This is a genomic window from Chryseobacterium sp. 1B4 (assembly GCF_036631475.1).
In the GTDB taxonomy this organism is placed as follows: domain Bacteria; phylum Bacteroidota; class Bacteroidia; order Flavobacteriales; family Weeksellaceae; genus Chryseobacterium.
The window spans coordinates 172,265-229,935 of sequence record NZ_JAPNUF010000013.1 but is presented as its reverse complement, the minus strand read 5'-3'; the positions used below and the strand labels follow the sequence as shown (position 1 = coordinate 229,935).

Below are 57,671 nucleotides of genomic sequence, written 5' to 3'. Positions count from 1 at the left end.
AGAGGTAACGTCAAAAATATTTTTAACCCCTACACTGATTTCAAAATGATTTTTAAAGAAAGGCTGACTTACTGTGAAGTTCATCATATTATAATCACCAATTTCTCCCAGCACATATTGTCCCGGATCTTTTGGATCCTGCAGGTTTGTCTTATGGGTATATCGTTTCTGAGCTCCTGTATATTTGTAATAAAGAGCAAATAAGGTTTTCGTATAAGGTAGTGTATAGTTGGCTGCCAGATTGGCTTCAGCATAAAAATTGTAATCATCCGGTGAAGTAATATTTCCGGTATTAAGAACTTGGGAAACTCCCATTACTGAAACACCTGCATTCAAAGAAAGATCCCCTTTTCTTACATTTATCCCTCCTCCGAACAATAGAGACTTATAATTGTCAACATTTAAATAGGTAATTTGTAGAGGACTGTTGTTCACAATTACACTTTCAATTCTGTTTTTTACATCTAAAAACATTCCTGAAGCACTGAAATTAAATTTCCAGCCGTTTGAATTAGCCGTTGCATAATCCCAGAATAAAGATGTTGAATATCCCGTTTCAGGTTTCAGATTTTCATTCCCTCTGATATCATGGTTATTATCTACTACAAAAGTGTATAATTCATCGTAGGTAGGAAACCTGTTTGCAGAACCGAATACCAAACGGATGTCAGATTTTGCAGTAGTTTTAAACCTTAAGGTCGTTGAATAGTTATACTGAGAGTCGAATTTATCACTCAAAGCCAGTCTTACACCAGGACGTAGGGAAAACCAATTGTTTACATTCCATTCTGCGGATAAGAAATTAGCATAATTGAATATGGAACGCTGAATATCCTTTCCGTTATTATTGCTTTCAAATGTGCTTGCGCCAGCAAAACCTTTTGTTCTGTCCAACTCATATCCTAACTGAAAATTGATTTTATCACTGTTCAAAAAGTTACTGAACATCCCTCTGGAATAAAATACGTCAGATTTATAGAAAGTCAGACTTTCATCTCTTGACAATTCCTGTCTGCTCGGAACATCGTAAGTATAGTGTTGTGACTTCCTTTCCTGTGTCTGATAAGAGAAATCTCCGTTGTAATTGATTCTTCCTATTTTAGTCTGGATATTAAATTGATGAATCCATCTTTTAGTATCATAATCAATATCTTGTGCTGTATAAGTTCTGTTACCTCCTCCCAGGTAAAGCTCACTTACTAACGGGTTGTAATAATTGATTTTTTCGGAAAGGAAATTCATTTTATAGTAAAAACTCGTATTATTTTTACTGTAGCGTATCACACCATTGGTTGTGATCTGATCTTTAGGCTGCCAGTCATAACCACGCTGTCCGTCATTGCTTTCACTAAAGTATTTATATCCCTGAAGATTTCCTTTATAACCCTGAAAATCATTATGATTAATATCTGCAGAAACAGACCAGTTGTCATTTATTTTATATCCAACATTCAATGATTGGATATGTCGGCCATTTCCTTTTTTAAACCAGTCATAATCTTTATTAACTGTTTCTTCCTGCAAGGAAGCCAGAATCGAAACTTTTTTGCTATAGCTTTTCTTGGTAATAATATTAATCACACCAGCTAAGGCATTATTACCATATTCTACACCCATGGAACCTTTTACTACCTCAATACGTTCGATATTATTAACGTTAATCTTGGTAAGATCTACAAGATTTCCCATCCCTTCATCACTTACAACAGGAATATTGTCAATAAGAATTTTGGTGTAAGCCCCACTCAATCCCATAATATTGGCACTGGAATTTCCTGAGCCTCTGTTCGGTTCTATTAAAATATTCAGATTTTGATTTAAAACTTCGGCAACATTGGTAACAGCCATATTTTTGATTTGCTGTGCATCAATCACCTCTACCTTGTATATTGATTTATTGATTGACTGTTGCATATACTGACCAGTTATAACAACTTCATCAATGTTATTTTTATTCAGAGAATCTTTTTGTTGTGCGTTCATCCAAAAAGTAATGGACAGTGACAAAACGGTAATCACTTTCTTCTTCATAACTATTGAGAAAAATTTTCAGCAAATATAAAACTTTATTTAGACTCATTAAAAATAATTATATATTTTTGTGTAATAATTCTAAATAAAAATAAAGTTATGATACTAAGATTACTTATTGGAGGTTTAATGCTTACAGCGGTTGGTATGAATGCACAGATGAATAGCATTAATGAAAACTTTGATTCTTTTGCGAATGCTGGCGATGGATCTCTACCTCAGAATGGATGGACAACACAGATTTCAGTTACAGATGCCAGCGTAGCACCAAGACTATCAGTGGAAGCTCCCGGAGCTGCAGACAAATACATCCAGGCCTACTCTCTGTTCTCACCGAATACACCCTTTTATTTAGTATCTCCTCAGATAGCTGCTCCAACCGGAGGCCAGACATTATCTATTACAACATTAAGAATTGGAGGAGCTCCGGGTTCTGGAAGTGTTGAAATGGGTCTTGTAGCAAGTCCTACTGACATGTCCACTTTTACTTCATTAGGAAGCCCTGTTCCGATGACGAATGGTACAGCTGTAGTGACAACTGTAAATGTACCTGCTTCAGCATATCAATACATTGCATTTAAATTTTCGGCAACAGCAAACCACCAGGCTTTGAGATTAGACAATGTCGTTCTTACTCCTGCAGGCTCATTAGGCGTTAATGACGCTTCAAAGTCAACAGAAAATATAAAGTTTATAACGACTTCAGATAATACAGCATTGCAGTTTATCAGCAAAAAAGATCCTAAGAATATCCAGATTTATTCTGCAGCAGGTCAAAAAGCAGCTGAAGGAAAACTGAACGGGCAAAGATTTGATATCAGCGCACTTCATACTGGAGTGTATTTCATGAATATTGAAACTGCAGAAGGAAAATTGATCCAATCAAAATTCATCAAGAAATAAAGTTTATTAGACTATTATTTGCCTTTATTAAAGCCGGTAGGACTGTTCTTACCGGCTTTTCTATGTTCTGATTTTAGCATTTTCCGGTGTGATTAAAAATAAAAACACGATAAAAATCATGTTTTTATTTAGACTGATTAAAAATAATTATATATTTTTGTGGAATCATTCTAAATAAGGATTTAAAAATAAATTATGAAAACAAAACTATTATTGGCTTCAGTACTCGCATTGTCTGTTCAGCAGACTATTTTGGCGCAGACTGACGCGTTGGGATATTCACAGGTCAATATGACCATGGGGAGCGGATATCAAAACCGTGTGTTTGTGAACCTTGCAGATGGTAATATGGTTTCTCAGCCAGCCAATACCTGGGATATTGCTTTTTATAGAAACTCAAACTACGCATTCGGATCAAGAGTAAATGATGCTAAAGATATTGAAGTATTCACCGCATCAACCAATCTAGCCGACTGGGATAATATTAATATCAGCAACGAATCTTCATGGGGAGCACCTCTTTATAATCCGGATCAGACTACTGACTGGAGCCAGGGAGCTTTCGAACAGGGCCCGGTGACTTCTCCAAACCCCAATATCCCATCAACAGGATGGGGTGTTTACAACCCGGTGAATCACCATATTCAGGGGAAAGCAATTTTTGTTTTAAAATATGCTTCAGGAACCTATATTAAATTCGCTATTGAAGATGCGTTTGCCGGATATACCTTCAGATATTCAAAGTGGAACGGAACAGCATGGGGAGCTACCGAAACAAGGACTATTGCCAACGGAACAGATGATTCTTATTTCAATTATTTCTCCTTCGATACCGGGGAAAAAGTTCCGAACCTGGAACCATCCAGAACTGCATGGGATTTTGTATTCACTAAGTATTACACATTCTATATGGGAGTGCAGATGTATCCCTTTCCGGTGCTATCCAAAGCCCGAATATAAAAGTAGCAATGGTACAGCCTGAAACCCAGCAAACAGCAGCCGGTTCTATTCCTGCCAGTACAAGTTTCTCATCAGCGATTACAACAGTAGGACATTCATGGAAAGGGATCGGGACCGTAAAAAATGATGTTGTATACTACGTCAAAAAAGGAAATGACTACTACAGAATGTACTTCACGACCAATGGTGGAGCAAGTACAGGAAACATGTATTTCAAATACAAGAAGATTACTGAAACATTAGGCATTACCGAAGTTGGGAAAAAAGCATCTTTCGGTTTGTATCCTAACCCTGCAACAGCTGATAAAAAAGTAACGGTTCTTTTTGATGTTAAAGAAAAAGCAGGCAGCAAAGGGAATGCAGAGGTTTATGATCTTACCGGCAAAAAGGTCTATTCTGCGGAACTTACCAACCAGGCAGGTTTCTATAAGCAGGAACTGAACCTTTCTACCCTTACTTCAGGAAATTACCTGATAAAAATTACTTACGGAGGCCACTCGGAGACGAAAAAGCTTATCGTAAAATAAATATTTTATTGTAATACTTTCTATTTTTCTAATAAAAAGGCGGTTTCAGAGTATTGAAGCCGCCTTTTATTCTTTATTGAAGTTGAGAAAAATCTTTAAGTTTTTAAATTCTTAAATCTTTAAATGTTCAATTAATATATTTTAAATCCTTTATAAACCTCTGCAGAACTCTCCATGATTTTGGAAGCATCTTTACGGAAATCCAACAGATGGTCCTGGCCATTATGCCTGTTGTGGTGCTCAACACTTTCCCAAAGCTCGATCAGGAAAAAAGTGCCTTTATTATCTTTATCTTCAATCAGGTCATACTGCAGACAGCCTTCTTCTTTTCTTGTTTCTTTCACAAGCTTCTGAAACAGCTCTACGGCATCCATCAGATAGTTTTCATTAAACTTAAAAAGTGCAATGATATGTAAATTCATGTTCTAATATTTAGTGATGTAAAAGTAAAGTATTTTCAAAATCAAATATCTTTTTGCCCCTTTTATTTTTCCACACCGAACATATTTTTTTAATTAAAAACTGATTTATAAATAGTTATGGAACTCATCACAATGACCAAAGTTCCGATAATTACAAACATTTTCTTTACAGGAAGCTTAGCGGTAAGCATTGCTGAGAAAGGCGCAGTAACAATTCCTCCGATCAAAAGGCCAAGAATGATATTCCAATGCTGAATTCCCAGGGTAAAGAAAAAGGTAACGGCTGCGGTGATGGTAAGGATAAATTTGGCTACAGTAGAACTTCCTACAGCAAATCTTGGAGTAAATGCATTTTTGATCAGTGTTCCGGTTACCAAAGGCCCCCAGCCTCCTCCTGCAAAGGAATCTATAAAGCCGCCTATCACACCCAGCCTGATCAGATTGGTTTTCTTTTCAGGGCTTTACTTTGTTTTTCTTTAAATGCATTTGATAAAATCTGAAAACCGAGATATAAAGTATAAAAAGCGATCAGTGTTTTGGTGATCTTCGCGTAATATTCTCCAAGATAAGTAAGACATACCGCACCGATAATTGCCCCGATTACAGCCGGAACAGCCAGCTTTTTCACCAGGTTCTTACTTACATTTTTCAATTTAATATGACTGAGGCTTCCTGCAGCAGTGGTAAAACTTTCTGCCGAATGAATACTTGCACTTACAATATGCGGCGGAATATTCAGAAGCATCAGCGTTGTGGTACAGATTACCCCATATCCCATTCCCATTGATCCGGCAACAATCTCTGCAAAAACGCCCACCAATAGCATCCAGTAAAAAATATAATTATCTTTTGCCAGGATTGCCTGCAGCTCTTCCAGATATCCCAGTTCATACATTGAAAAAACAACAATGGAAACAAGAGCTGCGGTTACCAAAAGAACATTAAGCCTTATCTGAATTTTTCTCGAAATTACCATATCAAAAAGCTGTTTTTGGCCAGTACTCTTTTATGATCATTGCCATTGACAATAAAGGCATTAAACGATTGTGTGTCATCACTATTTCCAGGCCGGATTTTTTTCAGATACAATATATGCAGCAGCCCAATGGACTGTAATACGAGAAGGAGTGATCTTTTGTATTTGGTTTTCCTCTTCTTTTGAAATCATAGTTTATTCATTTGAAGTAGTGCAAATATCTGATAAAATATTTATCCTACAAAACAAGTAGACTATTAATTCAAAAAAAGGATCAGGTTAGTCAACCAGATCCATTAAAGTTTTACTTTCCAGAATATTCAGGGATGCATCACGAACCTCTATCAGTACATCATGAAGTCCGCAGTGGTCTTCATTGCAGTCTTCACATTTTTCATAGAAATTAAGACTTACACAGGGAAGCATGGCAATAGGACCGTTTACCAGACGAATAATTTTTGCCAGTTTCACATTTTCAGGCTTTTCTTTGAAGAAGTATCCTCCACCCTTTCCTTTTTACTGTCAAGGATATCCGCTTTTTTCAGTTCAAGAAGGATATTTTCCAAAAACTTTAAAGGAATCTTTTTATGTTCCGCAATTTCAGAAATAAGAATCGGGCCTTCATTTCTTTTTTCTACAAGATATGAAAGCGCCTTAAACGCATATTGAGATTTTTTTGAAAGCATTACAGCAAAAATAAGAAAATTGTTTAATATTTGAAAAGAGAGAAAAGTGAAACTGTAAATGAGCAAAAGATAATTTTTTTCATCCGTAATTTTACGGTTTTATATACCACATTTTTGCCTTTCTGCCATTAAATCATTATGTTTGCCATATGTTCAGTAAACAAGAGGCACAGCAATTAAAAAGGAATTTTGGACAGCTTTCGGAAAGTCATTTCCCAGAAAATGGATTCTTTATGATACCAAAATCAAGGACATGGCATTTAAATTTTCAGCCGACAATAAAAAAGCAGAAGTTTCTCTGGATATCGAAATGAAAGATGAAATTTTCAGAAATGCTTATTATGAGAAAATCTGGTCTCTGGAAGATATTTTAAAAGATTTCGTTGGAGATTTTCAGAAGGAAGAATATTTTACCCTTGAAAATGGCAAAGTGATCAGCAGGATATGGGTTGAAAAACATAGCGTTTCCATTTTTAATAAAAATACATGGCAGGAAATTTTTGAATTCTTTGTAGACAAAATGGATGGCTTTGAACGGTTTTACTATGAATATGAGGATTTTATAAAGGATATATAGAATACTTACGAAATAAATACTATTATGCTTCAGATTAAGATAAAAAAGAAAACTTATCTTTGCTACACCACTTAAACTAATAGATGAAACAAAATAACATGATTAAAAATGAGAAAAGTGTACAAAAACATTTTTGGAGAGGTCATTTCCAAAAGTAAAGCTGTGAAGCTAAGCGAATATCATCTGTATTATTATGAAGAAGGTACCGATTTCCTGAAAGAAATTGAATTTATTAATGAAGACAGTGTTTACAACATCAATTATTTTTTAAGTGACGAAGAGGACGAAGCGCAGGTCGTGGATTATCTTAAAGAAAAATCTGACTTTTTTGATATTGAAAAAAGAAACCACTGACAGCTTTATTATTTCTACCAATAAATTGTATTCCTTATCTGTAGACGACCTCCCTTTAATTTCTAAAACCGTTTTCAAAAAGATGACCCCGAAAATTTCATCTGTTCACAGGTCATCGATAATGAAACCCACGAACCGCAACTCGAAAGAACTATAAAATGCTGGTACACCAACGACAAAAACGGTGAAAAATATGCAGCGATAGAATGCAGCTATCAGGAAGACGGGAAACTTGAGCTGGCTGTAGATAAAACCCTGATCCCGATCATGAAGAAAACTGGGTTCATTATGATTATGATACTTTCCAGGATCTTCAGGCACAAATACCCATTGACATCAGCTATTACAAAACAGCCGCCTTACTTCCCAAAGAGGCCTATCAACAATAATCTTTAACACCTATCTCATAGTAAAATTATTAAATGGAAGACAATCCTATTTTTTGCAGACGGAAATGATCCGCAAATGATTGAAGCTTACAAAAAAGCACAGGAAACTTTTAAGTATTTCTGGCGCGAACAATCCTGGGAATACAGAAGAATTATTCCGGGGCTTACCGTATCATGTGTTAAAACTGCTTTTGAAGAGCAGGATGAAGAAACCGGAGAAAGCCTGGTGGAACATATGTGGATCAATGAAATATTTTTGACGGGGATCATGTAAGAGGATATCTTATTAATGAGCCTAACAGCCTTAAAAACGTACAGGTTGGTGATTATGTTGAAATTCCTTTAGAGAACATCACTGACTGGCTTTTTGCCATCACCCCGGGTGTACAGAAACCTAAAGGACTTTCCAGGCTGTTTTCATCTTCCTCAACCCCGCTTCCAAAAGCTTACGGAGGATTTACCATTCAGAAAATGCGTGCTGATATGTCCGATGCGGAAAGAAAAGAACATGATAATGCCTGGCAGCTTGATTTCGGAGATTTCAACGATATACTTTTGGTCAATAACCAGAAAGAAAATCCGGAAAATCTGATTGAGCATCCCATGAGTAAAAATATGAAGGAGGAATTTGCAAAGTTCTTACAGCAATATCCGGATGAGCTTACACAAGCTGATGAATACGGCCTGACACTTCTTCACAAAGAAACGATTGCAGGAAACTTAACCACTGTGCAGATAGCTTTGGAAGCAGGAGCTGATAAAAATATCCGGTCTAAAAAAGGAAAAACAGCCCTTGATTATGCAAAACAGCTGAAATGGGAACATCTTATTCCGGTATTGGAAGGTTAAAATAATAGAGAGAAGTGTGTGCTTCTCTTTTTTATTTAACGTAAGCTGTAAATGTTTTATACTATCTTTTAATCTTACGCAAATTTCCCAGATAACGCAGATTTTAAGATAGAAATATCTTTAACAGATAAGAAGAAAAATGATGTTTTTTATAGGATTTGAAATGTACCGGAGAAGGAGCAGAGCTTTTTCAATAAGCAGGTTTAAATTTCACTTTTTAATTATATTTGTAGAAAGACACAAATATAAAAGTCGTTATGGAAAAGCTAAGAAATCTAAGAAAACAAAGAGGCTATACACAAGAATATATGTCTAATATCATATCCACAGATGTCTCCAATTATTCCCGAAAAGAGAATGATGAAGTCAGAATATATGATGATGAATGGGAAAAACTTGCTAAAGCGCTTGATGTTCCTGTAGAAGAGATCAAAGAGGAAAGAAAAACAGCTATTGTCCATAATAATCATGACAATACGACTTTTAATGATAATGCAGGCAGCTATTTCAACAACTTCCACAGTATTCCGGATTCTATTGTAGAAAATTTACAGAGCTATATTAAAATTTTGGAAGAACAGGTGGAAGCTTTGAAGGAAGAGAATAAAAAGTTGAAGTCCAGATAGATTTTTTATTATTACGTCAATATAAACAAAGCTCCCGGCAGAGAAATCTTCCGGGAGCTTTATATTTTATCCAAATTTCTTTTTCCTTAACCAGAAGAACAGTCCTCCCAGAAGGCCGATAATAGCCAGTGGAAGCAATAAGTTCAGCCACTGCCATTTGGATTTCTCTTCAGTAATTCTTTGTCTGTCAAGAAGTCTTTCTTCGATGTTTCTGTTTCTCAGTTCCATCAGGTTGCTGTCATCCAGCAGATAATCCAAAGCATTTCAGGAACTGCTCGTTTCCGAATTGTTCGTTCGTCAACAGATCTACCCCCAGTGGAAGCGGTTTTCCTTTGATCACTTTGTTTCTTCCTACATCTCCGTCTGCAATCACGATCATTTTATTATCCGGACTTGATGTTTTGAATCCCGGGTAAGACTTTCTTTCAATTCTTGATGCATACGCAGAGTTGAATTTCCCTTCCAATGCTACAGCGAAAATCTTCGGAGTACTTGGCTTTTCCATTTGTCCAAGACTGTCTACACTAGCAATTTCTTTCAGATCCACATAGTTTGGAACCTGTTTTAACAATGTTCTTTCACTGGACTCAAAAAGAACTTTTGTTTTGATATTTTTTCTTCCTCCCAATGTATCGATTGAAGTAGGGAATTCAAACTTTACAGGGTTAATATTTTTGGTAACCGGATTATTGTTTTCAGCAATTCCCAGAGGATAATAAGGCCATGGCAGGCTTGTGTACTGAGGATTTCCGCTTACTTCTCCTGTAACGAGTCTTAATAATGCAAATTTTTTAACGTCTTTTACCAAGGCAGGATTGATTCTTACCCCGTAATTGAAAAGAAGTCAGTCATATTGATATCGATCGGGAAAGGCATTACTTTTGGATCTTGTTAAGGTATCCATTTCAGCATTTACGGCATCAATCATCCAAAGTGTTTTCCCGCCATTCATGATGTACTGGTCAAGAATTACTTTTTCATTATCTGTAAAAGCTTTTCTCGGTTTTGCAATTACCAGGGCGCTCATCTGTTTCAATAAAGGAACATCTTCCAGTGAAAGCTCAGTCTGATTTTTAGGAATAATAGGCCCTGCATCATAATTTTCCATCGCCAGCTGCACAAACCCCTGGAATTCATCCGGATTCAATTCATCATGGTTGACCAAAATCCCGATTTTTTTCCTTTTGGCTGCTGCAATATTTTTAATATTGGAAACAAGGTTATATTCCAGGCCTTCAATAGATCTTGTTAGCTGCTCATCGGCATCAATTCCTGCCTGCTGAACCACTAACGGAATAGAAACACCGTCATTTCCGTGTTTGATCACAGCATAAGGGAAAAGCGTGATCTGTGAGATCTTTCCGTCTTTCACATCGGGAAGAATTGACGGCTGCATTCCCATGGCCATCAGGGTATCCTGAGACATTTTGGTTTTAATCGGATCGATAAATTTAAAATCAATCTTCGGATTAATCTTTCTGAACTCTTCCAGCATGAATTTCGTTTCGCTCTGGAGCTGTTTGAAACTTGCCGGAAAATCTCCTTCCAGATACACTTCTACGGTAAGAGGCTTTACAGACTCCAGTACTTTGATGGTGTTATCGGAAAGTGTATATCTTTTTCTTTTGTTAAGTCTAACCTGATCCCCGAATACGTAAGGATAATAACCAAAGGAACAATTACAATTAAGAAAATTCCCAGAGGAGATTGAGCATTGAACTTCTTCATGATTCTACTTCTTTTTGTTAATAAAATGATTAGACAATACTAATGAAGCTCCAATGACAAGAATAAAATAAGCTACATCTTTACCATCAATAAGCCCTCTTGTGAAGCCTAAGAAATGCTGATAAAAGCCAATATTCTGAAGAATGAAATCAACTCCGCCCAAAAGTTTATAACTTGCCAGCTGCTCAATTCCAAAATACATGATGAAGCACATAAAAACACCCAGCAGGTAAGCCATAATCTGGTTCTGTGATAATGAAGAGGCTAAAATTCCCACTGCTGAAAAGGCTGCAATTAACATGATTAACCCAAGGTAGCTTCCGAAGGTCATTCCGAGATCGATATTTCCTGCAGGAACTCCCAAAACATATACCGTATAAAGGTAAATCAGTGAAGGAATAAGGCACAGAATCCCGACAATCCATACGGAAAGGAATTTTCCTGTAACCAGTTCTGAAACCTTTAACGGCTGTGAAAAAAGCCAGTTTAATGTTCCGGTTTGCTGCTCTTCCGCAAAAGTCTTCATGGAAAGGGCCGGAATGATAAACATCAACAGCCATGGTACCAATACGAAATAGCTCTGCAATGAGGCCATTCCGATCTCAAAAATATTAGAATCGTTGTCGAAAAAGAACAGGAAAAGGGTTGCTATCAGGCTGAAAGCAGCAATGATCACCCATGCACTCCAGTTTCCAAAGTAACTCCAAAGTTCTTTCTTTAAAATTGCAATCATAGTTTTTTGTAAGATATAAAAAGGATGGATGTTTTCAGACATACGTCCTGCTCCACAATTATTTGTTTTTTTGTTTTTGTTAACCAGTTTTACCGTCATCATGATCAGCAATACAAGAACGAAAATCCTGTAATTAATTGCCACCAGTATTCGATCACCATTGATTTTAAAATAACTGTAAATACCACCAGAAACAGAATGAAGGTTGCAATCTCATTGGCCTGTCTCAGTTTGATATTGGCAATGGGTAGTGTATCTCCATGCAGTTCCTTTAAATGAAGAACTTTTTCCAGCACCAGTAATGGTAGGCCGCAAGCCCGATAAGGAAGGTCAGTTTTAAGTGGAACCACCCCATTTTCATCAGCCCCGGATTTAAAAATCATGACCAGCCCGCATACTGCCATAATTACTCCCGCAGGAACGGTGATAATATTCCACAGCCTTCTGGCCATAAAAGTATACTGCTCTCTCAGAATTTTCTTTTTTCTTCCGGAAAATCATCAGTGTCTTTATAGTAAACGAAAATCCTTACGAGATAAAAATTCCCGCAAAGTAGCTTACCATAAAAATAATGTGCAGCGCTTTGATTATTGTATAAAGCATTCAGAAAAATTAACAGCAAAGATAAGCTTATTATATAATTGTTAAAAATAAATTTCTTTGATCAGGAAAACCCAATCAAAAACGAATTTATATAAAAATAGTTCGGCTCGGGCAGCAAAGCTGCCCGAGCCGAACCTTATATTTTCATTATTGTATCCAATTCAGCGATTAAGAGATCACTCCTAATTCTTTTCCTACTTTTTCAAATGCAGCAATCGCCTTATCCAGGTGCTCTTTGGTATGAGCAGCGGATAACTGTACTCTGATTCTTGCTTTTCCTTTCGGTACTACAGGATAGAAAAATCCGATCACGTAGATTCCTTCATCCATAAGCTTTTCGGCCATTTTCTGAGAAAGTGGCGCATCGTAAAGCATTACCGGAACAATAGCAGCATCGCCTTCAGGGATATCAAAGCCTTTTGCTTTCATTTCTGTTCTGAAGTATTCTGCATTTTCCATTACTTTATCACGAAGAGAAGTGTCATCAGAAATCATATCCAATACTCTCAATGCAGCTCCTACGATTCCAGGTGCTAAAGAGTTTGAGAATAAATAAGGTCTTGAACGCTGTCTCAGCATATCAATGATTTCTTTTTTACCGGAAGTAAATCCACCTAAAGCACCTCCTAACGCTTCCTAATGTAGAAGTAATGATATCTACTCTACCCATTACCTCATTTGCTTCGTGGGTTCCACGGCCAGTCTTTCCAATGAAACCTGTTGCGTGAGAATCATCTACCATCACCAAAGCATCATATTTGTCTGCAAGATCACAAACTCCTTTTAAGTCTGCAACAATACCATCCATTGAGAATACTCCGTCTGTTACAATAATTTTAAAACGGTGGTTCTTTTCAGAAGCAGCAATCAGCTGAGCTTCCAGATCCTCCATATTATTGTTTTTGTATCTGTATCTTGCCGCTTTACAAAGACGGACACCATCAATAATTGACGCATGGTTCAGTTCATCTGAAATAATAGCATCTTCTTCTGTAAATAAGGGTTCAAAAACACCTCCGTTAGCATCAAATGCAGCTGCGTAAAGGATGGTATCTTCAAGACCAAGGAAATCTGCAATTTTTTCTCAAGCTCCTTGTGAATATCCTGTGTTCCGCAGATGAAACGTACAGATGACATTCCGTATCCATGAGATTGGATCATATCCTGAGAAGCTTTCATCACTTCCGGATGATTGGATAATCCCAGATAATTGTTAGCGCAGAAGTTTAAAAGCTTTTTTCCGTTAGCCTCTATTTCTGCACTCTGTTGAGAAGTGATGATTCTCTCTTTTGTAAAGTCCGTCATTCTCAATATTCTGAAGTTCATTCTGTAAATGTTGAAGGTATTTTTCAGAGATCATTTTAGTAATTTTTTAGATGTGCTAATTTACTAAAAAGGCAGTAAAATAAAACCTTTTATAACCTTAATTCTAAAAAATCAGTTAAGGTTTAAGTTTTAACACTATTAGTCTACTAATTTAGTAGGATAATATTTATATTTGCTTAAATTTTGAATATATGAGATTAAAGCCGGTACAAAAAATAAAGACAATCAGCTCAGATACCTTTATTAATAACCATATGAAGCCGAGAATTCCAATTATTATTGAAGATTTCATACACCCGGAAAGCCCGGCTTTCAAAAAGTGGAATTATGAGTATTTCAAAGAGATTGCCGGAAACCAGATGGTCAATATATACGGCAGTGAGCTTGATTCCCTGGACAGAGTCGCAAGTGATCCTATTGCCCAAGCCACATTCTCAGAATATCTCGACCTGATTCAATCAACCCCTACCGAACACCGGCTCTTCTTATTTAATTTGCTGAAAATAAAACCTGAACTTAAAAATGATATTATCTACAATGATGTAACAAATGGTAAAATACTGAAATGGTTGCCATTTATGTTTTTCGGCGGTGAGGGCTCCGTAACCAGAAATCATATTGACATTGATATGTCCCATGTTTTTATCACCCAATTCCGGGGAATCAAAAGAGTCTGGCTCTTCCTGGGAGCAATCTGATTTTATGTATAAGCTGCCATACAATTTTCACAGTCTGGTTCAGATTAAAATCCGGATTACAGAAAATACCCTGCCCTGCTCTATTTAAATGGTTACGAAGCAGTCATTCATCCTGGAGACACGCTGTATATTCCTTCCGGATGGTGGCATTATATTCAGTATGATACAGAAGGATATTCTATATCGGTAAGAGCACTGCCTTCAAGTCCTCTTGAAAAATGGCGCGGTTTTAAAAACCTTGTGATCACCAGACATTTTGATAACCTTATGCGTAAGATATTCAAAGACAAATGGTTCTCCTACAAGGTCAGACTGGCGAGGCAAAGAGGAGCCAGAGCAGCAAGAAAACAAAGAAGCTTTCAAATATGAAAGCTTCTTCTGTATTATATTTAAAAGTTTTCAGAAAGTACCCTCCATACTTTCCCGACCTTCATTTTAGTGCTTAATAAATTTGATATTCTTTTCATCAATCGTAATAAAATAGGCTCCCGGAACCAATTCTGAAATTCCGATCGCTTTACCCGGCTGATATGTTCCTTTTCCTACCAGCTTTCCGTCAATTGCGTGAATCGTAAAGTCCACAGTTCTGTTAATACCTTTCAGATTAATTTCATTTTTAGCAGGATTCGGATATAAGCCAAAATCTTCCTTCTCAACAGAAGAAACACTTAACGTATTATCCTGGGTCACTGTAGAGTTTTTCTCAATAATCTGATACTCATAATTAAACTGTACACTCGCTATCGGGAAGGTTACCGATTGAAGGAAATATTGATTATTTGAGATATTGTTAAGAACCAGATACGCCGTCTGCCCGGATGTTCCTGTCACTTTAACGGGCAAAGGCATTTCGAAAAACTTACCGTAGAGCTGCTTTGGGTCTGTGAAACCTTAAATAAAGCCTGATTCCCGCTCTGCATCCACTTTATGGTATAGGTAGGATATCCTTCTCCATACACCCAATCATTAAAAAACTCTGTAAAATCTGTTCCTGTTGACTGCAGTAAGGAGGCATTAAAATCAGCTGTACGTGCATAGCTGTATGCAAGATTGGGTCTTGCATGATAATCCTTCAGCGCCTGGTAAAACACTGTATCCCCTAAAATCCATTTCAGCATTCTCAGCACATATCCTCCTTTGGCATAAGAAAGCCTGCTGTCAAATATTCTGTTAATGCTGGAAAGTCCGCTATCCGGTACATATACGCTTCCGGTTGTGCCTGCTGTAATATAATTGGACTGACCTTGTAAGTAATTCAGAAAATCTGTATTGTTCATCAATAGCTTCTCATTGGCAACATGTTCCCCGAATGTGGCAAAACCCTCATTCAGCCAGATATCATTCCATGCACCGCAGGTTACCTTATCACCAAACCACTGATGAGTAAGCTCATGAGCAATAAGCTGTTTGCTCCATCCGCCCATAGAAGACATGGTCTGATGTTCCATTCCTCCTCCGTACATAAATTCCATGTGTCCGTATTTTTCATTCCTGAAAGGATAAGGACCAAAATAGGTTTCAAAAGTATCCATTACCTGCTTTGTCCAGTTAATATTAGCTACGCTGGTTGCATTTGAGTTTGTGGACGGATAAATATAATTCACAAAAGGGAAAGGAGGATTTCCGATGGTATCAGTAAGCTTTACAAAATTTGTAATCGAAAGAGCGATCAGATACGCCGGTGTAGGATACATCGTTCTCCAAAAGGTCAGTTTGGTATTCCCTGTGGGAAAAGTTTCAGACATCAGCTTTCCGTTAGCTGCTACACTGTAGTTGGATGGAGTGGTAATTTTAAAATCAAATCTTTCAATTTTATCATTTAAACTCTGCTTGGTAGGAAACCAATCCTGCGCACCATAAGGCTCATTTAAAGTAGAAAGCACCGGAGTTCCGCTCTGAAGAGCCGTTTTGAAAGCATCATTACTTGTAGATGGAGCTCCTGCATAATAAATGGTAAGAGAGTCTACTATATTGGCAGGAATAGAGGCCGGAAAATCAATTTTCAATTCTTTTGAAGGAAGCTGCTGAAAGCTTGTAATGTTGATCCCGTGATATTTCACCTGGGAAACCGTCAATGAATTGGAAAGATCAAAATAAATGCTTCCCATACTTTGGGTAGGTTTGAAATGTGAAGTTACCGAACCGGAAATATTGTAGACCGCAGGATCCAGGCTGACATCCATTCTCTGATACTGTAAGTCGTAATTCAGGGTATTGGGATTGATATTCCCGATATTCATCTTTTGGGTGAAGGATTTTTCTCTTTTTCGATTAATCCTTTCATATCCGTATTTTGCCTTTGCTTCTGGCCATAAAATTGTTGAGACAATAAAAATCCCAACACCAAAAGGTACAATTTCGTCATGTTTTGAAAAATTTAATCAAATATAAAAAAAACCTTTTAATCCATGATTAAAAGGCTGTTATAATATATAAAATAAAAAATTTTTACAAATCCAGTGCAGGTTCAAGAATTTTTTCCATTCTTTTCTTCACCATATCTACCGATCCGGAATAATTATTCACCATTAAAGAAAAAACCAATGTTTTTCCTGAATTCGTTTTCAGATAACCGGCTAATGTTTTCACTTTGTTCAAAGTTCCTGTTTTCGCAAAGACCTGTCCGTTCCCTCCTGCATTGAACATTCTTTTTAAAGTTCCGGATTGCCCTCCGACAGGCAAAGAAGTCAGATAAGATCTGTAGTATTTCTGATCCATCAGGGAAGTAAGGAATTTCACCTGAGAAATCGGGGTTACATTATTACTTCTTGAAAGTCCGCTTCCATCGATGTAGTTAAGTCCGGTCATATCAAAACCTGCATCTTTAAGGTGATTAGTCACCACTATTCTTCCGGATTCTGAAGTCTGGTCACCCATTTTCTGATATCCTACGGTTCTCAGCAAAGCTTCAGCCAATGAGTTATCACTGTGCTGGTTCGTATAATAAATAATATCGCTTAAAGTTGGGGATTTATATGCTGAAAGCATTTTTCTGTTTTCCGGTGCTGCATCTGTCATTTTCGGAGTTACTTTTCCGGTAACGGGAATGCCGCTTTTCACCAGTGTTGTCCTGAAAGAGTTGGCAAGGTAAGCAGGTGCATCAGGAAGCTTGGTTGTTAAAACTCCGTTTCCTTCGTATTTATCAGCATAGACCATCTGATGATTGTAAGGGGAAACATAGAAAAATTTCTTTTCTGTGGAGAAACCACCTTTTTTAACGATTAATTTTTCGTTGGCCGGGTTGATATCGCGGGTAGTTCCTGCCGGTAAATAATAGTTATTGTTTTCCAACCATACAACATTTTCCGGAAGCATTGAAATATTGCCTTTGAAAAGCGCTGTCTGAATGATAATATCACCATTTACCTTTTTGATTCCCTCTCTTGAAACGCCGCTTACGAAATCTGAAATGATATCTCTATAAGATGCTGCTCCTGCTTTGTTTGTTCCCAAAGAAGGGTCACCGCTTCCTATGACATAAAGATTTCCGTTTAAAACTCCATTTTCATCTATGGTTCCTGAATATTCCAGCTGAGTCATCCAACGGTAGTTTTCGCCCAGCATATTCAGAGCGGTTTCCGTTGTCAGTAATTTTGTGGTAGAAGCAGGTACTAAAGGAGTATTTTCATTGTACGAAGAGATTACTTTCTTCGTTTTCGGGTCATACACTACGAATCCCCAGGTTGCATTTTTCAGCACAGGATCCGTCATCATTGTGTTCACATTAATGTCTACCAGTTCTTTTGCTGACAAAACAGTTTTCTCCACCACCGTGCTAACGGGTGAAGGTAGGTTTAAGCTGCTTTTCTGATTGTCATAATTCTGAGAATAAAGAACGGTAGAAACGGTAGATTGAGCCAGGAAAAAACCAGAAGCCAACACCGCCGCACTTGAAATATATTTTCTGAAATTTACCATCTATCTTCTTTTTGTTCTATAGCTTTGACTCTATAAAAAATGACAGGTTAAATCATTCATTAAAAGAACCAAACACTTAATCAACGTCCAAAAGTAGAAATTATTGTCATACAACGGACTACAGCCCTATTATAAAAGAGTGTAAAATTTGTTAAAAATTGTTAAAAATCCACAAAAACATCTTTTTTAATGCTTTGATAAGCAGTGATTTCATCAAATTCTTTCAAACTTATTAAAACCATATTCTTGAATTTTTCATAGTTCTTCCCACGGGGAAGTTTAAGCATAATCTGGAACTGGTACAAATTGTTCAGCCTTGCAATCTGAGCTCTTTCAGGGCCTAAAACACAGTCTTCAGGAAGGTATTTTCTGAGAATAGAACCCAGAAACTGAGAAGCACGGTCTGCTTTATCTTCTCTTCTGTGTTTCAGCTCAATCATGATCAGCTTGGTAAAAGGCGGATAATGAAATTTCTGACGCTCAGTAAGGATATATTTATAGATTTTAGCGGGATTGTTCATCTTGATCAACTGAAATACGGAATGATCAGGATTAAAAGTCTGAATGAGAATTTTTCCTTTTCCGGAAACCCTTCCGGCCCTCCCTGAAACCTGTGTGATCAGCTGATAAGCCCTCTCCTCTGCTCTGAAGTCCTGTACATATAATAAGGAATCCGCTTTAGGAATCGCAACCAGTTCGATATGGTCAAAATCCAGCCCTTTGGAAATCATCTGTGTTCCTACGATAATGTCTGTTTCTCCATCTTCAATCTTTTCATACAGCTTTTCGTAGGCAAATTTCTTACGCATAGAATCTACATCCATTCTATCCACCTCATTTTCCGGAAACAGTTTGGAAACTTCTTCGTGAATCTGCTCTACACCTACTCCTCTTTCGTTCAGCTTTTCGGAATTACATTTAGGACAGGTTTTAGGTTTTGATGCTCTCTGGCCGCAATAATGACACTTCATTTCATTGGCCGCTTTATGATACGTCATCACCACATCGCAATTGGAACAGTAATTCACATACCCGCAGCTTTCACATTCAATTACATTGGAATAGCCACGGCGATTATGCAGGACAATAGCCTGATTTTTTGCATCTACTGTTTTCTTAATATCCTCAATAAGCTTCAGAGAGAAGTTTCCGGAAACCTTTTTAGACTCCTGGGCTTCCTTAAAATTGATCAGTTCATATTCAGGCAAATTAACGTTCCCGAATCTTTCATTCAGAAAAACGTATTTCATTTTATCTTTTCTGGCGCTGTAGTAGCTTTCAACGGAAGGTGTGGCAGATCCCAGGATGACTCCCGCCTGATAAAGCCTGCCCAAAACCAATGACGCATCCTTAGCATTAAAATAAGGAGATACTTCCCTTGGTCTGTAAGCAGCATCATGTTCTTCATCCACTACAATAAGCCCCAGGTTCTGGTAAGGTAAAAACAGAGCATTACGGGTTCCGATCAGAATACGGATATCGTTCTGTCTGATTCTTCTCCATACTTCCACCCTTTCAAAATCAGTAAGTTTCTGATGATAAAAGCCTAATTGCCTGCCATATTTTTTTCTAACCGCTGGGTAATCTGTTTGGTCAGGGAAATTTCCGGAAGTAAAAACAGAACATTCTTTCCGTCACGGATGCATTCATCTATTTTCTCTAAATAAATATGGGTTTTTCCTGATGAAGTGACACCGTGAAGCAGCACATTTTTCCCTTCTTCAAAAGCTTCATCGATCTCGGATTTGGCTGTTTTCTGCTGTTCTGAAAGTTCCTCAAGCTCTTCAATTTCTCCTTCATAACTCGCGATCCTGTCTTTCTGCATATAATATTCCTCCACAAGACCTTTGTCTGCCAGAGGCTTGAAGTGCGAACTTCCAAAATAACCATCTTCAAACAGTTCAGATTTTTTTATAGGTGTATCCGGATTTTCTGTTTGTTTTTCCAGAATAAGAAGGAAAAGATCTTTCTGCTTCTGTGCCCTGTTCAGCTTTAAAAGAATTTCCGTGAGGTTCTGATTGGCCAGCACCTCATCATTAATCCTTACATACGCTACTTCTCTGGCTTTATATTTTTCAGCAATCTTCTCATCAATTTCAATATACTGAAGATCGATAAGTGAATTGATGGTTCTGATGATATCTTTTTTAGGTATAAATGCTTCAATATCCGTCAGGTTGATCAGCTGGCGCACCTCGAGTGCCTGAATCAGGTACATTTCGTTAACATCCAGATTTTCGAAGTCAACAATTGCACCCGGTTTTAATTTTAAATAGGTTTCACTTTCAAGTTTTAAAGAAGAAGGAAATGAAAACCTGTAAATTTCCCCAAGATTGCACATATAGTATTCTGAAAGCCAGTTCCAGAAATCGATCTGCTCCTGAGGAAGAATAGGTCGATCATCCAGCATGCTGATGATTTCCTTGGCAACAAAATTTTCCGGTGCATTATCATGAAGCTCAAATACAATTCCCGTATAGATTTTCTTCCCGCCAAACGGTACCAGAACACGCATTCCAGGCTGGATTTCGGGCATCATTTCTTCAGGAACTTTATAGGTAAAAGATCCTTTTAAATTCAATGGTAAAACTATCTGAGCGTACTGCAAGGGAAATATTTAAAATGTAAAATTAGATTTTTCCTGAGAGAACTGCAAGTTTACAGAAATTCTTTCATCATCTTTAACCAAGAACCTGAAACTGCATTCTACACTTTGTTTTCTCCTTATTTTTGTCCATTCCTATTTCTATGACAAAGCGTGTGGATAAAAGAACAACACAAATTCAGAAAGGATCGAGGAAAGGATTCATGAATGCCTAAAAAAGAAGTTCCGTGATCTGATACCAGAATGCAGAAGTAAAAAAGCCTACAATAATACTGAATCCAATGATCAGGTTGGTCAGTTTTGTATTCAGCCTGAACTGTTCTGCAATAATACTTGAGGTTACCAGTGTCGGCATTGCTGCTTCAAATACCGTAATTTTTGCTACATTTCCTTTTATTCCCAGTAATAAAGCCATTCCTAAAACAATTGCGGGTGCCAGAATAAGCTTGTAAAGCATAGACATAGACATCTGCGGGATCAGTTTTTTCCAGCCGTTAAATTTCAGCTGCAAGCCGACAGAAAATAAAGCCAGTGGACTTACCGTTGCTGCCAGCTTATCAAAAAACGGCTCTGCAACAGTAAAATCAATAAACTGTGAGAGTATTAATGCAGAAATACAACCTATTAAAGGAGGAAACGTGACAAGTCTTTTAAGATGAATATTGCACTTACTTTACCGGATTTACTGCCTCCTTTTACTGCCGCAATAATTCCCAGCGTGGAAAGGGCAAAGAACATGGTCTGGTCACAGATAATCGCGATACTCAGAAGCCCTTCCCCATAAAAAGCACTGATCAACGGAAATCCTATGAATGAAGTATTGCTATAACCGCTTGCCAGTTCTAAAGTACTCCTTGAACGCCTTGAATAGCCTCTGCTCCTGCTGTAAAACATCATAAAGAAAAAGCAGAACACAGAAATTAAAAATGTTGCTGCAATCGGGAACAGCATTTCTGTTGTCCATTTTACTTTAGGCAGGTATTTAAATGAAACTGCCGGAAGAGCAAGATAAAGAATCCAGATATTGATACCCTTATGAGCATCGGGGTGGATAGATTTTGTTGCTTTGAATATCATTCCTGCAATAATGCATACTGCAATCAGAACAAAATTTACCATAACTGTAATAAAATATGGAACAAATTTACGGCTGATTTTTCAGTTGGAAAGGTAAAATTTATATTTTTTTGAGTTAAATTCTAATGACTTTCTTTCATTTTTAAACCTTATAGGCTTTAAAAACCTCTAAGGTTTGGAGACCATTTGCTGTATTTTAACCTTTCATCACCTCCCAAAGACTCAACGTCTCAACATTTTCCAAAGGTTTTGAGAGGATTATTCTTTTTGAAGTTTCCGGCAGGAGATCAAAGAAATTATCACTGAAATGAGTATCTCCAATCAGATAAACATCTTTGGCTAAAACATCTGTAGAGATTTCAATTTCAGTGGGTGATATTTTTCTGATCTTAATTTCAGGTTGTAAAAGTTTCAGATCTTTTGGCTTATTAAAAAAGAACAGCTTTTCGAATTTTGTATCTTTTTCAGAGCTGATCTTTAAAACAGCTCGGGACAAATCAAACTGAGCCAGCTCTGACTTATTGATGCTTCGGATTTTCTTACTAATATCAGTATTGATGATATCTGACTGGTTAGCTTTCCAAAGTGTTTTCCCTTTGAAATCAATGAGTTCAAGCTTGATATCTGCTTTTAATTCTTTGAGCAAATCACTTATCAGATAAACGTCATAATTTTTTCTGTTTCAGCTACTGATACCAAAACAGGCTCAAAACTTCTTTTCGCCTGATAATGGAAAGCTTTCCAGTTTCCTAAATAATCGATGGAAGACCATGAGACTACCGGCCAACAGTCGTTGAGCTGCCAATACAATGTTCCCATATTATAGGGTTTTGCACGGCGGTGAGCTTCAATGGCAATCTGCATTCCTCTTGCCTGCAACAATTGTGAAATGTAGTTATATTGTACGAGATCAGTCGGAACCTTATAATCACGCTTCATATATTCATTAATGATATCCCAGCCTCTGGCATGTTTTTCATGCGCTTTGATGGTTGGATTCTGAAGGTTTAAATCAGGAGTTCCGGAAAACATTGATCTTGTCGTTTCAAGAGCAGGAGTTCCCTGAAAACCATATTCAGACATGAAGCGACCTACTTTTTCGTTGTAAATCTCAAACGGCTGCTCACCCCACCATACGCCCCAGTAATGAGAGTCACCTTCTGTGAGACTTTCTTTATGTCCCCAGCCGATAGACGGAGAGCTCGGCCAGTAGATATTTTTATCTGATTTCAGGTTTTCTGCCAATGCCTTGGGAATGACATCGTGAAACAATTTTTTATAGTCTTTCCAAACCTGAAGGGAGTCATTTTCTGAATATTTGAACTGCTTCTGGTACCCCCAGTTGACAATGGCTTCATCAATTTCATTATTCCCGCACCACAAAGCAATGGATGGATGATTCTGAAGTCTGGCGACCTGATCTTTAACTTCTTCTTTTACATTATTTAAAAAGGCTTCATCTGCCGGATAAAAACTTCCTGCAAACATAAAATCCTGCCAGACGAGGATACCGTTTTCATCACAGGCTTTATAAAATTCATCGTCTTCATAAATACCTCCGCCCCAGATGCGGATCATATTCATATTGGCGTCTTTTGTGTCTTTGATCAGTTTATGATATTTTTCTCTGGTCATTCTTGGTGAAAAACTATCGCCCGGAATCCAGTTGGTTCCTTTGATATACAATGGTTGCCCATTCACCTTAAAGTAAAATGACTTTCCTTTTTCATCTTTTTCCTGAACCAATTCTACGGTTCTTAAGCCTATCCTTATATTTTTAACATCTATATTTTTCTGATCTTTGGAAAGCTTCACTTCGAAATTATAGAGATTAGCCTCACCACGTCCATTGGGTTGCCAGAACTTCATCCCTTCAGTATCATAAGGAACCGTAATTGTGTTGTTCCCTTTTTTTAAAGTAATTTTTTTATGGATGGAATTAAGATCCAGCGTATAATCACCGGCGTTCTGCGCATACATTTCTACATCAAAGTGTAAATTGTGAGAGGGTTCAGCATATTTGCTCTGAATATCTTTAACCGAAATAATTCTGGCATTATTCCAGAATTCCAACTGAACATCTTTCCAGATTCCTGCGGTAACCAGCCTTGGGCCCCAGTCCCACCCAAACTGATATTGAGCTTTTCTTACAAAGCTTCTTGGGGACTCCGGCATGGTAAACGGAACTTTCTTAGCCAATTCTTTTCCGGTATTTACTGCAGAGGTAAACCTGACCTGCAATGTATTGCTACCTGCTTTCAGATATTGTTTCACCGGAATACTCCATTTCCTGAACATATTATCTGTTTTCTTCAGCATCTTACCGTTAAGGTAAATTTCAGAAAATGTATCCAGCCCATTGAATACCAGATCTATATTGTCATTCATCAGTTCCCGGGAAGAAACGGTAAATGCTGTCTGATAATCCCAGTTTTCATTTTCTATCCATTGTACTTTCTTTTCATTTTCATCTTTGTACGGATCCGGAATCATCTTGTTATTCATCAAATCCAGATGAACTGTTCCCGGAACTTTAGCAGGAAGCCAGCTCTGTTCTTTTGAGTTTTTAAACTGCCAGCTCTCCGAAGACAAGCTCCTTTGTGAAAACTGTGCATGAAAAATATTCTGCATGAAAAGGAAAGCAAAAAGGATCGTTCTATTCATCAATAAATTTGTTTTGTATCGTTATCATACCAGTGATTTGTCATTCCGAAGGACGAAGGAATCTCTATTTTATCGGTTTAGATTTCCGCTACGCCTGGAATGACAACCAGAGTGCATATCATTTACTCTTCAACGCAACCACTTCATCCGCATTCGCAAATGCCCCACCATCAGTAATGGCTGAAGAATGGAAGTAACCGGCATTGGTCACAGCTCTTATTTCTGCAATATTAGATGAACGCAGACCTCCTCCTGCGAGTATTTCTATTCTTCCGTTGGATAGTTCAACCAGCTTTTTCAGATTCTCTTTTCCTTCTGAGACATTGGGTTTCTGACCGGAAGTAAGGATGGTTTTAAAACCACATTGAATGACTTTCTCTAAAGACTCTTCCAAACCTTCGGCACGGTCAAAAGCACGATGAAAAGTACATGGAAGCGGTGAAGCCAATTCTACCAAAACTTTATTCTGTTCCATATTAACCTCATCATTTTCATCCAGGATACCGAATACAAAACCGTCTGCATGTAAAGACTTCAAATGAACCAGATCATTTTTCATCTGTTCAAACTCTGAGTCGGAATAAGTGAAATCTCCTCCTCTCGGACGGATCATCACAAAAATCGGGATATTCATTTTTTCACGAAGCTTTTTCATGGTTCCGAAATCCGGAGTAGTTCCGCCTTCGCTGAGACCGTCACATAATTCTATTCTGTCTGCCCCGTTTTCAAAAGCGATTATCGCTGATTCAGGATTAAAACACGCTATTTCTATTTTTGACATTACTGTATAGGTTTAATTTTATTTCGGTTCTCCCTGCCATACATCTGCAATCAGAAAGGAACCGTTTTCTTTTACTACTTTGATTACTGACGGATATTCTGCTTTAAATTTTTTGTCTGTCAGCACTACATTGAAGAGATATTCATCTTTTGAGGAGAGTTCTAAATCACAGCTTCCAACTTCAATTTTATCCCAGTCCTGTGCTGCAATCAGGAAGCCCGCTCCAACACCTGCTTTACTTATATCAAATCTGGTTTTCCATTTATCCTGAAATTCTTTTTCAGTAAGGCCTCCGTCTACATCCAGGTCAACATTCATCGCATCCGTTTTATAATCGAAGTAATCTTTGGTTGTGATCTTCCGCATATTCTTTTCTTCACTTCCGATATCAGCATTAAAGTAATCTGCAATACTCTTTTCCAGCCATTTCTTAGCATCTGCTGCCTCATTGGACTCCTTATTCAGAACTACTTTCTCTTCTGTCTGCTGCGGTTGGGCCTCTGTTTTGATCTCCTTCTTTTCTTCCTTGCACGCAATAATGAGAAATAAGGAAGCGATAATGGTTCTTTTCATTTTTTATTTTAAGTTTTGGCTAAAGCCAATAGATGTTTTATTGATTTTTAAAACGGGCTAAAGCCCATTCCTATTGAATTTTAATTATTTCAAAGCAAATTCAGGCTTTTCAAGGCGGTTTCCCTTCTGGTCATATACCGCAAAGTTGAATCCATCCTGGATACAGTACGATCCATATTCCCCTTGTTTATTGATCGCAATAAAACCTACCTGAATGTCTTTCAGATTTTTGTTTCTTCGCTGATTGATTTTTACAATTCTGTCTACGGCTTCTTTACAGGCTTCCTGCGGATTCCTGCCTTGTCTCATCAGCTCAACCACGAGATGGGTTCCTACAGTTCTTATCACTTCTTCCCCATGGCCGGTTGCTGTAGCGGCTCCTACTTCATTATCTACAAACAAACCTGCTCCGATAATCGGCGAGTCTCCTACTCTTCCATGCATTTTAAAAGCCATTCCGCTGGTTGTACAGGCTCCGGAAAGATTTCCTTGGGCATCCAAAGCAATCATTCCTATGGTATCGTGGTTTTCTATATTGGCAATCGGTTTATACTGGCTGGTCTTTAGCCATTCTTTCCATTCTTTTTCAGATTCCGGAGTAAGAAGATTTTCTTTTTTAAAACCCTGCGAAAGGGCAAACTGCAAAGCTCCGTCACCTACCAGCATCACGTGGGGTGTTTTTTCCATTACTGCTCTGGCCACTGAAATAGGATTTTTAACATGCTCAAGACATGCTACAGAGCCAATATTATAGTTTTCGTCCATGATACAGGCATCCAGCGTCACTCTTCCATCTCTGTCCGGACGTCCGCCATATCCCACACTTCTTTCTTTGGGGTCCAATTCTACGATACGAACTCCTTTTTCAACCGCATCCAGCGCTTTTCCTCCTTTTCCAAGGACTGTCCATGCTTCTTCATTGGCTTTCAGTCCGAAATTCCAGGTAGAAAGAACAATTGGTTTGTTTACTTTTGCTGTGTTATCAATAAAGTCTTTAGCAATTACATCCAAAGGGTTTACGGCCAGTACCAGGGAAGCTGCTGCGGTTTTTTTATAAAGTTTCGTCTACTTTGCATATCAGGTTTATTAGGCCTACAAATTAGCAATTTTCCGGCTGGTAGAAAAGTAAAAAGACTGCAGAAAAATGATCCGCAGTCTTTTGTCAGTTTAAATCCATTTAATATAATTGGATGGATTGTTGAATACCATAAATTTCTTCTTTCAATGTGGTAATTTGTCTCTGAAATACCCATATACCCATGTTCCGGCAATAGCACTCAGTAAAGTAACGGATACTGCTAAAGCTCCCGTTCCGATCTGCGCGAACAGAGGTCCGGGGCAGGCTCCGGTAATGGCCCAGCCGAACCCAAAGATCAGCCCTCCATAGATCTGGCCTTTATTAAACTCTTTAGGGGCAATTCTGATGGGTTCCCCATATATTGTTTTTATATTGAACTTTTTGATCAACGTTACTGAAATGACTCCTACCAATACAGCACTTCCGATGATTCCGTACATATGAAAAGACTGCAGGCGGAACATTTCCTGTATCCTGAACCAGCTGATCACTTCTGCTTTCACGAAAATGATTCCAAAAATAATCCCTGCCGCAAGATACTTCAGGTTGTGATACCATGGACGGGTAAGAATGCTTTCGTTTACACAAACGGTATCCTGCTGATCTATGTTCTGTTCTTTTTCTTTTATCATGATATAAATTGCTCTTTTAAAATTAGACTTATAAAGAAAGAATTACAGGCAGGATAAGGTTAGCCATTAAAAATCCTCCGATCATAAAACATATTGTCGCCACCAAAGACGGCCACTGCAGGTTGGAGAGCCCCATAATGGCATGTCCGCTGGTGCATCCTCCTGCATATCTTGTTCCGAAACCTACCAAAAATCCTCCTGCAACCATAATTATAAATCCTCTCAGTGTCAGCAGGCTTTCAAAATTTATAAGCTGTTCAGGAACCATACTGCTGTAATCTGTAATTCCGTAGCCAACCAATTCTGTTTTCAGTTCGGGATTTACCGTTATTTCATTGGGGTTAACCAAAAAATGGGCAGCAATCATCCCTCCGAAGAAAATTCCCAATACAAAAAATAAATTCCAGGCTTCTTTTTCCCAGTCGTATTTGAAAAATTTTACATTGGCTGGAAGGCAGGCTGCGCAGATATGCCTTAATGAAGAGCTTATTCCAAAGGATTTATTGCCCATAATCAATAAAGCAGGTACAGTAAGGCCAATTAACGGACCGGCAATATACCACGGCCACGGTTCTTTTATCATTTCCAACATTTCTTCTTTTTTAATCTAATGTATTTAAAATTTTAGTCCGGCAGACAAAATCACTTTTAGGAATACCTGTAGAAGCAATCGCTTTAAAGCCTCCTTCAACTTCTGTAAAGTTTCTGTATCCTCTTGCCTGAAGAATGCTTGCTGCCATTGTACTTCTGTAGCCACTTCCACAATGCATGTAGAAATGTTCTGCCGGCTCGATCTCATGAATCCACTCATTGATATATGCCAGAGGCTTGCTGTAAGCTTCATGAATATGTTCTGCATTGTATTCACTTTCTTTTCTTATATCAATAATTTTTGCTTCTTTTTCTTTGATTTCTGCTTCAAACTGTTCTGCATAAATACGGTTGACAAAGTCAGTTTCCATTCCGCTTTTTTCCCATGCTTCAAAGCTTCCTTCCAAAAAACCCAGGATATTGTCGAATCCTACTCTGCTCAACCGGGTTACCGCTTCTTCTTCAGTTCCTTTTTCAGCTACCAGCAATATAGGCTGGCTGACATCTGCAATTAAAGCTCCTACCCACGGGGCAAAATCACCATCCAGTCCTATATTGACAGACTGCGGGATAAAGCCTCTGGCAAAATCACGGTTGGTTCTTACATCTAAAATCAAAGCTCCTGAAGCTTCAGCAATTTCTTTAAATTGTTCCGGTACAAGAGCATGCAAGCCTTGCGAAAGAACTTTATCAAAACTGCTGTATCCTTTTTTGTTCATCATGACATTCATCCCGAAATAAGCGGGCGGAGGTAAAAGCCCGTCTGTCACTTCTTTAATAAAGCACTCCCGGTCTTTCTGATTTAAAGCATAATTGGTTCTTTTTTGGTTTCCCAATGTATCTGCCGTTTCTTTCTGCATGTTTTTACCACAGGCAGAACCTGCTCCATGCGCCGGATAGACAATAATCTCATCATGCAAAGGTAAAATCTTATGATAAAGACTATCATATAAAAGCCCTGCCAGTTCTTCCTGTGTCATATTTGCTCCTTTCTGTGCCAGGTCCGGGCGGCCAACATCCCCGAGGAATAAGGTATCACCACTGAAAAGTACTTTCTCAACGCCATTTTCATCAATCAGCAGATAGCATGAACTTTCGAGGGTGTGTCCCGGTGTATGCAGCACCTTAATTTTGATGTCTCCAATTTCAAATATCTGTCCATCCCCTGCGATGACAGCCTCAAAATCAGGATTGGCCGTGGGTCCATATACAATCGGGGCACCGGTTTTATAGCTTAAATCAAGATGTCCGCTGACGAAATCTGCATGAAAATGAGTTTCAAAAATATATTTCAATTCTACTTCATCTTCTTTCAGTCTGTTGATATAAGGCTGAGTTTCTCTTAAAGGGTCAATAATAGCGGCTTCTCCGGCTGAGGTGATGTAATAAGCTCCCTGTGCCAGGCATCCCGTATAAATCTGTTCTATGTCCATTGTATTTATTTTTTGATTTTGTTATCCGATACAAATTTCCCGTTTTCTTTTTTCCTTCACAGCTACTTTTGTTACACAAGAAGATTAAAAGAAGATTTCTTTGGTAATAATATAAATGCCCATCATCAGGATAAACCATCCGAATGCCGGCTTCAGTTTTTTACCGTCAATTTTTTTTGATAACTGAAAACCTATGATTATTCCCGCAACGGCGATGATTGTAACAGAAATCAATAGTTCCCAATCTATTCTCATATGATTAACCGAAGAAAAGAATCCAATTAAAGAATTCAGGGAGATAATGACCAGAGAAGTCCCTATCGCAATTTTCATAGGAATTTTCAACAGGTTTACCAATGCAGGAATGATCATAAAGCCTCCTCCGGCTCCCACCAATCCGGTTAAAATACCCACTAAGGAACCCTGCCCTGCTGCCAGCAAAGCATTATTCTTATCTGTCTTATGATCTGAAGTATTTTTTCTTATCATTTTATAAGAAGCCAGCATCATTAAACCGGCAAAAATCAGCAGTAAAAAAATATTTCTGGTAAGGGTAAAGTTCTGCATTCTGAATACGTCCTCAGGAATCAAGGGAAGAAGATACATTCTGGTCAGAAAAATAGAAACTATCGAAGGAACTCCAAAAACCATTGCGATCTTAAAATTGATCAATCCTTTTTTAAAGTATGACACCGAACCTACAAGGCTGCTTATTCCTACTACAAAAAGAGAATATTCTGTTGCCATAAAGGCATCGATGCCAAAAAGATAAACAAGTACAGGAACGGTGAGGATACTTCCTCCACCTCCAATTAAACCGAGAGAAATGCCTATAAAAACGGCTGCTGTATATCCTATAATTTCCATTTCACTATCCCATTAATTCTGATGCAAAAATGGAAAATCGGGATGAGGGCTACAGCTACTTTTGTTACATAAGGAAAGATTTAACACGAATGGACACTAATTTCCACAAGGGCACTAAGGGGGTATTGTGAGAATATTTTGACCACCCCGTCAAAAATTTCATGAATTTTTGCCACCCCTCCGGAGGAGGGGAATGGTGTACGTATCAGTAAATTGAGATAGGATTTATGAATTAAGGGACTTCAGAAGGGTGATTTTATTTCTGCCGAGCTTTAACCTTCCGTCTTCTTCCAGCTGCTTGAGAAGTCTGGATACCACTACCCTTGCGGTACCCAGCTCATTGGCCAGCTGCTCATGGGTGGTATTGATGGTTTCGGAACGGGTAAGCTCTGACTTTTTCTGCAAAAGATTCAGCAGCCTTTCGTCTACTTTTTTAAAGGCAATAGCATTAATGATATCCAGAAGCTCTTCAAATCTTTTATGGTAGAGCCTGAAGATATAATCCAGCCATTCGGGATGTTCTTTAATAAATAAAGATACCTTGTCTACAGGCAGAAAAAGAATTTCGGCATCTTCTTCAATTTCAGCTCTTACAATACTTTTTTCGTTGTGCATTCCGCCCAGGAAAGACATGATACAGCTCTCTCCTGCTTTGATGTAGTACAGTAAAATTTCACGCCCGTCTTCTTCTGTTCTGATGACTTTAAGCATTCCTTTCATCACAATAGGAATAGAACGGATGGAGGCATTTTCATCTAAAACAATATCTCCTTCATGATAATTTCTAGTTGTACCATACTGATACAGCTTTTCTACCAGTTCCGGAGATGATGAAAATTCGGAAGAAAGTACGGTATCGCCCTGCATTTTTTATTCTAATTTACACCAATTTCATCAACAAACAACCATGCTTTTGAATCTGCTCCCGGATTTCCTGCCGGGATAATTCCAGCATTTTCAATACTTACCTTCAGATATTTAGCATTCTGCGATCCTACATTTATTTTGATTTTGCCATGGGCCTCCTGAATTTCTGATGTCCCAATCTCTTTGATCAGTTTAAAATTCCTGTTATCATCAGAAACAAAAATCTTTGCAGATTTTGCAAGGTGAATCCAGCTGCCTTTATTTTCAAGGGTATTGAAATAGACTTCCGTAAAAGCTGTTTTCTGACCAAAATCTATGGTTGCCACTACATCTTTTCCCTGGAAACCAAGCCAGGTTTTACCCAATTGCTTTATATTTCCGATAATACCGTCTACTAAAGTAAAAGCCCCGCCAAAAGAATAGTTTTCACTCGGCTGTTGTTCTAAGGTTATATTCTTCCCTGTAGTTTTTGAAACAATAAATTCCTGTGCAGAAACCGCACTCTTTAACTGGCCATTTTCAAAATAAGCTGTTTTTATCGTTAAAGAATTAGGGATCTGAACTGCTTTCTGATACGTTTTAGAACTTATGGCAGGAACAGTTCCGTCTAAAGTATATCTGATGCCGTTTACGTTTTGTGAGGTTGACAGTTCGTAAGCAATTCCGCTATTGGAAGGAATTACTTTTCCGGTGATATTATAAATGCTTCTTGCATAGTTCACCTTCATTTCATCCAGCATTTTAAAATGGCTGATCACCCTGTTTTCAAATTCTTTATAATTTTCAGGATCCGATGTTCCCCATCCCACTTCAGAGAGTGCCATTAATCTTGGAAAGATCATGTACTGTACCTGTTTAAAATCCAAAATATATTCTGTCCAAAGGTTAGCCTGAACTCCCATGATGTATTTGGCCTGCTCTGCATTTAGCTCGGAAGGGACAGGGTTATAAGAGTATACTTTGTCTAAAGGAGTAAAACCACCAAAAGCATTAGGCTCCGATTGAGGATCCCCCTGATAATGATCAAAATAACAGTATGCTCCCGGAGTCATTACAGCGAAATGTTTTGATTTTGCAGCTTCAATACCTCCGTTTACACCAGTCCAGCTCATTACCGCAGCATTCGGTGCCAGCCCTCCTTCTAAAATTTCGTCCCAACCGATGATTTTCCGGCCTTTACTGTTCACATATTTTTCAATACGATGAATAAAGTAGCTCTGTAAGCCATGTTCGTCTTTTAAATTATTTTTTTTGATCAATTCCTGGCAGTGTGCACATTCTTTCCATCGTGTTTTCGGGCACTCATCACCACCGATGTGAATATATTGAGATGGGAAAAGCTTTATCACCTCATCCAGAACGTTTTCCAGAAAAGTAAATGTTTCATCTTTCGGGCAGAAAACATCATCAAAGACGCCCCATTTTGTGGCAGGTTCAAAAGGACCTTTTGTACATGCCAGTTCGGGATATGCAGACAGCGCTGCCAAAGCGTGTCCCGGCATTTCTATTTCCGGAATAACAGTAATATGCCTGTCCTGAGCATATTTTACCACCTCTTTTATCTGTTCCTGTGTATAAAAATAAGGGCCGTAAGGTGTACCGTCAAATGTATTGTCAACGTAAGCTCCGATCATAGACTCCTTACGTTTTGAGCCAATCTGTGTTAGCTTCGGATATTTTTTGATTTCAATTCTCCATCCCTGGTCATCCGTTAAATGCCAGTGGAAAGTATTCAGCTTATACATGGCCAGATAGTCAATATACTGCTTTACCTCATCTACTGTAAAAAAATGACGGCAGACATCCAGGTGCATTCCTCTCCATGCAAATTTTGGCTGGTCTTCAATTTTTAAAGCAGGAATTTTCTTAGTCTCCTTATATTGTTCGAAAATCTGAATCAGGGTTTGCAGCGCAAGGAAATATCCTTGTCTGGTGTAAGATTTTATACGAATCTGCGCCGGAGAAATTTCTATGGAATAAGATTCTTTTTTCTGTTCAGCACTGACTGATGTTGGCGGCATTACAGAATTGACCAGATGAATCCCATTCCCATTCTGGATATTCTGAAATTTAAACTGAGGACTTAAACGTTTTTTAAAATATTCCGTCTCTTCTTTTGGCAGATTACTGCTTAATACAAGCGTTTCGGGATTACAAATTCTCCCTGGAGAAACTCAAGTTTTTGAGGATAAGGAATTAAATTCAATTTATTTTGGGCAAAAATCACGTTTGAAAGCAATATAAAAAATACTAAAAAATTCCGTATCATTGGAGGTGGTTAAGGTTTGAGCTAAGATAATTATTTTTCAAAACTCCCGGAGTCTTTTAAAAACAAAATTCAGATATCTTAATTGTCCGGTTTATGAAGCATACAATTAAAGTTACTAAGTGACTTGTATAGAAATTGTTCTATTCTATTCTGTGTATGATGGTTTGTTTTTTGATCAACTTTGACGACTTAAAAAAATTAAAAGATTTAAATTTGTAAAAAAATATGATGAAAAAAAGCATTTTTGTGGCAGCCGGATTATTATTCTCAATGTCAGCACAGGCACAAATTTTAGATATTATAAAATCTACCGTTAAAAATAAAACAGGTGTAGACCTTAATGTTCCGGTAAAAAATAATGGTACGGCAGCGCCCACCAAGACTACCACTACCACCTCCGTTAATTCGCCGGCCAGTATTGGAAACCTTACTTCCACTCAGATTTCATCGGGATTGAAAGAAGCCTTAAGCATTGGGGTAACCGATGGGGTTAAAAAACTGGCGGTAACCGATGGTTTTTTCAAAAATGAAGCGGTAAAAATTTTAATGCCTGAAAAGTTAAGAAAGATTGATACAACCTTACGTTCCATCGGTATGGGCAGTCTTGCAGATGAAGGTGTTAAACTATTAAACAGAGCTGCTGAAGATGCCGTAACAGAAGCGGCTCCTATTTTCACCAATGCGATTACTTCCATGACGATTACAGATGCAAAAAATATTCTGTTAGGCAGTAATAATGCAGCAACTAACTATCTTCAGGGAAAAACACAGACCCAGCTTTTCAATGCTTTTCAGCCTAAGGTAAAAGCCTCATTGGGAAAAGTAGGAGCTGATACGCTTTGGAAAAACCTGATTTCAAAATACAATACATTTACAGGGCAGTCTGTAACAACAGATCTTAACGAGTATGTTACTACAGAAACCATTAATGGAGTGTTCAAAATGGTAGCAGACAAAGAAAGCGGGATCAGAAATACGCCTGCTATGAGAACGACCAGTATTCTGCAAAAGGTTTTTGGAGCGCAGGATGGGAAATAAATGAGAAGTTAGATAGCAGAGGGTAGAAATTAGATGACAAACTAACCTTTACAATTTTAAATATAAAAAGCTGTTTCATGATGCAACAGCTTTTTATAATTTCTTTTGTCTTGAAATCGAAGATTCGACGGAGTCAAACAAAAGAAACAAAAGTTCAAGACCTGGATCTCTACGCTAAAAATAAATCCTGTTCTCTAAAAATTCTAAACTTGCGCGAAGTCTTTATTTCTTAATCGGTTCTAATTGTGTCTCGCGCTTCGGACAAAAGAATTTTCTTAACGTTCACAGCATTTATTTTTTTGACGCTCCTATCTCCTATGTCGTTTATAAAAGATTCGGCCTCACAAAGTGAGGCCGAATCTTTTTATTTTTTAAGCAAATTAGAACTGCATTTCCGGAATTTCTCCTTCAATAATCAGATCTGCTTCTGTCGCGTTGATAATATCTTCCACTGAGACACCCGGGGCTCTTTCCACCAGTTTGAATCCTGCCGGAGTTACATCCAGAACAGCTAACTCAGTAACCACTTTTTCACACAGTTTACTCCTGTTAAAGGAAGTGTACATTTTTAAGGATTTTACTTTCTCCTGCTTTATTCACGTGCATCATTGCAACAATAATATTTTCAGCAGAAGCTACAAGATCCATGGCGCCTCCCATTCCTTTCACCATTTTTCCGGGAATTTTCCAGTTGGCAATATCTCCGTTCTCTGAAACTTCCATAGCACCAAGGATGGTAAGGTCAACTTTCTGACCGCGGATCATCCCGAAACTGAATGCAGAATCAAAAAATGAACCTCCTTCTAAAATAGTAATAGTCTGCTTTCCGGCATTGATGATATCAGCATCTTCTTCTCCTTCGAAAGGGAAAGGCCCCATCCCCAGAACTCCGTTTTCACTCTGGAATTCTACGGAAATACCTTCCGGAACATAGTTGGCAACCAAAGTAGGAATCCCAATTCCCAGGTTTACATAATAACGATCTTTCAGTTCTTTTGAAATTCTTTTGGCAATTTGTTCTTTTGTAAGCATAATAAAAACTTAGACTGCAATTTAATTATTTTCACTTGAATACAAAAGTCCTTTGTTGTATTCAACAATTAACACTGTTAGTTAAAATAATATCTGTAATTTTGCTTCATTATTTTAACAGAATGAAAATACTTTTTAGATATCTTAAACCTTATCAGTGGCTGATTATCATTTCTTTGTTTTTGGCTACTGTCAATCAGGTTTTTCTTTATTTGCCCCGGCTATTACAGGAAATATCCTGGATCAGCTGGTTACCCATCCTAACTTTTTTGATAAAGAAAAACTGCTTCCCAGAACCCTGAATGAGTATTTATACGGAAGCCCTGAATACCATGGTGCTTTTTATTTCCTGGGACTTCTGATCGGGACGGCTATGGTGAGCAGAATTGCCAAAGCTTTTCAGGATTATGTGGTAAGTGTAATTACACAAAAATTCGGAGCAAAAATATTTACAGATGGTTTAAAACATTCTATGGCGCTGCCTTATCAGGAGTTTGAAGATCAGAGAAGTGGAGAAACTCTTTCAATTTTAACGAAAGTAAGAGAGGATACCGTAAAATTCATTACGAATTTCATCAATATTTTCTTTGGAATTCTGGTCAGTATTATTTTCGTGTCCGTATATGCAATCCGTTTACATTGGTCTATTATGCCGGTGTATATCTGCGGGATTTTCTTTATTGCCATTGTTACGAATTTACTGAGCAAAAGAATAAAAGTAATCCAGAAAAATATTGTTACTGAAACCACAGCGCTGGCCGGAAGTACTACAGAAAGCTTGAGAAACATTGAGATTGTTAAAAGTTTAGGATTAACCAGCCAGGAAGTAATCCGTTTAAACAACAATACCTATAAAATCCTTGGCCTTGAACTGAGAAAGGTAAAAAGCATCCGTTCTTTGAGTTTTATCCAGGGAACAATGGTCAATTTTCTTCAGCAGATGATTACCCTTACCTTATTGTATCTGATTTTTAAAAATATTGTGACTCCGGGTCAGTATCTGTCTCTGATGTTTTATGGCTTTTTTATTTTCGGGCCTATGCAGGAAATAGGAAATATTATTATTTCTTACCGTGAAGCAGAAGCTTCTCTTCAGAATTTTGACCGTTTGATGAAAAAGGAAGTGGAAGAAAAACCGCTTCACCCAAAACAGATCGGTGCCATTGAAGAACTGGAGTTCAAACATGTTTCTTTCAAACATCAGTCTGCTCAGTATAAAGCTCTGAATAATATTTCCTTTGATGTCAAAAACGGAGAAACCATTGCTTTTGTAGGACCAAGCGGTTCCGGGAAAAGCACACTCGTCAAATTACTGGTTGGGCTATACAGACCTCAGGAAGGAAATATTTTTTATAATGGAATTAATGGAAAAGAATTTGATTTTGATGAGCTGAGAAATCAGATTGGCTTTGTCACTCAGGATACTCAGTTATTTGCAGGAACCATTAAAGAAAACCTTCTCTTTGTTAATCCTTCGGCTACTGATGAGGAGCTGGCAATTGCTTTACAGAAATCAAGCTGTACTGCATTGCTGGAAAGAGCAGAAAAGGGTATTGAAACCATTATCGGCGAAGGTGGTCTGAAGCTGAGTGGCGGTGAAAAGCAGAGAATTGCTATCGCAAGGGCTCTTTTGAGAAAACCTCACCTGCTGATCTTTGATGAAGCTACTTCTGCGCTTGACAGTATCACCGAAGAAGAAATCACCACTACGATAAAAGACATTTCAAAAGAGAAAGAACAGATTACTGTTCTTATTGCCCACCGTTTAAGTACGATTATGCATGCAGACAAAATCTATGTTCTTGAACGCGGACAGATTGTAGAAACGGGTTCTCATGCGAATCTCATTGACGAAAAAGGACTCTACTACGCCATGTGGAGGCAACAGATCGGAGAAGAAAAACACTTACTCCCCAGGCATAAAAAAAGCGCTGAAATTGTTTTCAGCGCTTTTTATTTTATTATTTAAGCTTATTCTTTAGGTCTTACTGTTCTCTGTTCAATTCTTTTTTCAAATTTTTCTCCCTGGAAAATTCGCTGAACCATAATTCCCGGAATGTGAATTTCATTGGGATCTAATTGTCCCGGTTCTACCAGCTCTTCTACTTCAGCAATAGTAATCTTTGCAGCACCTGCCATCGGATGGTTGAAGTTTCTTGCAGAACCTTTGAAAATAAGGTTTCCGGCATGATCTCCTTTCCATGCTTTTACGATAGAAAAGTCTGCATCATAAGCGTGTTCTAAGATATGAGGTTTTCCTTTGAATTCTTTTACTTCTTTCCCTTCTGCTACTTCAGTTCCGTAGCCTGCAGGCGTGTAAAAAGCAGGAATTCCCGCCTGAGCAGCCCTGCATTTTTCAGCTAAAGTTCCCTGCGGCGTAAGTTCTACATCCAGCTCCCCGGAAAGCATCTGTCTTTCAAATTCAGCATTTTCTCCTACATAAGAAGAGATCATTTTCTTAATCTGCCTTTTGTGAAGCAGTAATCCTAATCCGAAATCATCTACTCCCGCATTGTTTGAAATACAGGTCAGATCTTTCACATCGCTTTCTACCAAAGCATTGATTGAGTTTTCAGGGATACCGCAAAGTCCGAATCCACCAAGCATCAGTGTCATTCCATCTTTAATTCCTTCGATGGCCTCCTTTGCATTTTTTACTCTTTTATCTATCATGAAATATTAGATTTTTCTGTTGGCTAAATTTAATAAATTTTCCTGTATATCTGATGAATAGAAAAGCCTTTGAAATTTCACACTGTTTTCCCAAATTATAAAGCCATAAAAATCAAACCCTTACCTATAAAAACGAACAGATCTGTTCGTTTTTTGTGGATTTTTCATCTATATGATTTATCTTTGAGGCTTTAAATTCAGAAACACAGCTTATTTGTTGTTTTCAGAGATCATTTTTTAAACACAATTTTAATGTAGAAATTATTTTATGACAGGCTACTATTGCCTTTTCACTTCTTGTGATCTATCTATACATAGATCTTCTTATATCAATCATTGCATTAATCATATACAATATTAAGCTTACATAAAAACATGAAAAAATTATTTACCTCAGCATTACTTGCACTGGTACTTAGCATCAATGTATGCGCACAGGAGAAAACTTATTTCGATGAAAACTGGGAAAAAACCACTCAGGATAAAATGGAATATTACCGTGAAACAACTTCAAAAGGAAAACTAACCTTTATCAAGGATTTCTATAAGGATGGGAAACTTCAGATGGAAGGTCTTGCTTCGGATCCTACCCCAACAGTGAAGTCTTTGAGGGAAAAGTGACCTGGTATACCCCTGAAGGAAAAGTATCAAATTTTGCCACTTATTCCAAAGGTCAGCAGATAGGTCCTGCCCAGACATATGATGTTAAAGGCAGACTGACAGAAGATGTTGTATATAAAGCTGACGGGACTTTTTCAGGAAAAATGTTCAGCTATAAAGATGCTGAAGAAGGGGTTGACTTTAATATCCTGGTCGATTATGAAAACTCCATACCTGTCAAAACAACGGTTTATGATGATGACATTAAAGGCATCAGAAGTGAAACCATTACCGGTAAGGATTATAATACTGAAACGAAATATTACGGAGAAAAGGGTAAATATCTGGGAAGCGGCACCAGCGGTCCGGGCGAAAATATGGTGGTTGATTATTATTCCAACCCGATGAGGATTTCCAGAATAGAGAAATACAGTAAGGACGGCAGCGTAAAGGAAGGTGTATCCTATAGCAAAAGCGGAAAAGTTTTACAGGAGCAGAAAATGAATAAGAAAGACGGCTATAAAACCACTTATGATGAGTCAGGTAAAAAAATAGGACATCTTGTATATCAGTATGATAAGGAAAACGATATTTATAGCCCTATGAATGGTGAAGATTACCAGATTTCTTATTCACAGATTTCATCGATAGATATTTATGAAAAAGGCTCGATTGTGACCAGTAAGATTTTTGATGAAAACGGAAAATTATCCTATGAAAAGTTTTAAAAGATGATATCACCCAGGAAATTAAATATTATGCTCCTGACGGAACTTTGAAATCAACCTTAACCTATAAAGATGGTATTCCTTATAATGGTACAGCTTATGAGGGTTTTAATGAAACAGTTTATAAGAACGGTGTTATTTCGAATATCAAAAACTTTTTCGAAGATCATACACTGAATTATGAAAAAAAGCTGAATGCTAAACAAACAAGCTATGAAACAACTGTGTATGACAGAAAAGGTACTGTTTTGTATACTTTTTCACAACCTGTCAGTGAAGACGGAGAAGATTATTCCTTCACCGCACAAGTTACACAATATGTAAAAGGGAAGCCTGCCAATAAGTCTTCTGTAAAAGCAGGTGTTATTCAATCCGGAAAAATCAGACTGAAAACATTGGATGGCGCCAAAGAACTTGAACGTAACGGAAAATGGGTTCTTTTAAGACTTTATAATACGGATGGAAAGCTTATTCAGGAAACGAAGACGCTGGCCGATGCTCAGGATGAAAATGCCTCTGCTGAAAACCAGACGCTGTTAAGTGAGGATGATCTGTACTATCAGTTTGACTAATTATCACAACTCTAATATCAAAGCGGTTTCAATTTTTGGAATCGCTTTTTTTATTTGGGCACAGATTTTCAAAGATATTTCCGGTTAGATGTACCTTATTTTTAAGATTTTTAAAAACTTATGTGAACTTATTCTCTGTAAGAATATCTTCTTAATTAGCTTAGGTGTTCAAACCTTTTGTGACTCTTGTGGTTTGTTTTTTGCCCGCAGATTACACAGATTTTCACAGATGATTATGGGAAATTGTACTTTTTATATCAATAAAAAGAGACTATCATTTCTGACAGTCTCTTGGCTATGATTGTGTTTTAGTTTACCTTACTGAATAATCAGTTTTAAAGTAAATAGTTTTCTTCCATGCACTTTTACAAAATAAACACCTGCAGGGAGATTTTCGTTCACCAGAGAAAAACGCTGGTTATTGATATTTTTTGATACGTAAAGCAGCTCTCCTGAAGCTGAAACCAATTCGATTTTCTCAATCGGGTAGTCACTTTTAATAAAAGTAGGCTGTCCCGGTTTGGTTGGATTTGGATACAAGACTACATTTTTCTCTGTGCTTCTGGTTTCTTCAGTTCCCAACGTTGGTGAAGCTACCTGGAACTGTACCCTGTTTGAAACTTCTGTATAGGAATCATTGGTAAACATCACCATGTAGTAATTCCCCGGAGTTGCAAGGTACTGCTGTTCCCTGGATGGTTTTGTTCCCTGAGTCACTCCGTCAAAATAAGTATACGAAACAAAATTATCGTCCGGTGTCTGAACACTTTGAGGATAGATTCCCAACCAGTCTTTAATGATTCCCGGAGAATCCGTCCAGGAAGCGGTAATATTTTCACCTAAAGTATAAACAGGTTTGTTGATCCAAAGATCTGTAACGATATCCCCTACTTTAAAGAATACCTTTTCCCCGATTCCGTTATATCCGTCTTCCAGTAAATACTGAGCATAATAATATCCTTTTGGAAGCCCTGTAAAATTAAGAGTTCCGGATGCTGTTGTTACATAACTCCATTTGATAGACGCTGTCGTTCCCGGAGTCTGTCCCATTTTATAAATTCCGATCCAGTCTTTCTGTAAGTTGGGACCGTTTGTAAAATTAATCGTAACAGTTCCTCCTACCGGATAAGTATCAGCGGTAGCCTGCAGCTGCACTTTCGGTCCTACATAGAAATTTTTCCTTGGGGTGATTTCCGTATATCCGTTGTTGGCAAAAAAACCTGCAAAATACTGGCCTTTATTAGGAAGACCATTATTGAAAGTTACGGTTCCTGCAGTCTGTCCATTCGTATAAATATATCCTTGTGAAGTGGTTGTTGCGGAGTTTGTCCTTTCTTATAAATTCCTACCCAGTCCTGCTGATTTCCGGGGCCTCCTGTGAAAGTAGCTGTGATGGCTTCATTCTGAGCATATTCTGTTTTGTCTAAAGTAAAAGTCGGGTTTGACACCACACTCCCTGTAATTTCGAACTGCTTCACATCACTCCAGTCGCTCCATTCAAGGTTTCGGTCTCTGTAACGTGTTTTTACGTAATAAATTCCATTCGGAATAGAATTCGCTGCCAATGTTGCTTTAGTGATGTCTACTCCATCATTCAGGTTTTTGGTTTTATCCGGAGTTCCGTTTCCGTCTTTTCCGAACCAGTTTTCAAAATCACGGTAAAATTCTTTTTCAATTACAGAAAAATTCGAAGCTTTACTGATCAGGAACTGAGTTGTATTCAACAGTTCTCCGCTGGAAGAAGAAAATGCACTTCCATTCAAGGTTAAAGGTAAAGTAATCGGACCTGAAAAATTGTTTGTAATAGTTGGTTTCGCCGGCTTAGGCTGATTTTTATACCTGTGGAAAGAATCTACCAGCACATTGTTTTTCTTATTGTACACCCCACCGATAGAATAGCATTCAACATCAACCTTTCCGGTTGGGACATCTACTTCCACAATCTGGTACGTCCAGTCTGTAAGGGTTTTCTGAACATCATCAAAATCCTGCTCATTAGACATTCCCCAGTACTGATCCCAGGCTGTTCCTCCGGAAATAATCTGATAATTCGGGGTATTTTTAAGCTGACCTCTGTGGTATAAATGATGGTGAGCTCCAACGTGCATCAGATATTTATTGGAAGTTACCAGAAGCGGTACCGCATTTTCTCTCACCCATGTGGAGATGTCTCCTACATACTGCTCAGCCTGATAAGGTCTGTGGCTTAAAGAAATAATCCAGTCTACAGTCGGATCATCATTAGCTGCCGTTAAGACCTGCTGAAGCCAGGTCTGCTGTGCTGATCCTGTATGTTCGGAACTTAAACTTACAAATAAAACATTCCCGGCCTGCTGGGCATAGTAGTTCTCATTACCGGAACTGATATTCTTATATTTGATTTCGTCAATATAAAAGTGGGCATAATAAGAATTCATTCCTAAAGTACCGTAGGTTTCATGATTTCCTACCGTTGTCTGAATAGGCAGATACGGAGATAGCTTGATATTCTTTTTAAAGTGAACATTCTCATAGTGATCCAGTGTTCCCACATCCACCTGATCTCCCACCATAAAGGTAAGGGCAATATTATCTGAAGGATCTGAAGCAGCCCCGAATTTTTCCTTTAATTTTTTATAAGCATTCAATGTAAGCGTATCATATCTTGGTTCTGCTTTGATCTGGTTGTCACCCATGATAAGGAAACGGATCTTCCCATTGGCCGTTGCAGCCTGTCCCGGCAGGGGAAGTGTTCTGAAATTATAAACAGCAGACTCACTGGTTCCTGTTTTTATCTTATAATAATACTTTGTATTAGGCTGCAGATTGGTAATCTTTGCCGTGTGATAATAGTAGTTGTTGTTGTATCCCGTATCTGAAAAAATATTGGTGGTTCCGGTTACCGTCACGTTCAGATTGGATGGAGAATCTCCATAGATTACTGTTGTTTCATTATTGGAAGAAGTTTTCCAATTGACGATCATAGAATTCGGAGTGGGATTTTGTAAATAAGGAAACAAAACCTGCCCGAAAGCCATCTGGACCGCGAAACAAAAAAGAAGAAATAATGTTTCATAATCGTTTTCGTTTTAAAATAACATATAGAATTTCGAATTGTAAATCAGTCATTTAAAAATCCCTGTTCAGATTTTCATTTCGGGCAAAAGTAGAGTTCATATATAAACTCTGGCTGATGGTATTTTAAAGAAACCGTTAAATTTTGAACAAAATCAGGAAGAAAAAATTATAGTTTTTAGCACATAAATTATTTGGCATATTTGAAAACTATTTTGTACATTTGCAACCTGTTATTCAACCTCTGACGAAAAACGTGTAAGTTGCTTAGCTTTAACATTTTATTTATTAATAATGGATTTATTAAAGTACGTACAAGACAAGTACATCGCGAAAAAAGAATTCCCTGAATTCAAAGCAGGTGATACAATTACTGTGTATTACGAAATTAAAGAAGGACAAAAGACAAGAACTCAGTTCTTCAAAGGAACAGTTATCCAATTGAGAGGTACTGGTTCTACAAAAACTTTCACGATCAGAAAAATGAGTGGTGATGTAGGTGTAGAAAGAGTATTCCCTATCAACATGCCTGCACTTCAGAAGATTGAAGTTGACAGAAGAGGTAGAGTTAGAAGAGCTAGAATTTACTACTTCAGAGACCTTAGAGGTAAAAAAGCAAGAATCAAAGACGCTGCTTACAAGAAGAAATAATTCAGACAACAATAAATGCAAAAAGAGGCTGTTACCTATAAACAGTCTCTTTTTTTGTTGAAGTATTCCCTTATTTTTTATATGGAGTTCCGCTCCCTGTTTCCAGAAACTTTTTTAAACTCCCAAGGAATTGCTGCCACCCGCCGGAACAGATTTCATAGCATTCAATATCCGGATTCAGGCCGATATGGGTAAGCTTTACCTTGGTGATATTATTATTCTGTTCAATTTCCCAGACAATTGTTGTTCCTATCCATTCCGTCTGATTTTTTAATTCAGGAAGCGCAATCAGTGAATCTTCTACCAACCAGACAATTTCTGCATTGTCCGTTAATTTTTTTATCTGCATTGTTTTGTGAATCTGATCTCCGAATCTTATGGTAAAGACGCTGCCCACCTGTGAAGATGATCCTTCAAACATTTCAGTCCACCAGAGAGGAATTTCGTGGGTCAGAGCATGAAATACTTTATCTGCTGTAGTATTGACCTCCATTATATGGGTGTAATTCTCAACGCTATTTGTATTGATTGTTTTCATAAAATTATTGTATTAGGTACTACAATTTTATGTAAATTATTCTGAATCAGACTTTTCATAAGACAAGAAATATACAGAACATTAAAGATGCAAAACATCAATTACTCATTCTTCATAAGATACTGCAAAGGCGTTGTTCCTGTATATTTTTTGAAAAAATCTATAAAAGCACTGTCTGATGAGAAGTCTAAAATATGTGACACCTCTCCTATTGAGTTGCTTTCTGCCAAAAGTTCAATCGATCGCTGAAGCCGCCATTGCTGTCTCCAATCCTGATAAGACAGTCCGGTTTCTTTTTTAAAAATGCGGCTGATAGTTTTTCTACAGCTCCGGTTTTTTTGCAAGATCTTTCAGCATTGGCGGTACAGACTGCCGTAACGTCCATTCTTCAGCAACTTTTGCAAAACGTTTATCCTTCGGCATTTTAAGTTCCAGTTTTTCTTCCGGAGCTTTACTCATTTCATCCCAGAATACTTTTAAAAGGTTAGCCTGATCATTACCAAGATCCGACCATTCCCAAAAACAAATCCTTTCAATAATCTCCTTTAACAAAGAGTTTACATGAAGAACCTTCAGATCAGGCTTCATATATTTCCTGGAGTAGCTTACGTCAAAATAGATTGACCTGTAGGCTACAATATTCCTGAAATTCACCCGGTGAACTTCATGGGCAGGAATCCAAAGCATCCTGAACGGAGGAAGTATCAATTGCCTGTCAGAGGTAGTCACTGTCATACAGCCAGCCGGTGCATACAGCAACTGGGCTTTTGTTGTATGAAAATGAAATCCGGAATCATGCATTACCATATCAGAAGCTATGCCGACTACTTGTTCATGAATTGAGTCTGCATTAAAGTCTTCATTCTGTTTCAGTACAGCCATGTCCTATTTTTGATATTTTTTGTTTTTATATCATTATAAATATACATTGATTTTTTGGAAACTTTGCAGGAAAAAATGAAAAAGACAAATCCAATCTGGCTCCTGACTCTACTTGTTATGCTTCCACAGTTTGCAGAAACTATTTACAGTCCCGTTTTGCCGATGGTACAAAACCATTTTGGAATCAATGAAGAATCAGCTACTCTGACCATCAGCTTATATTTTATAGCATTTGCATTGGGAGTTGCATTTTGGGGAGTTCAATGCGACAGGATCGGAAGAAAAAATCCTTGGAATACGGTCTTATCACCTATGGGGCAGGCACCCTGGCAGCTATTTTCGCTCCTGATTTTATCACTCTTCTGGGCGCCAGAATCATTTCCGCATTCGGAATTGCTGTGGGTTCTATTGCAACCCAGACCATTTTAAGGGATACTTTTGACAAAGACAATATCAGCAAAGTATTTTCCTGGATCGGAATCGGTTTGTCTATCAGTCCGGTAATAGGAATGGTTACCGGTTCAATACTGGCCTCCTTCGGCGGACATCAGGGCATATTTATTACATTGTGTATTTTGGGTATACTTTTTTTACTACTTTCCAGGCAGAAGATTTCTGAAACTCATCGCTCAAAGAAATCCATCAATATAAAGACTTTAATCAATTTACTGAAACGGATGCTTCGTGATCAGAGCATCGTTAAATGCTGTTTACTGATCATGAGTTTTAATGTCCTGCTGTTTTCATATTATTCACTGGCTCCGTTTATATTTAAAGAAAATCATTATTCTTCTTATACTTTCGGATACAGCAGCATCATTCTGGCTGGAGGCACATTCGCCGGAGCAAAGCTCAACCGGTTTCTGCTGCTGAAAAATATACAACCTGACTATTTAGTGAAAGTGAGTACATTTTCAGCATTCATTGCTTCGGTATTTGTATGGATTCTTATCAATACAGGAATCTGTTTTTTAATCCCTTACTTTCTTATTGTGATGGCATTCAGCATTGCCATTCCGAATATTCTGAGTACCGCACTAATTAATTACAAAAATGAAACAGGAACTGCAGGAGCTTTATTAGGGTTGATTTATTATATATTGATAGGTTCAGGACTGATAAGTATTGGGTTTATACAAAATCTGGGAATTTCGTGTGTCTTGTTTTCAGGAATTGGAGTTTGTACTTTATTATTTTTTAAGAACAAATAAATTAATCTATTGTATAAAATTATACAGTGCTTCAAAAAATTTCGGATATACTTCTATATGAGGAAGATGCCCAACATTATCGATTTCCACAAGCTTTGAACCTGCAATTTCACGTTGGGTTTTCTTTCCCAGTTCCTGATACTGTCCCATTTTAGGTTGAAGTTCTTTAGGGGCTCTGTCCTTTCCTATCGCGGTTCTGTCTCTCGTACCAATAATAAGCAATGTAGGAACTTTGATATTTTTAAACTCGTAGCATACCGGCTGGTTGTAGATCATATCCGAAGTAAGCGCTGCATCCCAGGCCACCTGAGGATAATCTTTATGAAGAGTCCATCCTGCAATTAAGTCAAGCCAGGGTTGGTATTCTTCTTTCCATTTGTTATCATAATAGAATTTCAGCTGATAATTTTTATAGGTTTCCGCTGTGTTTTTAAGCTCAGACTGGTAGGCCTTATCAATGGTCTGGTAGGCTGCGAAAGCTTTATAATCTTCGAGTCCTATCGGATTTTCGAGAATCAGTTTCTGCACTTTATCGGGATACAGTAACGTAAATCTGGTTGCCACCATTCCTCCCATTGAATGCCCAAGCACTATTGTTTTATCAATTTTTAATTCATCCAGAACCGCTTTGGTATTTTCTGCCAGCTGTGAAAAGGAAAACTGGTAAGCATGAGGTTTTGAAGACTTTCCAAATCCTATCTGATCCGGAATGATTACCGGAATCCCCTATCAGAAAGGTCTTTCGCAGTTCTTTCCCAATATGCTCCGTTAAAATTTTTCCCATGAAGAAGCATGATTACTTTTCCATTTGGTCTTTGTGGCTTTACATCCATATAAGCCATTTTCAGATCTTCTCCCTGGGACTTTAAATTAAGAAAATGTACTTCATAGGGATATTGATAATCAGATAACATTGCATCCAAAGGCCTTACCTGTGAAAACATAAAACCGGACACCGTTACTGTGAAAACGGCTATTATATTTCTGAAATATTTCATGAAGCTTTATTTTAAAGACTAAAATTAAAAAAAACCGCTCCAACGGGAACGGTTTCAACTGTTATTTTTAGTTAAATATTTTTAAGATACTTCTGCCATTGAAACTTCTTTTTCTTTTTCGAAGGTAAATTCATCAAAACAATAGCAAAAAGAATCAGGGCAATTCCTACCCATTGGATGAAAAATACTTTTTCTCCCAATAAAACAAAAGCCATCGTTACAGAAACCGGAAGCTCAAGTGACGAAACAATACTTCCCAATCCTAATCCTGCATTCGGGAAACCGATATTGAATAAAACCGGTGGAATGATCGTCCCAAACAAAGCCAGAACAAAACCGTATGTCAGGAAAATTGAATAGTTGAACGGATGAATATGCTCTGTATTATCTGTAAAATTTAAGTATAATGATTTCAAGCCATCAAAATACATCGGCCCTATCTGAGCAAAGAATAAAAATGCAAAAACCACTACAGAACCTCCTGCCAGCATGATGATACTCTTTCTAAAAACCGGAAGATGGGTGGCCAGCGTATTGGAAGTAAACATCGTTAAGGTATATGAAGCAGCTGCCATCAATCCCCAGAAGACGCCATGCCAGTCCAGTTCTATTTCCATATTAATAAGATTGGTTGCCAGAACGGTTCCGAGCAATACAATAATCACAGAAACTACTTTTCTTGCATTAGGAAGTTTCCGGGTAAGGATACTTTCAACTACCACACTGAACCAAACCGACTGCATCAGCAATACAATAGCAATGGAAACATTGATGTATTGAACCGCAATATAATAGAACAGACTCGTTCCTCCCAGGGAAGTTCCTGCAAGCAGCAGCATTCTGACTTCTTTAGAACTTGGCGTCGATAATTTCTGTTTTGAGGTTAAGGTTTGAATAAAATTAAGGATCAGAAGTCCCGTCAAACCTAATACGAACTGGGAAGTAGTAACTTCTGAGGTTGTAAAACCATCATGGTAAGCCATTTTCACAAAAGTGGCCAACATACCGTATATACTAGCTCCAATCCCTACAAATAAAACGCCTTTTAGTATATTTTTCTTCTTCATAATTTTTTTAACAGCCTGCAAAGGTACGATATAAAAATTAAATGATATTGAAGTGCTTTGGTAATGGATAAATAAAATCGCCACAAGCTAGCTTGTGGCGATTCTGAAATGAATTATAAAAGTAAATTATTTTTTAACCATTACTTTCGAAGCTGCTTCGAAACCAAGCCCTTTTATTTTAACCATATAAGTCCCGTTGACAAGATTGCTTGTAGAGATTGCTTTCTTGGCATCCGGTGAAATCTTATCTTCTGAAGAAACCAACTTACCAGACATGTCATAAAGCTCTACACTCACTTTTCCAAGGGTATTGCTTGGGAAGTTAATATAAAACTCGTCTTTAGCAGGGTTTGGATAGATAGAGATATTCTTATTCTTATCAGCATTCACTTCATTGGTAGCCAGTAAACATTCTTCCGGTACATTGAAGTCCTGAACCTGATCATTGATATTATTTTTAACTCCTGCAGATGCATTCACTCCCAGACCTCTTCTTGCAAAAACTCCCCAGATCATACACTTATCCTGTCCCTGGGTAGTAGCTAATTCTGCAGCCAGTATTGCATTTCTTCCATCAATAAAGCTTGGATTACATCCCTGTAATTTCAGAGCATCTGTTACCAGCTGTAAAACTTTTGTACTTCCATTAGGAGTTGTTGATAATACATCTGAAGAATAGCCATATTTCTCAACATATTTCCAGTGAAGATCCCATAACATTGTTGCCCATACAAAACCAATAGAGTGTACATCCGGAACGATTGCTGATCCGTTATTGTATTCCATTCCGTTGGTATTTCCATAGGTAAATCCGTTAACGGCAAGATTTGTTGAATATTTTGCCGGTCTGATACCGGCACCTGTTATCGCCTGCCCCAGTGCATAAGTACCTGTACCTCGCGCTACAGTGGCATTGTCACCTGCTTTATTAGTCAACATCAGAGCAAAGAAATCAGACCAGCCTTCTCCCATTTGTTCTTTACTAATATTAGCATTCAGACATGCATATCCTGCACCTGTCATTCTGTTTGATATTCCGTGGCCGTATTCATGGGTTACAATTCCGTTATCAAAGCTGCCATCCGGCGTCATATTTCCTTTTAGGGTAACATTTACAGTTGTACTTGCTGCAAGCTGAGTTTTGATGTATTCTCCTTCTGTATTGGTTATCAATACTGAAGGAATGGTAATTGTAGGATCATTCCCTGCCATATTTCCTATAGTAGAGCCATTCGCAACATTATTATACACAATAGCTGCTTTAGCTCCGGCATCCTGAAGGTTTTTTACTTTAATTGCAAAAGCACATGTTCCTCTTTCAACCAGTCCTATTTTATCAGTCAGTGAACTTGCCGGCAAAGCTGTGCAGCCATCCAACACTGGTGAAAGCGCTACATCTCCGGTTATCCCGTTCATAGGCAACGGATTTCCAAATTGCGCAGTTCCGGCTCCCGGCGTACGGGCAACAGCTGCAGTAGGAGCATTATAATAAAATATTCTTCCTACCGGAGACCAAAGGTACATCTGCATCTTTCCATTGTAACCGTCCTGTGGTGAAGAGAAATTTGCGTTATTCAAGCCGCTTCCATCTTGTGCTTCTGCATATACAGAATCATCATCTCCTCCTACAGGCCCACTACCAAAATTGTTCTGCTGGAAATTTCTCGCAGATTCTGTAAATCCGAATTTGTAGAAAATATCGTGAATCCTGTTATTCAGATAAAATAAGTTGGTAATAGCAGCATTTCTGTTGTTTAATGGCGTTTCATTAATATTAAAAGGGAAATCAAAATTCCTCGCAGCTCCTCCGTCTGCCGGAGTTCCTGTAAGATAATCAGGAGCTGTTAAAGCTGTTCCTGCTGCATCTTCATAAGCAAAAACGTTATTTCCTCTCGTAATGGTATAATGATTGGTTCCGTCAGAATGCCATCCTTCAGGAGAAGCACTCAGAATCCATGGGTTGGTGATGACGGATCTGGAACCAAAAGTAGGCGCTTCAATAGGCAATGGAAATACATTGTATGATGCATTATCCGGTAAAAGTAATGGAATGTTATTCTCTGCTAAATTATTTTGAGGTCCCGTTAATGTATTTTCAAAATGATCAGCATGGCTGTACTCTGAATCTGAACTATAAGCATCATGATGGAAATTACATGACAATGTCAGGTTATTTTTTAACAGAATGTTTCCATTGTTGGCATCTACTAAAATGTTCCAGTAATTGAGAGTCTTTGGCTCCATTAAGGTATATTCATACGCAAGACGAAGGTTACCATTTTCATCATTCGTATAAACCAGCCTTTGGTTGGCTGAAGCAGCTCTTTTCTGCGTCTTTTCAAGGTATCCAAGAATGGTAAAATCAGCAATAGCAGGGTTCTTCAGTTCTTCAGCAATCTTTTGAAGCGCTGTAGTTTTATTAATAGCAACTGTACCTGATGTAGCGGTAGTATAATCTTTTACAAAATTATCTGTGTAATAAACAATTTTATTATCCTTAATTAATGCAGTTCCTACAGAGCTGTATATAGGTAAGCCATTATAGGTCTGTAAAAATTTTATAACGTTTCCGTTCAGTGATTTTGAAGGATCTACATTATCAACAATGAAATTATTAAGGTCAGACTTTTTATATTCCCTTATGTTGTTTTGAGAAATATAATCTTTAATTAGTTTTTCATTATCCTGTCCGGATAATATTGCCGGAAATACAGAAAATACTGCAAATAAAAGAGGTAAAGCTTTGTTTTTCATATCCATTATTAAAGGCGCTAATCTACAAATAATTCACACAAGTTTAATATTTTTTATCAAAAATTAAAATATAACGAAATACATATATAGAACAGAATATTAAAATTATTTTACATATTTGTCAATCAACAGAAAAGTATAATATATTTAGATTTATTAGGTTTTGTTTCGAGACTTTTTAAATACTTTTGATTTAAATATTTCCGTCAGCTAAATCATTTTATTAATAAATTTTTATTGTGTATACCAATTAACTTTTAATATTTTACTTGAAGAAACTCGCTATTTAATATTTTAAATATTCTGCTGTTCTTCATGACATAGATTCACAAAAAAAGCCGCTCAAATGAGCGGCTCCATATTTATATCAATGGTTCAAAGATTATTTACCTTCTTCCATTTTTCTTTTCAACTCTGCTAATGCATCGATGTCTCCAAGAGTAGATCTTTCTTCGTTGTTAGAAGAAGAAGTTACGTTTCTAGAAGAAGCTTCTTTTACGTTTTTCTTCTCTTCGTCTCTGAAGATACCTGTGTGAGATACTACTACTCTCTTGAATTCTTTGTTGAATTCGATTACTTTAAACTGAGCTTCTTCACCTTTTTTGATTTTAGATCCATCTTCTTTCTCTAATAATCTTGAAGGGCAGAATGCTTCTACTTCAGCATCTTCGAATTGAACAGAAGCTCCTTTATCGTGAACTTCTACAGCTTTACCAGCGTGGATAGTTCCTTCAGCATATTTAGTTTCGAATTTATCCCATGGGTTTTCAGTCAATTGCTTGTGACCTAGAGATAATCTTCTAGCCTGAATATCTAATTCAAGAACTACAACGTCTAATTTATCACCTACTGCGCAGAACTCAGATGGGTGCTTGATTTTCTTAGTCCAAGAAAGATCAGAGATGTAGATTAATCCGTCGATACCTTCTTCCAACTCTACGAATACACCAAAGTTAGTGAAGTTTCTTACAGTTCCTACATGCTGAGATCCTACAGGATACTTAGCTTCGATGTTTTCCCATGGATCTTTAGACAATTGCTTGATACCAAGAGAAATTTTTCTTTCTTCTCTATCTAAAGTTAATACTTCAGCTTCTACTTCATCACCTACTTTTACGAAATCTCCGGCAGATCTTAAGTGAGTAGACCAAGACATTTCAGAAACGTGGATTAATCCTTCAACACCTGGAGCGATTTCTACGAATGCACCATAGTCAGCAAGAACTACTACTTTTCCTTTTACTTTGTCACCTACTTTCAGGTCAGCAGAAAGAGCATCCCAAGGATGAGCTTCTAATTGCTTCATACCTAATTGGATTCTTGTTTTCTCATCATCGAAATCAAGGATTACAACTTTTACAGTCTGTCCGTCCTCAAGGATTTCAGATGGGTGGTTCACTCTAGACCAAGAAAGGTCTGTAATGTGGATCAATCCATCTACACCACCTAAGTCGATGAATACACCGTAAGAAGTGATATTCTTAACAGTACCTTCAAGAACTTGTCCTTTTTCAAGTTGAGCGATGATTTCTTTTTTCTGACCTTCGATATCTGCTTCGATCAATGCTTTGTGAGATACAACTACGTTTTTGAACTCAGGGTTGATTTTCACAACTTTGAACTCCATAGTTTTTCCTACGAACTGATCGTAATCTTTAATTGGCTTAACGTCAATTTGAGAACCAGGTAAGAATGCTTCGATTCCGTGAACGTCAACGATCATACCTCCTTTAGTTCTTGATTTAACAAAACCGTTAACGATTTCACCAGTTTCGTGAAGTTCGTTTACTTTATCCCAAGCTTTAAGCGTTCTTGCTTTTCTGTGAGATAATTGTAACTGACCAGTTTTGTCTTCTCTTTTGTCAACCATTACTTCTACCTCGTCACCTACTTTAAGGCCTTGGTTGTAACGGAATTCGTTAAGAGAGATAACACCTTCAGATTTGAAGTTGATGTCAACGATAGCTTCTTTATCAGTTAATCTTACAACTTTACCAATTAGAACGTCATTATCGTCTAAGTTGTTTAAAGATCCGTTGTAGATTTCTTCTAAATCGCTTTTCTCTTTTCTAGCATCAGCATCAAGACCAGATTCGAAAGAATCCCAGTCAAATTGTTCAGGTGCTACGTTTTGGTTTAATAATAATTCAGCTGAATTTGTCTCTTTTGACATAATTCTAAAAAAATTTGTATTCCTTCTCTTTCAACGGTCTTAATCAATGTGATTGAAAAATACGGAAGTTATTAATATTTAATATTTTACTTTCTCAGACCTTTACCACAAAAAGTGGGTGCAAAGATAAGAATTTTATTTAAGATAAGCAACAGGTTATATAATCTTTAAAGTTCATATAACTCAATGATAATCAGATATCACCTTATCCTTTTCCATAAAACAGTACAACGGATTCTGGAGATTCTTCACTGCCCTGCATTCAGAAAGACAGCAACATCAAACTATAACTGATCATCATCTCAAACCTCCCATTCACAACCCTCAAACCCTCAAACCCTCCTACTCTCAGACTCTAAGACTCTCCCACTCTGAACTTTCAAACTCCAAAATTCACTACCTTTGCACTATGGAACTACAATCAATCTATCAGAAACTGCAGATTCAGGATATGAATCAGATGCAGAAATCTACTTATAAAGCGTCTGAAAATAATACGGATATTGTTTTACTCTCTCCTACAGGATCCGGAAAAACCCTTGCTTTTTATTTCCTGTTCTCAGAAATCTGAAAAAAACGTGCAGGGCGTTCAGGCATTGATATTGGTTCCGGCAAGAGAACTTGCCCTGCAGATTGAACAGGTTTTTAAAGCGATGGGAACAGATTTTAAAGTTTCTGTTTGCTATGGCGGACATGATAAGAAAATTGAGGTTAATAATCTGATTGAAGCTCCGGCTGTATTGATCGGGACCCCGGGAAGAGTTGTTTATCATTTAAGAAATAACAATTTTGATCCGAAAACCATCAAAACACTGGTTCTTGATGAATTTGACAAAGCACTGGAACTGGGCTTTCATGATGACATGGAATTTATTTGTAATTCTTTAAAAGGTCTTTCACAGAGAATTCTGACGTCTGCAACAACTATGGATGAAATTCCTGCTTTTACAGGATTGAAAGATGAAAAAGTAATCAGCTTCCTGAAAGAAAATGATATAAAACCGGATCTCCAACTGAGAAAGGTGATGACGATTCCAGAGGAAAAACTGGATACGCTTTTCAACCTGGTTTGTAAAATCGGAAACAGAAGAACCCTGATCTTCTGCAATCACCGTGATGCTGTAGACCGTATTTCAGAACTTCTTCACCAGATGGGAATAGACAGGGAAACCTTCCATGGCGGTATGGAACAGGATGAAAGAGAACGTGCCCTGCTGAAATTCAGAAATGATTCCGCAAGGATTCTTATTACAACAGACCTGGCTGCCCGCGGCCTTGATATTCCTGAAGTAGAATCTATTGTTCATTACCAGCTGCCTCCGAAAGAAGATGCCTTCATCCACCGAAACGGACGTACTGCAAGAATGAATGCCAAAGGTTTTGTCTATCTGATCATGACTGAAGAGGAAAACTTCCCGTTCATTAAAAATAACACCCCCGAAGAAAGTGTTGCCGGATTTACTAAAGTTCCACAAAAAACACCTTTCCAAACGGTATACATCAGTGCAGGCAAAAAGGATAAAGTAAACAAAGTGGATATTGTAGGTTATTTACTGAAGAAAGGCGAATTACAGAAAGAGGATGTGGGAATTATTGAAGTAAAGGATACTACGTCCTATGTTGCCGTTTCCAGAAATAAAGTAAATGCACTTTTGAGAAAGCTTCAGAACGAAAAACTGAAAGGAAAGAAAGTGAAAATGGAGATTGCTTATTAAGTTTTCTGCTCAACACTTCTATTGTCATTTGTCATTGCGAACGAAGTGAAGCAATCTCAATATTTAATGAAAAGAGATTGCTTCGTCGCCATACTTTCCGCAAAAATTATTTTATTCCTCTTACTCTCAGAGGGAAAGTATAAACAGACTTAGAGGCAGTAATGAAAAGAATATCATTATTTTTTCCGCCGAAAGTGACATTGGAAGTCCAGTCTTCAGGAATCGGAATATGATAGATCTTCTTCCCGGAGCTGTTGAAAACATGAACTCCGTTTCCGGTTAAATATAAATTTCCATGTTTATCCATAGTCATTCCATCTGAGCCCATTTCGCAGAACAGTTTTTCTCAGACAGTTTTCCTTCCCCTAAAATATCATACACATAGGTCTTCCCGGCATCAATATCAGAAATGTATAATTTCTTTAATTTTTCACTTCCAACAATTCCATTGGGCTGTGTGAATGTTTCCAGCTTTGTAACTTTTCCTGTTTTATCCCTGTAATAAAGGCTTTTATGAGGCAGTTCCTGTTTGAAATCTATCCAATAATCCCTTTTGTATAAAGGATCTGTAAAATACATTCCTCCAAATTCATCATTCCACACATCATTGGGACCATTCAGTCTTTTTCCTTCAAAGCCTTTAAGCAGAACTTCCACTTTTTTATCTTTGGAAATCTTCCAGATCTCTCCCTGGTCGTCTGAACAGGTGATCAGATACCCGTCTTTGTCAAAATGAGTCCCGTTGGCTCTTCCTGTTTTATCAAGAAATTCTATTACCTGATTACTTTTCCAGTCCCAATAATAGATCTTATCATTAGGCTGATCCGTAAAGTAAACATTTCCATCCTTATCTGCAGATGGCCCTTCTGTGAAACTGAACTTGTCTGAAACCTTTTCCGGCTGTACTCCTTCATAAAACATTTTACTATAATTTACTGATTGACAGTTTACCAATGCGAAAACCAAACCAATCATACCTATTTTAAAGATATTCTTCATGCTTCATTTTTAAACCCGCAATTTACAATATCAATAATAGCTTTCAAAATATTTTCTCTTTCCGATACAATAAAAAAACAAATTTAAAAATGTCCCAATTGTACTATTTTTTAAGTAGATCATATTAGCAGCAAAAAGATATAATCCGGAGCTTTGCAGTAGCAGGATCAATCATTTTTTCATGGAAGTGAATTTGAAAAATAAGATCGGTCAGGATGAAAATTGTACCAAAATACTTTTATAGCATACAACAATGAGCGCAGAGTCCAACAATATCAAGTCTTTGGAAATTGAAAATAAAGATTTCAGAAATTCCGTAGGAACCATGGATGAAACCGGAAAAAGGAAGTGGGTTTTTCCCCGGAAGCCTAAAGGTAAGTACACGAACTACAGGAATTACACGAGCTATCTTCTTCTTGCTTTATTTTTCGGATTGCCGTTTGTAAAGATCAATAACAATCCTTTTCTGCTTATCAATGTTATCGACAGGAAATTCTTTATTCTCGGCCAGCCTTTTTATCTGCAGGATTTTTTTATCCTTGCTTTGGGGGCAGTAACTTCTGTGATTTTTGTAATGCTGTTTACCGTAGTTTTCGGGAGAATATTCTGCGGCTGGCTGTGTCCGCAGACCCTTTTCATGGAAATGGTTTTCCGGAAAATCGAGTATTGGATTGAAGGAGACCGGAATAAACAGATGAAGCTCGACAGACAGGAATGGGATGCAGAAAAAATACGGAAAAGACTGACTAAATGGTCTGTATTTCTCCTGATTTCACTGATCATTTCCCACTTCATGTTCATGTACATTGTCGGATATGAAGAGGTCTTCCGTATTATGAATGAGGGACCTGCAGAACATTCACTGAAGTTTATGGCTATGATATTCTTTACCATGACTTTCTATTTTGTCTTTGCATGGCTTCGTGAACAGGTCTGTACATTGGTTTGTCCTTACGGAAGACTTCAGGGCGTATTGATTGACAAGCAGACCATTAATGTATATTATGATTTTAAAAGAGGTGAAGGCCGCGCAAAATGGAGAAATAATGAAGACAGGAAAGCTGCGGGGAAAGGAGATTGTATTGACTGTAACCAATGCGTTGTGGTCTGCCCTACGGGAATTGATATCCGAAACGGCCAGCAGCTGGAATGCGTGAACTGTACGGCATGTATTGATGCGTGCGATGAAGTAATGGAAAAAGTAGGCTTGCCTAAAGGCTTGGTACGCTATGCTACGGAAGCA

The 57,671-nt window shown here is 37.7% G+C and carries 47 protein-coding genes and 11 pseudogenes (2 of these 58 running past the window's edge); 18 read left to right on the top strand and 40 right to left on the bottom strand.

Going from position 1 to position 57,671, the window contains the following annotated elements; genetic code table 11:
- A protein-coding gene (locus tag OWR28_RS26595; protein ID WP_332389195.1) for a TonB-dependent receptor domain-containing protein crosses the window boundary here: on the bottom strand, positions 1-2,031 show its 5' portion. Its footprint begins 105 nt before the window's first position; 2,031 of the gene's 2,136 nt are visible here — the first part of the coding sequence; the start codon lies at positions 2,029-2,031; its stop codon lies beyond the left edge, outside the window.
- Between the two features lie 99 nt (positions 2,032-2,130).
- Here OWR28_RS26595 and OWR28_RS26590 point away from each other — a divergent pair, with 99 nt between their 5' ends.
- The 3 genes from OWR28_RS26590 to OWR28_RS26580 all read left to right on the top strand — a co-directional run bounded on the left by OWR28_RS26590 (position 2,131) and on the right by OWR28_RS26580 (position 4,421).
- Complete coding sequence (locus OWR28_RS26590) at positions 2,131-2,934, top strand: T9SS type A sorting domain-containing protein (RefSeq protein ID WP_332389194.1); 804 nt, start codon at positions 2,131-2,133, stop codon at positions 2,932-2,934.
- A gap of 195 nt (positions 2,935-3,129) precedes the next feature.
- On the top strand, positions 3,130-3,894 hold the full coding sequence (locus OWR28_RS26585) for an HmuY family protein (RefSeq protein WP_332389193.1): 765 nt from the start codon (positions 3,130-3,132) through the stop codon (positions 3,892-3,894).
- A gap of 8 nt (positions 3,895-3,902) precedes the next feature.
- Positions 3,903-4,421, top strand: a complete 519-nt coding sequence (locus tag OWR28_RS26580; RefSeq protein WP_332389192.1) for a T9SS type A sorting domain-containing protein — start codon at positions 3,903-3,905, stop codon at positions 4,419-4,421.
- A gap of 131 nt (positions 4,422-4,552) precedes the next feature.
- On the opposite strand, the gene OWR28_RS26575 is transcribed toward OWR28_RS26580, so the two are convergent.
- The 4 genes and pseudogenes from OWR28_RS26575 to OWR28_RS26560 all read right to left on the bottom strand — a co-directional run bounded on the left by OWR28_RS26575 (position 4,553) and on the right by OWR28_RS26560 (position 6,505).
- Complete coding sequence (locus OWR28_RS26575; RefSeq protein WP_131438555.1) at positions 4,553-4,843, bottom strand: putative quinol monooxygenase; 291 nt, start codon at positions 4,841-4,843, stop codon at positions 4,553-4,555.
- Between the two features lie 89 nt (positions 4,844-4,932).
- Complete coding sequence (locus OWR28_RS26570) at positions 4,933-5,268, bottom strand: TSUP family transporter (RefSeq protein WP_332389191.1); 336 nt, start codon at positions 5,266-5,268, stop codon at positions 4,933-4,935.
- 11 nt (positions 5,269-5,279) lie between these two features.
- The gene (locus OWR28_RS26565; RefSeq protein ID WP_332389190.1) at positions 5,280-5,819 is read right to left on the bottom strand and encodes a sulfite exporter TauE/SafE family protein; all 540 of its coding nucleotides are present in this window, start codon (positions 5,817-5,819) and stop codon (positions 5,280-5,282) included.
- A gap of 279 nt (positions 5,820-6,098) precedes the next feature.
- Positions 6,099-6,505 (bottom strand): annotated as a pseudogene (locus OWR28_RS26560) (RrF2 family transcriptional regulator).
- A 149-nt stretch (positions 6,506-6,654) separates the two neighbouring features.
- On the opposite strand from OWR28_RS26560, the pseudogene OWR28_RS26555 reads away from it, so the two are divergent.
- The 4 genes and pseudogenes from OWR28_RS26555 (at position 6,655) to OWR28_RS26540 (ending at position 9,300) form a co-directional block, all read left to right on the top strand.
- Positions 6,655-7,082 (top strand): annotated as a pseudogene (locus OWR28_RS26555) (DUF4268 domain-containing protein).
- 108 nt (positions 7,083-7,190) lie between these two features.
- A complete protein-coding gene (locus OWR28_RS26550) occupies positions 7,191-7,436 on the top strand; it encodes a hypothetical protein (RefSeq protein WP_332389189.1) in 246 nt (81 codons plus the stop codon).
- 465 nt (positions 7,437-7,901) lie between these two features.
- Positions 7,902-8,674 (top strand): annotated as a pseudogene (locus tag OWR28_RS26545) (DUF2314 domain-containing protein).
- A gap of 257 nt (positions 8,675-8,931) precedes the next feature.
- Positions 8,932-9,300, top strand: a complete 369-nt coding sequence (locus OWR28_RS26540; protein ID WP_332389188.1) for a helix-turn-helix domain-containing protein — start codon at positions 8,932-8,934, stop codon at positions 9,298-9,300.
- A 66-nt stretch (positions 9,301-9,366) separates the two neighbouring features.
- On the opposite strand, the gene OWR28_RS26535 is transcribed toward OWR28_RS26540, so the two are convergent.
- The 6 genes and pseudogenes from OWR28_RS26535 to kbl form a co-directional block, all read right to left on the bottom strand.
- Entirely contained in the window at positions 9,367-9,558 is a 192-nt protein-coding gene (locus OWR28_RS26535) for a hypothetical protein (protein WP_332389187.1), read from the bottom strand.
- A pseudogene (locus tag OWR28_RS27465) lies at positions 9,539-10,885 on the bottom strand (Gldg family protein). Before OWR28_RS27465 ends, OWR28_RS26535 begins: the two are co-directional and overlap by 20 nt.
- Positions 10,873-11,028, bottom strand: a complete 156-nt coding sequence (locus OWR28_RS26520) for a hypothetical protein (protein ID WP_332389185.1) — start codon at positions 11,026-11,028, stop codon at positions 10,873-10,875. The pseudogene OWR28_RS27465 and the gene OWR28_RS26520 overlap by 13 nt, the downstream one beginning before the upstream one ends.
- Positions 11,029-11,032: 4 nt before the next feature.
- Complete coding sequence (locus OWR28_RS26515) at positions 11,033-11,860, bottom strand: ABC transporter permease (protein WP_332389215.1); 828 nt, start codon at positions 11,858-11,860, stop codon at positions 11,033-11,035.
- Positions 11,861-11,865: 5 nt separating this feature from the next.
- A complete protein-coding gene (locus tag OWR28_RS26510; RefSeq protein ID WP_332389184.1) occupies positions 11,866-12,213 on the bottom strand; it encodes a hypothetical protein in 348 nt (115 codons plus the stop codon).
- A gap of 319 nt (positions 12,214-12,532) precedes the next feature.
- Positions 12,533-13,724 (bottom strand): annotated as a pseudogene (kbl, locus tag OWR28_RS26505) (glycine C-acetyltransferase).
- 157 nt (positions 13,725-13,881) lie between these two features.
- On the opposite strand from kbl, the pseudogene OWR28_RS27460 reads away from it, so the two are divergent.
- Positions 13,882-14,757: pseudogene (locus OWR28_RS27460) on the top strand (cupin-like domain-containing protein).
- A 66-nt stretch (positions 14,758-14,823) separates the two neighbouring features.
- Here the strand turns inward: OWR28_RS27460 and OWR28_RS26490 are convergent.
- The 16 genes and pseudogenes from OWR28_RS26490 to OWR28_RS26410 all read right to left on the bottom strand — a co-directional run bounded on the left by OWR28_RS26490 (position 14,824) and on the right by OWR28_RS26410 (position 33,597).
- Positions 14,824-15,219: a T9SS type A sorting domain-containing protein gene (locus OWR28_RS26490; protein ID WP_332389182.1), complete on the bottom strand. Its 396-nt coding sequence runs from the start codon at positions 15,217-15,219 to the stop codon at positions 14,824-14,826.
- Positions 15,216-16,628 (bottom strand): M1 family metallopeptidase, encoded by a 1,413-nt coding sequence (locus OWR28_RS26485; RefSeq protein WP_332389181.1) that lies wholly within the window; start codon positions 16,626-16,628, stop codon positions 15,216-15,218. Before OWR28_RS26485 ends, OWR28_RS26490 begins: the two co-directional genes overlap by 4 nt.
- Positions 16,629-16,836: 208 nt before the next feature.
- Entirely contained in the window at positions 16,837-18,306 is a 1,470-nt protein-coding gene (gene dacB / locus OWR28_RS26480) for a D-alanyl-D-alanine carboxypeptidase/D-alanyl-D-alanine endopeptidase (RefSeq protein WP_332389180.1), read from the bottom strand.
- Between the two features lie 161 nt (positions 18,307-18,467).
- A pseudogene (gene priA / locus OWR28_RS26475) lies at positions 18,468-20,914 on the bottom strand (replication restart helicase PriA).
- A gap of 208 nt (positions 20,915-21,122) precedes the next feature.
- Positions 21,123-21,515 carry an AEC family transporter gene (locus OWR28_RS26470; protein ID WP_332389214.1) on the bottom strand — a complete coding sequence of 131 codons (393 nt, stop codon included), beginning with the start codon at positions 21,513-21,515 and terminating at the stop codon, positions 21,123-21,125.
- A gap of 20 nt (positions 21,516-21,535) precedes the next feature.
- Positions 21,536-22,030, bottom strand: coding sequence for an AEC family transporter (locus OWR28_RS26465; RefSeq protein ID WP_332389179.1), 495 nt, complete (start codon positions 22,028-22,030; stop codon positions 21,536-21,538).
- A 154-nt stretch (positions 22,031-22,184) separates the two neighbouring features.
- Positions 22,185-24,652 (bottom strand): annotated as a pseudogene (locus OWR28_RS26455) (beta-mannosidase).
- A 118-nt stretch (positions 24,653-24,770) separates the two neighbouring features.
- Positions 24,771-25,433, bottom strand: coding sequence for a copper homeostasis protein CutC (locus tag OWR28_RS26450; RefSeq protein ID WP_332389176.1), 663 nt, complete (start codon positions 25,431-25,433; stop codon positions 24,771-24,773).
- A gap of 18 nt (positions 25,434-25,451) precedes the next feature.
- Positions 25,452-26,006: a hypothetical protein gene (locus OWR28_RS26445; protein ID WP_332389175.1), complete on the bottom strand. Its 555-nt coding sequence runs from the start codon at positions 26,004-26,006 to the stop codon at positions 25,452-25,454.
- Between the two features lie 84 nt (positions 26,007-26,090).
- Positions 26,091-27,017, bottom strand: a complete 927-nt coding sequence (locus OWR28_RS26440; protein WP_332389174.1) for a N(4)-(beta-N-acetylglucosaminyl)-L-asparaginase — start codon at positions 27,015-27,017, stop codon at positions 26,091-26,093.
- 210 nt (positions 27,018-27,227) lie between these two features.
- On the bottom strand, positions 27,228-27,716 hold the full coding sequence (locus tag OWR28_RS26435) for a DUF6691 family protein (RefSeq protein WP_332389173.1): 489 nt from the start codon (positions 27,714-27,716) through the stop codon (positions 27,228-27,230).
- A 28-nt stretch (positions 27,717-27,744) separates the two neighbouring features.
- Positions 27,745-28,308, bottom strand: a complete 564-nt coding sequence (locus OWR28_RS26430; protein WP_332389172.1) for a YeeE/YedE thiosulfate transporter family protein — start codon at positions 28,306-28,308, stop codon at positions 27,745-27,747.
- 10 nt (positions 28,309-28,318) lie between these two features.
- Entirely contained in the window at positions 28,319-29,740 is a 1,422-nt protein-coding gene (locus tag OWR28_RS26425) for an MBL fold metallo-hydrolase (protein ID WP_332389171.1), read from the bottom strand.
- A gap of 84 nt (positions 29,741-29,824) precedes the next feature.
- A complete protein-coding gene (locus OWR28_RS26420; protein WP_332389170.1) occupies positions 29,825-30,607 on the bottom strand; it encodes a sulfite exporter TauE/SafE family protein in 783 nt (260 codons plus the stop codon).
- 225 nt (positions 30,608-30,832) lie between these two features.
- On the bottom strand, positions 30,833-31,474 hold the full coding sequence (locus OWR28_RS26415; RefSeq protein WP_332389169.1) for a Crp/Fnr family transcriptional regulator: 642 nt from the start codon (positions 31,472-31,474) through the stop codon (positions 30,833-30,835).
- Positions 31,475-31,482: 8 nt separating this feature from the next.
- A complete protein-coding gene (locus OWR28_RS26410; RefSeq protein ID WP_332389213.1) occupies positions 31,483-33,597 on the bottom strand; it encodes a family 20 glycosylhydrolase in 2,115 nt (704 codons plus the stop codon).
- A gap of 371 nt (positions 33,598-33,968) precedes the next feature.
- Here OWR28_RS26410 and OWR28_RS26405 point away from each other — a divergent pair, with 371 nt between their 5' ends.
- Positions 33,969-34,781: a DUF4197 domain-containing protein gene (locus tag OWR28_RS26405; RefSeq protein WP_332389168.1), complete on the top strand. Its 813-nt coding sequence runs from the start codon at positions 33,969-33,971 to the stop codon at positions 34,779-34,781.
- Positions 34,782-35,161: 380 nt separating this feature from the next.
- Here OWR28_RS26405 and OWR28_RS26400 read toward each other — a convergent pair.
- Positions 35,162-35,813 (bottom strand): annotated as a pseudogene (locus OWR28_RS26400) (CoA transferase subunit B).
- Between the two features lie 157 nt (positions 35,814-35,970).
- On the opposite strand from OWR28_RS26400, the gene OWR28_RS26395 reads away from it, so the two are divergent.
- Positions 35,971-37,782, top strand: a complete 1,812-nt coding sequence (locus OWR28_RS26395; protein WP_332389167.1) for an ABC transporter ATP-binding protein — start codon at positions 35,971-35,973, stop codon at positions 37,780-37,782.
- Between the two features lie 2 nt (positions 37,783-37,784).
- Here the strand turns inward: OWR28_RS26395 and OWR28_RS26390 are convergent, their stop codons facing one another.
- Positions 37,785-38,486 carry a CoA transferase subunit A gene (locus OWR28_RS26390; RefSeq protein ID WP_002980643.1) on the bottom strand — a complete coding sequence of 234 codons (702 nt, stop codon included), beginning with the start codon at positions 38,484-38,486 and terminating at the stop codon, positions 37,785-37,787.
- A gap of 375 nt (positions 38,487-38,861) precedes the next feature.
- Here OWR28_RS26390 and OWR28_RS26385 point away from each other — a divergent pair, with 375 nt between their 5' ends.
- From OWR28_RS26385 to OWR28_RS26375, 3 genes are read left to right on the top strand one after another with little or no spacing between them, the layout of a single operon-like run.
- A complete protein-coding gene (locus tag OWR28_RS26385) occupies positions 38,862-39,107 on the top strand; it encodes a hypothetical protein (protein ID WP_332389166.1) in 246 nt (81 codons plus the stop codon).
- The gene (locus OWR28_RS26380) at positions 39,104-39,814 is read left to right on the top strand and encodes a hypothetical protein (RefSeq protein ID WP_332389165.1); all 711 of its coding nucleotides are present in this window, start codon (positions 39,104-39,106) and stop codon (positions 39,812-39,814) included. The genes OWR28_RS26385 and OWR28_RS26380 overlap by 4 nt, the downstream gene beginning before the upstream one ends.
- 47 nt (positions 39,815-39,861) lie before the next feature.
- The gene (locus OWR28_RS26375; protein ID WP_332389164.1) at positions 39,862-40,386 is read left to right on the top strand and encodes a hypothetical protein; all 525 of its coding nucleotides are present in this window, start codon (positions 39,862-39,864) and stop codon (positions 40,384-40,386) included.
- 318 nt (positions 40,387-40,704) lie between these two features.
- On the opposite strand, the gene OWR28_RS26370 is transcribed toward OWR28_RS26375, so the two are convergent.
- The gene (locus OWR28_RS26370; protein ID WP_332389163.1) at positions 40,705-41,541 is read right to left on the bottom strand and encodes a T9SS type A sorting domain-containing protein; all 837 of its coding nucleotides are present in this window, start codon (positions 41,539-41,541) and stop codon (positions 40,705-40,707) included.
- Positions 41,542-41,648: 107 nt separating this feature from the next.
- Positions 41,649-43,403 carry a metallophosphoesterase family protein gene (locus OWR28_RS26365; RefSeq protein WP_332389162.1) on the bottom strand — a complete coding sequence of 585 codons (1,755 nt, stop codon included), beginning with the start codon at positions 43,401-43,403 and terminating at the stop codon, positions 41,649-41,651.
- Between the two features lie 331 nt (positions 43,404-43,734).
- On the opposite strand from OWR28_RS26365, the gene rplS reads away from it, so the two are divergent.
- Positions 43,735-44,091 carry a 50S ribosomal protein L19 gene (gene rplS, locus OWR28_RS26360; protein ID WP_002980648.1) on the top strand — a complete coding sequence of 119 codons (357 nt, stop codon included), beginning with the start codon at positions 43,735-43,737 and terminating at the stop codon, positions 44,089-44,091.
- Between the two features lie 70 nt (positions 44,092-44,161).
- Here the strand turns inward: rplS and OWR28_RS26355 are convergent, their stop codons facing one another.
- The 3 genes from OWR28_RS26355 to OWR28_RS26345 all read right to left on the bottom strand — a co-directional run bounded on the left by OWR28_RS26355 (position 44,162) and on the right by OWR28_RS26345 (position 45,511).
- Positions 44,162-44,629 carry an SRPBCC domain-containing protein gene (locus tag OWR28_RS26355; RefSeq protein ID WP_332389161.1) on the bottom strand — a complete coding sequence of 156 codons (468 nt, stop codon included), beginning with the start codon at positions 44,627-44,629 and terminating at the stop codon, positions 44,162-44,164.
- 101 nt (positions 44,630-44,730) lie between these two features.
- Complete coding sequence (locus tag OWR28_RS26350; protein WP_332389160.1) at positions 44,731-44,973, bottom strand: helix-turn-helix domain-containing protein; 243 nt, start codon at positions 44,971-44,973, stop codon at positions 44,731-44,733.
- A complete protein-coding gene (locus OWR28_RS26345) occupies positions 44,951-45,511 on the bottom strand; it encodes an AraC family ligand binding domain-containing protein (protein ID WP_332389159.1) in 561 nt (186 codons plus the stop codon). Before OWR28_RS26345 ends, OWR28_RS26350 begins: the two co-directional genes overlap by 23 nt.
- 75 nt (positions 45,512-45,586) lie before the next feature.
- Here OWR28_RS26345 and OWR28_RS26335 point away from each other — a divergent pair.
- Positions 45,587-46,722 (top strand): annotated as a pseudogene (locus OWR28_RS26335) (multidrug effflux MFS transporter).
- 6 nt (positions 46,723-46,728) lie between these two features.
- On the opposite strand, the pseudogene OWR28_RS26330 reads toward OWR28_RS26335, so the two are convergent.
- From OWR28_RS26330 to rpsA, 4 genes and pseudogenes are all read right to left on the bottom strand, one after another.
- A pseudogene (locus OWR28_RS26330) lies at positions 46,729-47,720 on the bottom strand (alpha/beta fold hydrolase).
- Between the two features lie 71 nt (positions 47,721-47,791).
- The gene (locus OWR28_RS26325) at positions 47,792-48,787 is read right to left on the bottom strand and encodes a DMT family transporter (RefSeq protein WP_332389157.1); all 996 of its coding nucleotides are present in this window, start codon (positions 48,785-48,787) and stop codon (positions 47,792-47,794) included.
- A 126-nt stretch (positions 48,788-48,913) separates the two neighbouring features.
- Positions 48,914-51,541, bottom strand: a complete 2,628-nt coding sequence (locus tag OWR28_RS26320; RefSeq protein ID WP_332389156.1) for a T9SS-dependent M36 family metallopeptidase — start codon at positions 51,539-51,541, stop codon at positions 48,914-48,916.
- Between the two features lie 382 nt (positions 51,542-51,923).
- Positions 51,924-53,714: a 30S ribosomal protein S1 gene (rpsA, locus tag OWR28_RS26315; RefSeq protein ID WP_002980663.1), complete on the bottom strand. Its 1,791-nt coding sequence runs from the start codon at positions 53,712-53,714 to the stop codon at positions 51,924-51,926.
- A 409-nt stretch (positions 53,715-54,123) separates the two neighbouring features.
- Between rpsA and OWR28_RS26310 the strand changes: the two genes are divergently transcribed.
- Both OWR28_RS26310 and OWR28_RS26305 read left to right on the top strand, forming a co-directional pair.
- A complete protein-coding gene (locus OWR28_RS26310; protein WP_332389155.1) occupies positions 54,124-54,285 on the top strand; it encodes a hypothetical protein in 162 nt (53 codons plus the stop codon).
- A gap of 7 nt (positions 54,286-54,292) precedes the next feature.
- Positions 54,293-55,429 carry a helicase-related protein gene (locus tag OWR28_RS26305; protein WP_332389154.1) on the top strand — a complete coding sequence of 379 codons (1,137 nt, stop codon included), beginning with the start codon at positions 54,293-54,295 and terminating at the stop codon, positions 55,427-55,429.
- 106 nt (positions 55,430-55,535) lie between these two features.
- Here the strand turns inward: OWR28_RS26305 and OWR28_RS26300 are convergent, their stop codons facing one another.
- Together OWR28_RS26300 and OWR28_RS26295 are read right to left on the bottom strand one after the other, a co-directional pair.
- The gene (locus OWR28_RS26300; RefSeq protein ID WP_332389153.1) at positions 55,536-55,736 is read right to left on the bottom strand and encodes an SMP-30/gluconolactonase/LRE family protein; all 201 of its coding nucleotides are present in this window, start codon (positions 55,734-55,736) and stop codon (positions 55,536-55,538) included.
- A gap of 2 nt (positions 55,737-55,738) precedes the next feature.
- Positions 55,739-56,428, bottom strand: a complete 690-nt coding sequence (locus OWR28_RS26295; protein WP_332389152.1) for an SMP-30/gluconolactonase/LRE family protein — start codon at positions 56,426-56,428, stop codon at positions 55,739-55,741.
- A 253-nt stretch (positions 56,429-56,681) separates the two neighbouring features.
- Between OWR28_RS26295 and ccoG the strand changes: the two genes are divergently transcribed.
- A protein-coding gene (ccoG, locus tag OWR28_RS26290) for a cytochrome c oxidase accessory protein CcoG (protein WP_332389151.1) crosses the window boundary here: on the top strand, positions 56,682-57,671 show its 5' portion. The gene runs 453 nt beyond the window's last position; 990 of the gene's 1,443 nt are visible here — the first part of the coding sequence; the start codon lies at positions 56,682-56,684; its stop codon lies off the right edge, out of view.

Excerpts from the sequence above, each read along its gene's own strand:
- OWR28_RS26590 (WP_332389194.1), top strand. The coding sequence starts at position 2,131 with ATGATACTAAGATTACTTATTGGAGGTTTAATGCTTACAGCGGTTGGT.
- OWR28_RS26585 (WP_332389193.1), top strand. The coding sequence starts at position 3,130 with ATGAAAACAAAACTATTATTGGCTTCAGTACTCGCATTGTCTGTTCAG.
- OWR28_RS26580 (WP_332389192.1), top strand. The coding sequence starts at position 3,903 with ATGGTACAGCCTGAAACCCAGCAAACAGCAGCCGGTTCTATTCCTGCC.
- OWR28_RS26575 (WP_131438555.1), bottom strand. The coding sequence starts at position 4,843 with ATGAATTTACATATCATTGCACTTTTTAAGTTTAATGAAAACTATCTG.
- OWR28_RS26565 (WP_332389190.1), bottom strand. The coding sequence starts at position 5,819 with ATGGTAATTTCGAGAAAAATTCAGATAAGGCTTAATGTTCTTTTGGTA.
- OWR28_RS26550 (WP_332389189.1), top strand. The coding sequence starts at position 7,191 with ATGAGAAAAGTGTACAAAAACATTTTTGGAGAGGTCATTTCCAAAAGT.
- OWR28_RS26540 (WP_332389188.1), top strand. The coding sequence starts at position 8,932 with ATGGAAAAGCTAAGAAATCTAAGAAAACAAAGAGGCTATACACAAGAA.
- OWR28_RS26520 (WP_332389185.1), bottom strand. The coding sequence starts at position 11,028 with ATGAAGAAGTTCAATGCTCAATCTCCTCTGGGAATTTTCTTAATTGTA.
- OWR28_RS26515 (WP_332389215.1), bottom strand. The coding sequence starts at position 11,860 with ATGACGGTAAAACTGGTTAACAAAAACAAAAAAACAAATAATTGTGGA.
- OWR28_RS26510 (WP_332389184.1), bottom strand. The coding sequence starts at position 12,213 with ATGGCCAGAAGGCTGTGGAATATTATCACCGTTCCTGCGGGAGTAATT.
- OWR28_RS26485 (WP_332389181.1), bottom strand. The coding sequence starts at position 16,628 with ATGAATATCGGGAATATCAATCCCAATACCCTGAATTACGACTTACAG.
- dacB (WP_332389180.1), bottom strand. The coding sequence starts at position 18,306 with ATGGTAAATTTCAGAAAATATATTTCAAGTGCGGCGGTGTTGGCTTCT.
- OWR28_RS26465 (WP_332389179.1), bottom strand. The coding sequence starts at position 22,030 with ATGGTAAATTTTGTTCTGATTGCAGTATGCATTATTGCAGGAATGATA.
- OWR28_RS26450 (WP_332389176.1), bottom strand. The coding sequence starts at position 25,433 with ATGTCAAAAATAGAAATAGCGTGTTTTAATCCTGAATCAGCGATAATC.
- OWR28_RS26445 (WP_332389175.1), bottom strand. The coding sequence starts at position 26,006 with ATGAAAAGAACCATTATCGCTTCCTTATTTCTCATTATTGCGTGCAAG.
- OWR28_RS26435 (WP_332389173.1), bottom strand. The coding sequence starts at position 27,716 with ATGATAAAAGAAAAAGAACAGAACATAGATCAGCAGGATACCGTTTGT.
- OWR28_RS26430 (WP_332389172.1), bottom strand. The coding sequence starts at position 28,308 with ATGTTGGAAATGATAAAAGAACCGTGGCCGTGGTATATTGCCGGTCCG.
- OWR28_RS26425 (WP_332389171.1), bottom strand. The coding sequence starts at position 29,740 with ATGGACATAGAACAGATTTATACGGGATGCCTGGCACAGGGAGCTTAT.
- OWR28_RS26420 (WP_332389170.1), bottom strand. The coding sequence starts at position 30,607 with ATGGAAATTATAGGATATACAGCAGCCGTTTTTATAGGCATTTCTCTC.
- OWR28_RS26415 (WP_332389169.1), bottom strand. The coding sequence starts at position 31,474 with ATGCAGGGCGATACCGTACTTTCTTCCGAATTTTCATCATCTCCGGAA.
- OWR28_RS26405 (WP_332389168.1), top strand. The coding sequence starts at position 33,969 with ATGATGAAAAAAAGCATTTTTGTGGCAGCCGGATTATTATTCTCAATG.
- OWR28_RS26390 (WP_002980643.1), bottom strand. The coding sequence starts at position 38,486 with ATGATAGATAAAAGAGTAAAAAATGCAAAGGAGGCCATCGAAGGAATT.
- OWR28_RS26385 (WP_332389166.1), top strand. The coding sequence starts at position 38,862 with ATGAAAAAATTATTTACCTCAGCATTACTTGCACTGGTACTTAGCATC.
- OWR28_RS26365 (WP_332389162.1), bottom strand. The coding sequence starts at position 43,403 with ATGGCTTTCGGGCAGGTTTTGTTTCCTTATTTACAAAATCCCACTCCG.
- rplS (WP_002980648.1), top strand. The coding sequence starts at position 43,735 with ATGGATTTATTAAAGTACGTACAAGACAAGTACATCGCGAAAAAAGAA.
- OWR28_RS26355 (WP_332389161.1), bottom strand. The coding sequence starts at position 44,629 with ATGAAAACAATCAATACAAATAGCGTTGAGAATTACACCCATATAATG.
- OWR28_RS26345 (WP_332389159.1), bottom strand. The coding sequence starts at position 45,511 with ATGGCTGTACTGAAACAGAATGAAGACTTTAATGCAGACTCAATTCAT.
- OWR28_RS26325 (WP_332389157.1), bottom strand. The coding sequence starts at position 48,787 with ATGAAGAAGAAAAATATACTAAAAGGCGTTTTATTTGTAGGGATTGGA.
- OWR28_RS26320 (WP_332389156.1), bottom strand. The coding sequence starts at position 51,541 with ATGAAAAACAAAGCTTTACCTCTTTTATTTGCAGTATTTTCTGTATTT.
- rpsA (WP_002980663.1), bottom strand. The coding sequence starts at position 53,714 with ATGTCAAAAGAGACAAATTCAGCTGAATTATTATTAAACCAAAACGTA.
- OWR28_RS26310 (WP_332389155.1), top strand. The coding sequence starts at position 54,124 with ATGGAACTACAATCAATCTATCAGAAACTGCAGATTCAGGATATGAAT.
- OWR28_RS26300 (WP_332389153.1), bottom strand. The coding sequence starts at position 55,736 with ATGGATAAACATGGAAATTTATATTTAACCGGAAACGGAGTTCATGTT.
- OWR28_RS26295 (WP_332389152.1), bottom strand. The coding sequence starts at position 56,428 with ATGAAGAATATCTTTAAAATAGGTATGATTGGTTTGGTTTTCGCATTG.